A 50,482-nucleotide genomic window follows, 5' to 3' on the forward strand; every position below is an offset into this window, starting at 1 on the left:
CCCGAACGGCTAGTCCGGCGACCGCGGCGCCGAGCGCGACACCCGCGGCCACGTCGCTCGGATAGTGCACGCCCAGCAGTATTCGCGACAGCGCCATCGGTGGGACCAACAGCACGGGCAGCGGCAAACCGGTCACCCGGCCGAGCAGGATCGCCGCGGCTGTCGTCGAAGTGGCGTGCGCCGAAGGGAAGCTGAGCCGGCTGGGCGTGCCGACGTTCACCGCGACCGCCGGGTGGTGCGGCCGTTCGCGCCGTACCACCCGCTTGACGAGGACGGCGGCCGCGTGGGCGGCGAAGGCGCCGCCGCCGGCCAGGATCCACTCCCGGCGGCGGCTCGGGGACAGGATTGCCCCGAGCAGTGCCACCACCAGCCAACCGAGGCTGTGCTCGCCGAAGTGCGACATCGCGCGGGTGACGGGCAGCACCCCGGGGCGGTCAGCCAGCGCCGACTGAACGGCCACCATCGCGGCAACCTCGCCGCGCGGTGACTCCGCGGAATCAGCCATGTCTGGGCTCTTGGCTGGCCGCCGCGCCGCTGGGAAGCAGCACCGTCTCCCACTTCTGCTTGCTGGACAACACCGGCAATGCTTCGCGGTAGACCCGGCGCATCTCGTCGAATCGGCGGGCCAGCTTGCGCTGCCGACGGATCGACTGGAACAGCAGCGAAAGCATCTTGGCCCGGTCGCGCTGCCGGTAGACCACGCCGCACCCGTCGGCGGTGGTGACGGTGACGCCGTCGACCGTGCACAGCCGGAACCAGCGCGCGTCCTGGGTGGGCACGTTGTACTCGGGCCGTACGTGGTGCGCCGGGTCGGCCGCCTTCATGTTGTGCAGGATCCCGCGGCCGAGCCGGTAGCTGATGGTCACCGGGTTCACCGGTGGCTTCATCTCCCTGGTCATGTTCAGCGGCGCGGGTAGTTCGCTGGCCGCCGGCAGCACCACCGCATCCGGGTAGGCCTTGCGCAGTCGGTGCACTTCGGGCAGCGCCGATTCCAAGATCGAGAAGATGTGCTCCGGTCCCGCCAGAAAGTCGTCGATGGCCCGGTTCTGGATCTCCACCGTCGAATACTCAAGGCAGGCAAGGTGTTTCAGTGTCGCCTTGAGGTGGCTGCGGACCAGGCCGGAGATGTCGCCATCCCAGTGCATGGCCGCGACCACCAGCCGGTTGCGCAGGTGGAAGTAGGCCTGCCAGTCGATGGCGTCGTCCTTGTCGCTCCACGCCATGTGCCAGATCGCCGCACCGGGCAGGGTGACGGTCGGGTAGCCGTGCTCGGCGGCCCGCAGCCCGTAATCGGCGTCGTCCCACTTGATGAACAACGGCAGCGGCTGGCCCAGCTCCTCGGCCACCTGCCGCGGGATCATGCAGGTCCACCAGCCGTTGTAGTCGACATCGATGCGCCGGTGCAGCAGCTTGCTCTTGTCCTCTTTGTCGCTGAGCGGGTACTCGGCGAAATCGTGGTCGTATTCGGTGTGCGGCGCGGCGGTCCACATGAAGTTCGACCGGTTGACCACTTCGCCCATGATGTGCAGGTGCGAGGGTTCCTGCAGGTTCAGCATCTGGCCGCCGACCAGCATCGGGCCCTTGGCGAACCGGCTCATCGCCAGCACCCGCAGGATCGAGTCCGGCTCGATGCGGATGTCGTCATCCATGAACAGGATCTGTTGGCAGTCGGTGTTTTTCAGCGCCTCGTACATCACCCGGCTGTAGCCGCCGGAACCGCCCAGGTTGGGCTGGTCGTGAATGGACAGGCGGGCACCGAGTTTCGACGCCGCAGCCGGGAAGTTCGGGTGGTCACGCACCTTGCGGGTGCCCTGATCGGGCACGATCACCGCGCCGATCACCTCGTCCACCAGCGGATCCGCGGTGAGCTCGGACAGCGCGTTGGCGCAGTCCGACGGCCGGTTGAACGTCGGAATCCCGACGGCGATGTTGGCCGTGCCCGGGGCCGGCATCGGCGCATACCAGCCGCCGCTGACCAAGGTGACCTTGGTGTCGGTGGTGATGTCGAACCAGATCCAGCCGCCGTCTTCGAACGGCCGCAGTCCCACCTCTATTTCCAGCACCTGGGGCTGGTCCTCGCTGCCGGCGAATTCGCGACCTTCGATGAAGATCCGCGCCCCGGTGGCCTTGGTCCGGTAGAGGTCGACACGTCCGGTTCCGACGAGTTCGACGCGCAGCACCACGGCGGGGCAGATGGACCAGCGCCGCCAGTAGCTGGCCGGGAACGCGTTGAAGTACGTCGCGAACGACACCTCGGACTCGGCGCCGATCTCCAGCGACGTGCGGCTGGTCGCGTGCGCGCGACGGGAGTTGGTGGTGGACTCCTCGAGGTAGAGCTTGCGGACGTCGAGGGGTTCACCCGGTCGCGGCAGGATGATGCGCGACAGCAGGCTCACGGCACTCATTTGGCGCCTTCTTCGATCAGCGGGGCGCCATCTCGCAGATGCGGCGCAAGGACGTTGTCGTACATGCTCAAAGCGCTGGCAATGGCCATATGCATATCCAGATATTGATAGGTGCCCAAGCGTCCGCCGAACAGCACCTTCGATGACGCCGTCTCGGACTTCGCCCTGGCACGATAGGCGGCCAACAGGGCGCGGTCGGCCTCGGTATTGATCGGATAGTAGGGCTCGTCGTCGTCCCCGGCGAACCGGGAGTACTCGCGCATGATGACCGTCTTGTCGGTCGGGTAATCGCGCTCGAGGTGGAAGTGACGGAACTCGTGGATGCGGGTGTAGGGGACGTCGGGGTCGTTGTAGTTCATCACCGGCGTGCCTTGAAAGTCGCCGATCGGCAGTACTTCCGCCTCGAAATCCAGTGTGCGCCAGCCGAGTCGGCCTTCGGCGTAGTCGAAATAGCGGTCCAGCGGGCCGGTGTAGACCACTGGTGCGTCCGGGTTGGCCGCGCGCAGTTCGTCACGGACGTCGAACCAGTCGGTGTTCAGCCTGACCTCGATGCGGTCGTCGGCGGCCATGTTCTGCAACCACGCCGTGTAGCCCGCGGCCGGCAGGCCCTCGTAGGTGTCGCTGAAGTAGCGGTTGTCGAAGGTGTAGCGCACCGGCAGCCGGGTGATGTTCGACGCCGGCAGCTCCTTCGGGTCGGTTTGCCACTGCTTGGCGGTGTAGCCCTTCACGAACGCCTCGTAGAGCGGCCGGCCGATCAATGAGATGGCCTTCTCTTCGAGGTTCTGCGCGTCGGCGGTGTCGATCTCGGACGCCTGCTCGGCGATGAGCTTCCGGGCTTCCTCGGGACTGAAATAACGGCCGAAGAACTGCGACACCAGGCCTAGCCCCATCGGGAACTGGTAGGCCTGCCCGTTGTGCATCGCGAACACCCGGTGCCGGTAATCGGTGAACTCGGTGAACTGTCGCACGTAGTCCCACACCTTCTTATTGGAGGTGTGGAACAGGTGCGCCCCGTACTTGTGGACCTCGATCCCGGTCTGCGGTTCGGGTTCTGAATAGGCGTTACCGCCGATGTGCGGGCGCCGGTCGACCACGAGAACCCGCTTGTCGAGTTGGGTAGCCACGCGCTCGGCAATCGTCAGGCCGAAAAATCCGGAGCCGACGACATAGAGGTCATAGCGACCTGAAGGAGAAGTCATCGGTTGCCTAGGGTATCGGACCTCGCAGCCAAAACCCGATTTGGCGGGCGGGGGGCTCCCGGTTTTCCCAGGTATCAGAGGATACGAGGCCAGACGTCGGTCGAACGTCACACCTGTGAACCACTCACCTCACGATTCGGTCTCGCCACTCTAGTCACAGCATTCTCACTCGTACCATCGGTCGTGTGGGTCTACGACCCGACTCCACATAATCCAGATTGAGGAGACTTCCGTGCCGAACCGACGCCGACGCAAGCTCTCGAAGACCATGAGCGCGGTCGCCGCCCTGGCCGTCGCAAGTCCGTGTGCCTACTTCCTCGTTTACGAGTCGACCGCCGACAGCAAACCGGTGGAACACCACGAGTTCAAGCGGGCGGCGAACGTCGCCGACCTGCCCAGCGAACTGATCGGCGCCCTCTCGCAGGGGTTGTCCCAGTTCGGGGTGAACCTGCCTCCGGTTCCCGCGCTGGGCGGCACCAGTGCCGCCAGCACCGGGTTGGGTACCACCGGCCTGGGGACCACTCCGGGCCTGGCCAGTCCCGGCCTCGGCGGCGGTGGCCTGACCAGTCCCGGGCTGGCCAGCCCCGGCCTGTCGCCCAGCACCGCACTGACACCCAGCACGCCCGGCTCGTTGGCGCTGCCGGGTACCACGCTGCCGGCGCCGACCGCGGCGACCGGCACGGGTGTCAACCCGGCGCTGACCAGCCCCACCGGAGTGGCGCCGGGCCTGAGTAGCCCATCGGCGCTGAGCCCGGCGACCGGCACCGGCGAGGTTCCGATCACCACCCCGGTCGGCCTCGACCCGGGCGCGGACGGCACCTACCCGATCCTTGGTGACACCTCGGGTCTGGGCGGTGGCGGCGGCGGCCTGACTCCGCTCAGCCCGGTCGGCTCGGGCGGCGGTGGTGGTGGCGGTGGCGGCGGCGGCCTGGTCAACGACCTGATGCAGGCGGCCAACCAGCTGGGCGCCAGCCAGGCGATCGACCTGCTCAAGGGTCTGGTGATGCCGGCGATCATGCAGGGCGTCCAGGGTGGTGCCGCAGGAGCCCCGGCCGGTGCGGCACCCGCGCTGCCCGGCATCCCGGCCGTGCCTGGCGCACCCGCGCTGCCCGCTGCCGGCGCGGCGTTACCGGCTGCCGGTGCGGCGCTGCCCGCTGCCGGCGCGGCACTGCCGGCAGCCGCCGGCGCTGCCGCGGCACCAGCGGTGCCTGCCGTGCCGGGCATTCCCGCGGCGGCCGCACTGCCGGCAGCCGCTCCGGCGGCGCCGGTGGCTGTGCCCGCGGCGATCGTGCCGGAAGCTCCGCCCGTCTAATCCCTACGAACCTGTCGCTGGACGGCACCGCGGAGTTCCTCTGCGGTGCCGTCGACAGGTTTTCGGCCTCCACACCGTGTCGCCTCATATGAAACACCAGACACACACGTAACATCGCCTGGTGCCCCGCGGTCGCGCTCCGACGATGCTGCTCACTGCAGCTTTGGCGACGGTTGTCATCGTGACCTGGGTATTGATGCGTCCCCCGACCGGACCGCAGCCGCCCGCGGCGGCCCGCGACACCCAGCTGACCGAGCGACCGCTTGTCGGCTTGGGTGGCGGCGTGACGGTGCGCGAGATCACCCAGGACACCCCGTTCTCGCTGGTCGCGTTGACCGGAGATCTGGCCGGCTCGTCCACCCGGGTGCGCGCCAAACGGCCCGACGGGTCCTGGGGTCCCTGGTATCAGACCGAGTTCCAGACGTCGGCGCCCAACGGTGCCGGAGCCACCGGGGACCCGCGCAGCACCGACCCCGTCTTCGTCGGCACGACCACCGCGGTGCAGATCGCGGTGACCCGGCCGGTGGATGCGCCGGTGACCCAGCCGCCGCCCACCTCGGGTGCGCCCGGCTTGGGCTATCGACCGGTGACCAAAGAGCAACCGTTCGGCCAGAACATCAACGCGATACTCATCTCACCGCCGCGGGCCCCCGCGGAAACCCACTGGACGCCGCCGACCGGAGTCAACATGCCGGGACAGGCGCCGCCTATCATCAGCCGCGCGGAATGGGGTGCTGACGAATCGCTGCGCTGCGGGAGCCCGCAATATGACCGCGCCGTGCGGGCCGCCGTGGTCCACCACACCGCCGGCAGCAACGACTACTCGCCGCTGGAATCGGCCGGCATCGTCAAGGCGATCTACACCTACCACAGCAAAACCCTGGGCTGGTGCGACATCGCCTACAACGCGCTGGTCGACAAATACGGTCAGGTCTTCGAGGGCAGTGCCGGCGGACTGACGAAGCCGGTGGAGGCCTTCCATACCGGCGGATTCAACCAGGACACCTGGGGTGTGGCGATGCTCGGCAACTTCGATGACGTGGCGCCCACCCCGTTGCAGCTCCGCGCCGTCGGCCGACTGCTGGGCTGGCGGCTGGGCATCGCCGACGTCGACCCAAAAAGCACCGTGGAACTGGTGTCGGCCGGCAGCTCTTACACCACCTATCCCAGCGGCGCCGTCGCGAAGTTGCCGACCATCTTCACCCACCGCGACGTCGGCAACACCGACTGCCCGGGCAATGCCGCCTACGCGTTGATGGACGAGATCAGAGACATTGCAGCGCATTTCAACGATCCGCCAGAGGAACTGATCAAGGCGCTGGAAGGTGGTGCGATCTACGAGCACTGGCAGGCCATCGGCGGGATGACCAGCGTGCTGGGCGCTCCGACCTCACCCGAGGCCGAGGGCGCGGCGGGGTCGCGGTTCGCAACGTTCGCCAAGGGCGCCATGTACTGGTCGCCCGGGACCGGCGCCCAACCGGTCGGGGGTGCGATCTACGACGCCTGGGCGGCGCAGAGCTATGAACGCGGACCGCTGGGGCTGCCCACCAGCGCAGAAATCCACGAGCCGCTGCGCACCACCCAGAATTTCCAGCACGGGGTGCTCAACTTCGAACTCCTCACCGGCAACATGACCGAGGTCATGGACGGCATCACGACACCGCTCGCCACCCAGCCGCCGAGTGGTCCGGAAGTGCCGCCCGAACACTTCTCGCTGCCGGCTCATCCGCCGACCTGAGCAGGCCGCTAATCTGCGACGTGTGCCGGAGACGCCCTATCTGAGGATCGATCTCGACCGGGTGCGCGGTAACTTCCAGACACTGCGGGCCGCGCTGCCGGGCGCGTTGATTCGCTACGCCGTCAAGGCGAATCCGGCCCAGCCGGTGCTGCGCTTGCTCGCCGCCGAAGGGGCCGAGTTCGATGTCGCATCCGTGGGCGAGGTCGACGCCTGCGCCGGGGCCGGCATCGACGGCCGGCGACTGACCTTCGGCAATACCGTCAAGAAGCCGGCGGCGGTGGTTCGCGCATATGCGTCCGGGGTGCGGCGGTTCGTCTTCGACACTGCACACGATGTGGCTGTGCTGGCCCAGCACGCTCCCGGTGCCAGCGTGGAATGCCGGGTGGCGCCGGTGTTTCCGGCATCGGTCACGCCGTTCGGGCACAAGTTCGGCTGCGCACCGCAGGATGCTTCGGAGCTGTTGCGCCAGGCTCGGCAGCTGGGACTCAGTCCGGACGGAGTGTGCTTTCATGTCGGATCGCAGCAGCTGGACCCGAGCGCGTGGGAGCTGGGAATCCGCAGTGCTGCAGAGATATTCGATGTTTTCAGCGAACTGACCATGCTGAATATCGGGGGCGGGTTCCCGCTGCCGTACGCGGATGGGGCGCCATCCCTGACGGTGGTCGCCGACACCATTACGTCGGCGCTGGACCGGTATTTTGGCTCCCACCCACCACGATTGGTGATCGAGCCGGGACGGGTGATCGTGGGCTCGGCCGGGTGGATCGAGTGCGAGGTGGTGTCGGTGCGTACCGGCACCGACGGTTGCCGCTGGGTGTATCTCGACATCGGCCGCTATGGCGGTCTTGCGGAGACCGAAAACGAGTACATCCGGTATCGGTTACGTACCCAGCGCGACGGTGATGCCGTCGGTGACGCGGTGGTCGCCGGTCCGACGTGCGACGGAGACGACGTGCTCTACCGCAGCTATCCGCTGCCGGTCACGCTGCGGCCGGGGGACTCCGTCCGGATCGAGGATGCCGGCGCCTATACGGCGAGTTACGCATCCGTCGACTTCAACGGCTTTTCGCCGCTGCCAACGTATTTCATGCCCGCTGTTGGCAACGGCCGTACGATCGTGGAACCGCTGGCTCCGGGACTCACCCGGAACTGGTGGCTCTCGGAGGTCATTTGCGACGTACGGACCGAGTATCAGCAGCTGGTGATCGGCCGGACCTCGCAGGGCATCGCGTTGTTCAGCGACGGCGAACGGCAGAGCACGGAGTTCAGCCAGCTGGTCTATCACGAGGCGCTGCTGGTTCCGGCGCTGCTACTGGCCGAGCGGATCGAGCGGGTACTGATCATCGGCTCCGGCGAGGGCGTGGTGAGCCAGCTCGCGGTTGCGGCCGGAGCCACCCACGTCGACCATGTCGACATCGACCGTGACGCGGTCCGCCTCTGCGCGCAACACCTACCCTACGGCTACACGGTGGACGAATTGCGTAGAGCCGAACGGGGACTCGGACCGGTCACGGTGCACTACCGTGACGGCTGGGACTTCGTCGAGCACTGCTCGGAGCCCTACGACATTGTGGTCATCGACCTGCCTGACGAACGCGCCGAGACCGCTCAGCACAACCGCCTGTATGACGCCGGCTTCCTGGAACGATGCCGCGGGGTCGGCCAGGTGGTGGTCGACCAGGCCGGCTGCCCAACGCTGTGGCGGAATGAAACGTTGCGGTGGTCCTGGCGGCGGTTTCACGAAACCTTTGCCACTGTGGTCTATTTCGGCAGCGACGAACACGAGTGGGCGTTTTTGTCCGGCCTCGCCGGCGACCTACCCGATGACCCGGTGGCTCTGATGTCGGCGCGGCTGGCGACGCTGCCATACCGGCCGCGCACCATCGACGCCGCCGCACTGGTGGCGTGCACCGTCCCGCCGAAGACGCTGCGCGGTTAGGGATCCTCGTCGTCTTCATCCGCGAAGAGCCTTTCCGGGTGATGGAAGGTGTTGATTCTCGGTTGGCCGTGGTCGAGGTGGGCCGGTGGGAGCCATTGGGTTTGGCCGCGGGTGTTTTTGCGGGTGGTCCAGCCTGTTTCGGCCAGTCTGTTGTCGGGTCCACACGCCAGGGTGAGGTCGGTGATGTCGGTGCGCCCGGTGGTGGTCCAGCCGGTGACGTGGTGGACCTCGGTGTGATACGGCGGTTGGTCGCAGCCGGGTCGGGTGCAGCCACCCTCGAGCGCGTGCAGCATGAGCCGCTGGGCGGGGTTGGCGAAGCGTTTGGCGTGATACAAGGCTAGGGGTTTGGCGTCGTCGAAGATGGCCAGGTAGTGGTGGGCTTGGGCGGCCATGCGGATCAGATCCGACATCGGCAACAGGGACCCGCCGCTGGTGCGAGCCTTGCCGGTGCCGGCTTCGAGATCTTTGAGGGTGGTGGTCACGATCACGGTGACCGGTAGCCCGCGGTGCTGGCCGAGTTGTTCGGAGGCGAACAGCGTCCGTATCGCGGCGGCCAGGGCGTCGTGGTTGCGTTGCCCGGTGCTGCGGACATCAGCCTTGGCCTCATCGGCGGGGTTGGCCATGCCGGGGGCGGCGAGTTTGGCGAGCATGGCTTCGATCAGCGCGCGTAGTTCGGGGGTGATCAGCCCGCTGATGCGCGTCATGCCGTCGTGCTCTTGCTTGCCCAGCATCAGCGTGCGTTTGCGGGCGCGGTCTTCATCGGTGTAGTCGCCGTCGGGGTGCAGCAGGTCCATGAGTTGGCGGGCGTATTTGGCGACCTGCTCGGGGCGGTACTCGCGCGCCTTGCCGGCGAGGTCGGCCTCGGCGGCCTCGCGGGTGAACACATCGACGTGGGTGGGCAGGTGGGTGAAGAAGTCGCGGATCACCTTGACGTGTCCGTCGCCGATCAATCCTTGTCGCTGGGCGCGTGCGGTAGCGCTCAACGTCGGCGCCAAGGGTTGCCCGGTCAATGCGCGCCGTTCACCGAGATCCTCGGCCTCGCCGATACGGCGGCTGGCTTCGGCTTTGGTGATCCGCAACCGCTCGGCCAACGCGCACGACAGGGTGCCGCCCAATTCTTCGGTGCCGGCTTGGGCGCCGAGTTCGTTGATCAACACATGCTGGGGCACCCGCAGCCGCCGACCAACCCGCTCCAAACGCTCCAAGGCCCGCAACCGCTCCGAATTCGTCAACACCTCGAACGACAACGCACACAACCGATCCAACTCGGCATCGAGCGCATCGAAGACCCCCACGATCTCCTCACGCGAACTCGAAAGCATGTTCGAATTCTACGTTCTGCTACCGACAAGAGATGCCGCGCGATCGGCGCCTATTCCGAACTCATGCAACAGGTTTGAATATGGAACCGGTCAGGGGTCCACTGCGTCTAATCCGCACGGGTGTGACCGGCCGCCCAAATGGGTAAGTAGTGCAGTTACCGCTATCTGGGTAGCGTGGTCAATCTTGTTCCCAAGACTGCCGAGGGAGGGTGTGTGCCGATGGGGTCCGAGCGACTGCTCACTCTTGCAGCACCGCCCCCAACAGTCCCACCCATTTCCGACGCCGATCTCAAGGAGCGCACGCGGCCCGCGCGTCGCACCCCGGAATGGCTTACCTCGGATGTAGCCGTCTCTCTCACCATTGCCGTGCTATGGCAGGTGTTGATGACAATTCTCGGCGCCGTTTTGTCACCAGATCGTGCGGCGCTCTTGGAACACACAATGTTGTGGGACGCGCAGTGGTATTCGAACATTCTGCACGAGCATTATCAGATCAACCCGGCGTCGGCCGCGTTCTATCCCTTGTTCCCGCTTATCGTGGGCACGCTGTCGGTGCTGACTTTCCATCTGATTTCGAACACGGCGCTCGGTTTATTCGTCAACACCGTTGCCCTTGGGTTCGCAATCGCCGCACTACTGACGATCTCGCGCGAGTTCGAAATCAGGAAGTTCCGCTACGCCACAGTGGCGCTGTTTCTCGCGGCTCCGGCCGCGGCGTTCATGCATCTTTTCTACACAGAAGCGGTCTTCGTCGCACTCGGATTCTGGGCGTATGCCTTTGCACTGCGCAGGCGTTGGGCGTTCATGGCCATCCTGCTCGCGTTCCTTACCGCGACCCGGCTACCGGCACTTCTCTTCGTCGGTCTGTGTGGTTTGGAGTACTTGCGGGCGTACGACTGGAGCATCAAGAAGGCCGCAAACCGCAACGCAGCTTATTTTCTCCTGGCGCCCGTTGGGTTCCTGCTCTATGGGACGTACCTATGGGTGATGCGCGGCAACTTTTTTGGCATGTTCAGCGCATACCAATCCACCAAAGCGTGGGGCTACCTCAATTTCGAGCCGAACTTCGCCTACTCCATTTTCCGGTCGGCCCGGGAGACGGTCCGCGCCGTCCTCGGTCAACGACCGATCGACAACGACATAGTCGTCAACTACTCGATCCCCCTACTTTGCCTGGCATTGCTGTTGAGTTGTTCGCTCTATTTACTCTGCGGGTACCGCGGCAAGGGCATTCCGCTCGGCATCTTCGGCTTGTGTTCCCTGGTGTTCTTCACGATCAACAGCAGCTTCGTGGCTGTGCACCGCTATGCACTGCCGTGTCTGTGTATCTATCTGGCCCTCGCTCTGATTTCTGCCGAGTCCCGACGGGGAAGGGCGCTGGTGTTGAGCACCGGTCTCGCAATGCTTTTCGCCCAAACGGTGCTCATCCACTTGCTGTTCGTAACCCGAGATTTCGCCGGATAGCTCAGACGGCCACGAAACGACTGCCGCACAAGCAATTAGGCCAAACCCCAACGCGCTCGACCCGATGGACATTAGGCTCGAATTCGTCTGGCGGGCGCAGGCACACCTCGGAGATTTCGTCGAGAGGAAACGGCCATGTCATTCGTGGTCACCATGCCGGAGTGGGTAACGACGGCTGCCGAAAATCTGGCCGGCATCGGTTCGACGCTGGAGCAGGCAACCGCGTCGGCGGCCAGCCCCACCACCGGCCTGGCCGCCGCGGCGGCCGATGAGGTTTCGGCCGCCATTTCGCGGGTGTTCGGCGCCTTCGGCGAAGAGTTCCAAGCTGTCAGCGCCCAGGGCGCAGCCTTCCATGCCGAGTTCGTACGGCTGATCAACACCAGCGCGGCGGCGTACGCCGGCACCGAAATCGCCAATGCGGCACAGGCTTTGGCCAATGTATCCAACGGGACCCCAGCGGGGACGGCGGCGACCGCCCCTGGCGGCGCGTACGCACAACTGGTCGTCAATACCGCCAATAACCTGCAAGCGCTCGGCAACGGCTGGGCCGCTAACCCGTTGCCGTTCTTGCGGCAGGTCGTCGCCAACCAACTGTCCTACGCGCAGCAGGCGATCACCGGTTTCACCACCGCCATCCAGAACTTCCCGGCGACCGTGGCAAACCTGCCGACTACCATCCCCGCCGCCATCCAGCAGCTGCTGAACTTCAATGCCGCGGCGCACATACAGCAATTCATCGCCACCCAGGCCGGCTTCGCGCAGACGTTCATCACCTCGGCAACCAGTGGTCTCAGTGGTCTGGTGGCCGGCCTACCCGCGTTTGCGACGGGCGTTCAGACGTCGTTTCAAACGCTTGTCACGACCGGCAATTACAACGCCGCCATAGCTCAGTTGGCGGGGGCCTATCGGGATCTGTTGATAACGGGGTACGACACCAGCAACTACTCGATCAACTTCGACATTCCGACGCTCACCTTGACGGGCACGGCCTTTCCTCGACCGATTGGGCCGCTGGAAGATTTCTTCACCATCCTGAACATCCCGGCGCAGGAAGCGCAGTACTTCACCAACCAAATGCCGCCATCCATACCCAGGCAGATATCGCAGAACTTCACCAACGTATTGAGCGCGTTGACCGCAACCAACGTCGAAGCGCGGCTAGTGCTTCCGTTCCTCGCCCCGCAGACCGGGTTCGTGAGCCTGACGTACAGCCTGCCGTTGGTTGTCACCTATGCCTTGGCGGGTCCGCCGTTTGCGGCGCTGGATGCCTTCACCGCCAGCCTGGTGACGTTCAACCAAGCCATCACCGCGGGCAATGCCGTAGGCGCCCTCAGTACGCTCATCGATGCACCGGCCAATATCCTCAACGGCTTCCTCAATGGCCAAGTGATCGTAAACGAGACCATCCTGGTGCCGACGGGTCTGCAAGACATAGTCATTCCCGAGACCCCCCTTCCGTTCCCCCTACCTCCGATCCCTGGCGGCACGATCCCACTCCCTCACAACATTTCGATCACTCCGCACGTACCATTTGACGGACTTCTCGTCCAACCGCATTACCTCACGGCGACGGTCGGAGTGCCCGATTACTCGATCCCGTTGGTCGGTCCGATTCCCGACTTCGACGTCACCGTATTGGGTACGCCGTTCATGGGACTCGGCCCGCTGCTGGTCAACTACGTCCCGCAGCAGCTTGCGCTGGCGATCAGGCCCCCCGGCTAGAAAACTCAGAGAATCGCGACGGCCACGACAATGCCCAGCGCGAACTGCGCTGCGGCCACTATCCGCGACTCCCAACGGTATTCGTCCGATTCGAACAACACGTCCATGTCGATACCGATCACCACGGTGGCGATGCGCATCATCAACACCTGCGCCGCGATACCCACCAACCCGAACACCGCCGACGCCAGCAGCCCTTCACCGAGCTTGCCCGACGACGAGTAGATCGCCAGCACCACGATAAGCGCCATGCTGACCATTCCGGCGGCAGCCACGATGACCGCATTGGGTTTGCCGGCATTGACCATCTTGCGCAGCGGTCCCGGGGTGGTCAGGTCAATGGCGTAGAACCCGACGACCATCAGGACCAGGCCAAGGATGGAATACAGGACGATGGCGGCGGCACCGCCACCGAGCCAGGTCCAGTAATCCGAGTGCGGCAGCGCCACAATGCTTGTCGTCATCGAAGATCAACTCCCTTGTTCCGGTTACCTGAGCGGGATTCGGTGCGGCACGAATGCGGCGCCGTCGTCGGTGATGAGCCCGGCCGTCTCGCGGATACCGAGCCCCGCGGACGTGTCACCGACGATCCAGGCGCCGAGAGCGGGCCGCATGTCGTCGAATTCGGGCAATGGGTCGAGCAGTTGGTAGACAAAGCCTTCCTCGCCGTAGAAGCCGCCGGTCGCGGTCTCCATGCCGGCGCCCACGATGGTGACGTTTGCGCCCTCACGACCGAGTTTGGGCTTGCGCACATACTCGGTGAGTTCGTGCGGGTCGTCGAGGTATGCGGGCAGCAGGTTGGGGTGCCCGGGGTACATTTCCCACAGCACGGCCAGGATCGCCTTGTTCGACAGCAGCGTCTTCCACAACGGCTCGATCCACATCGTCTGTGGCAGTGTTGAAACGACGTACTTGCCGAACTGGTCATCCAGCACCCACTCCCAGGGGTGCAGCTTGAAGATCGCCTGAATCGGATCCTCTTCCAGGTCCACGAACCGCTCCAACGCGGAGTCCCAGCCGACATCCTCGATCAGTAGCCCGACGGTCTGAAAGCCCGCCTCCGCGGCGGTCTCCTGCATGTAGGTCGTGGTGATCTGGTCCTCGCCGGTCGCCTCCACACCGGACCAGGAGAAGTGCAACTCGTTGCTGGGCAACAGGTCTCGTACCGCCTTCCAGCGGTCCACCAGCTGTTCGTGCAACGAGTTCCACTGATCGTCGCCGGGAAACTTGTCCTTGAGCCAATACCACTGCAGGATCGCCGCTTCCAACAGCGTGGTCGGGGTGTCGGCGTTGTACTCGAGCAGCACCGCCGGCCGCCGCCCGTCGTAGCGTAAATCGAAGCGGCCGTACACATGTGGGTCGGATCGGCGCCAGGATTCGGCGATGTGGGGCCAACTCCATTCCGGCAGACCGAAATCCGCGTACCGCTCCATCAGGATCACCTGCTCGACAGCGTTCAGGCACATGGAGTGCAGCAGTTCCACGTCGGCTTCGAGAGCGAGGATCTCGTCCATCTCGAATTCGTAGTAGACCGACTCATCCCAGTAGGGCCGATCCGCGCCTCCCGCATCGCGCGCCGGCGTCCCGTACACGAGCCCTTGCGATTCGACGATCGACTGCCAGTTCGGCCGCGGCGGCGTCCTGCCGCGTTTCACGAGCCCCCCCCGCCCTTGCCGCCACTGCCACCGATGCCGCCGCGCTGAATCGTGGTGCCGGACTTGGTAGTGACGGTTGCGCCCTTCGGCAGGCTCGTCGAGCCGCCCACCGGCCGTTGCCCCACCGACCCGGAGCTGCCGTAGTAGTAGCGGTAAGAATGCCCGCCCCAGAAGAAGAACCCGTTGAGGCCCGGGGTGTGACCGGTGCAGTAGCTGTCGGGAACGATTACCGGCTGACCGTTCGGGTCGTCCCGGACGCACTGGGCGGTGACGTGATTCGGCGACAGCAACCAGTACCCCACGCCGGCGACCAGGCCGACCACGCCCACCGCAGCCGCGGAGCCCATCAGGATCCGCTTCTGCCGCTGACGCTTGGCCTCCGCCGCGAGCCGTATTTCCTCGAGCTCGCGTTGCTTGTCCTCGTATTTCTGCCGGGCGCGCAACTCCGCCGGGGTCGGCGGCCGCGGCTTGGTGGTGGCCGCGTCCTGGAACTGGATGCTGCCGAGCGGCTTGAGTTTGGGCGGCGCGTCGGGCACCTTACCCGGGCCGTCTTTGCGGTTGGCGCCTAGCGAGCTCTTGCGGGGCCGTTCCGCGGCGGGACGGTCGCTCGTGGGTTTGGGCGGCGCGGCGGCGTCAGCCTCGCGAGCCTTCCGCTTGCCTTCGATCTCACCGAGGTCGAACTGCTCGGTGACGCCGTCCGCGCGGGCTTTTCTCTTGCGCTCGATCTCCTCTAGATCGTCTGGCTTGCCCTCCGCGGGCTCGTTGCCTTCCCGCGGGTCTTCTTCTGACCCCACTAGCTGTCCTCCCGGTCCCCTCCGGTCGTCGCGCTACACGCGGGCAGTCTCCCACATCCTCGTGGCCAAGGTGGCCAAGGTGGGCTAAGACCACCAACGCTCCAGGACGCGGGCGACGCCGTCCTCCGAATTGCGGGTGGTCACCTCGTCGGCTACGGCCAGCGCCTCGGGGTGCGCGTTGCCCATCGCCACGCCGCGTCCGGCCCGCAGCAACATCGGGATGTCGTTGGGCATGTCCCCGAAGGCGATCATCTCCGCCTCGCTGATCCCCAACGGCTCGGCAACCTCCCGCAGGCCGCTGGCCTTGCTGATACTCCGCGGCACGATCTCCAGCAGGCCGTTGTTGGTGGAATACGTCAAGTCACCTTCGTCGCCGATGTGCGGGGCCAGCGCCTGGGCCATCTCCGCGCTGGACGCGCCGGCCTTGCGAATGAGCAGCTTGATCGCCGGCGCGCTGAGCAGGTCCGCAACAGACACCTCGGTGTTGTCGGGGTTGAGCCACGCGTGCTCGTAGCCAGGCGAGCTGACGAACTGCGGGGTTGCGGTGTCGTGGGCGCGCTCGCCGATCCGCTCCACCGCCAGCCCTGCGCCCGGGATGGCGCCCTCGATGATCTCGGCGAGGGCGGCGAGGGTGTCGACGGCCAGAGCGCGCGCCGAGATCACCCGGTCGTGTTCGGGGTCGTAGACCACGGCGCCGTTGGCACAGACCGCGGTCGGCGCGAAGCCGAGCGCGTCGACCACCGGCCGGATCCAGCGCGGCGGTCGACCGGTGGCCAGCACGAAATGTGCTCCGCCGTCGACCGCTGCGCGCACCGCGGCACGGGTGCGCGGGCTGAGCGTTTCGTCGTCGTCGAACAGGGTGCCGTCAACGTCGCACCCGATGAGTGCAGGATGGTTGAGCAATAGGTTCCGTCGGTCAGAGTTTGCCGGTGTCGTCAGCGGGGGTCGCCCTCTTGCGCCTCTTGGACCCCACACCTTCTTGCGCCCGCTTCTGTGCCCGCTCGGCCAGTTCGGCGATGCGGAACTCTCTGGACTCATCCGGGGTTGGCGCGCTGCCGCCGAGCCGGCGCGGCACCCAGTATTCACCCTTGGGATGCGGGTAGCGCTCCTGCACCCAATAGAGCATCGACTCCATCGCCTGGCGCAGAACGGCGTTGAACTCCTCGGGGGTGCCCTGCGGCCACAACGGCGGACCGATCGCGACGGCGATCGGAATCTTGTTGCGCAGCAATTTCTTCGGATGGTCCTTGGGCCAGATCCGGTGCGCGCCCCAAACGATCATCGGCACGATCGGCACCTGCGCCTCGATCGCCATCCGAGCGGCGCCCGTCTTGAACTCCCGCAGCTCGAAGCTGCGGCTGATGGTCGCCTCGGGATGCAACCCGACCAGTTCGCCTTCCCTGAGGCGCTGCACCGCAACCGCGTAGGCCTCCGAGCCCAGGCTGCGATCAACCGGGATCAACTGGGTGTGCTTGATCACGTAGTTGACCGCTTTCACCTCCTGCATCTCGGCTTTGATCATGAACCGCAGCCGCCGCTTGCGTTCCAGCGCGGCGAGCGACGCCGGGATCCAGTCGACATAGCTGGTGTGGTTGAGGGCGATGATCGCGCCGCCGCTCTCGGGGATGTTTTCCAGCCCCTGATACGTGATCTTGTTTCCGTTCAGCGCAACGACCGAGGGAACGAAGAATTCCATGAACCGGAAGAACGGCTCAGCCATGTGTCGACTCTCCTCCCCGCTTCCGCTGCGGTGTCCGTCGCGCGGCCCTCGCCGCATTCTTCTCGTCAGCGTCCATTTTCGCTGCTTCCGCCACCGTCGGCGCAGCACCGCCGAGCCGACGCGGTACCCAGTACGCACCCGCCGGATGCGGGTAGTCCCGTTGCACCCGGTCCAGTAGCGCCGTCATCGACGAGCGCAGCGTCTGGCCGGTCGCGGAGATATCGGTGGCGGCACGGATTGGCGGCCCAGCCGCGACGGTGACCGGTATCTTGTTGTAGCCCACCTGTTTCGGGTGGCCCTTGGTCCAGATGCGCTGCGTGCCCCACACGATCAGCGGCACGATCGGAACGTCGGCTTCGACGGCCATCCGCGCGGCACCCGTCTTGAACTCCTTGAGTTCGAAGCTGCGGCTGATCGTGGCCTCGGGATAGACCGCTACCAATTCGCCCTCGCGTAACGCCCGGACCGCGAAGGTGTAAGCGTCCGCGCCGGAGCTGCGGTCCACCGGAATGGCGCCGTTGCGTTTGATCAGGAAGTTCACGATCTTGACCCGTTGCATCTCGGCTTTGATCATGAACCGCAGGCGACGGCCGCGTCGGCGCATCGCCAATCCGGCCGGCAACCAATCGACGTAGCTGGTGTGGTTGATGGCGACCACCGCCCCGCCGCGCTCCGGGATGTACTCCTCGTCCTGGTACGTGATCCGGGTCCCAGTTGCCAGAACCAGGAACTGGGCCAGGATCTCGCAGGCGCGATAGGTGGGCTCCGCCATCGGTCACTGCTCCGGCGCTCCGGACGGATGCGCTCGCTCGGCACGGCGCGCCGCCTTCTCCGCAGCCTCCTCGGCGTCCATGCGGGCCGCTTCGGCCAACGACGGCGCGCCGCCACCGAGCCGGTGCGGTACCCAGAACTCGCCCGCCGGGTGCGGCCCGTACTGCTCCTGCGCCCGGATCAACAGGTGCTGCATCCGGGAGTGCAACAGCGCGGTCAACTCGGCGGTGGGCAGCGTGGGTTCGATCGGTTCACCGACGATCACCTGGACCGGCACCTTGGGCCGGAACAACTTCCGTGGATGGCCTTTGGTCCAGATCCGCTGGGCGCCCCAGATGACGTGCGGCACGATCGGCACGCCGGCCTCCACCGCCATCCGCGCGGCGCCCGTTTTGAATTCCTTGATCTCGAAGCTGCGGCTGATCGTGGCCTCGGGGTAGACGCCGACCAGTTCACCGGCCTTGAGTTTCTCGACCGCGGCGGCATACGACGCTGCGCCGCTATCGCGGTCCACCGGGATATGCCGGAACGAGCGCATGAGCGGGCCGGCGATCTTGTGGTCGAAGACCTCCTGCTTGGCCATGAAACGCACTTTCCGGCCCAGGCCCTGCCGGTAGGCGGGCAGGCCGGCGAGGGTGAAGTCCAGGTAGCCGGTGTGATTGATCGCGACCACGGCACCGCCGCTGGTGGGCAGGTTCTCTACCCCCGTCACGGTGATCTTGAGACCCTGTAGACGAAATATCAGGCGGGCAAGAGTAATGGCAGTGCCGTATGCCGGTTCCACAGCAGATCAGCCTAGTGCGCTCGGCTGGCATGCTCCTGAAGTGGTGGAAACCGGACGTGCGACGAGACGGGATCATCGGTGAGCTACCCAGCTGATTTCCCGCCCGCGGCGGTGCCCGCGGTGGTGCGCCGGCTGGCGGCCGGCAGACCGGTGCGCGCGGTCTGGCGCAACGAGTTGGGCGATGTCACTTTCCGGGTGGATTCGGGGGCCGAGTTCATCAAGGTGGGCGCCGAGTACTCGATCGATTTCACCGCCGAGGCACAGCGGCTGAGCTGGGCGGGGCGGTATATCCCGGTGCCGCCGGTGCTGGATTTCGGGGTCGACGACGGCTGCGCGTGGCTGCGCACCCTCGGTCTGCCGGGGCTGTCCGCGGTGCACCCGCGCTGGCAGGCGGAGGCGGCCGTAGCGGTCCGGGCGATCGCGGTCGGGTTACGCACCATGCACGATGCGTTGCCGGTGTCGTCGTGCCCGTTCGATTGGTCGGTGGCGAGCCGGTTGCCGCTGTTGCACCCGGCGCACCGGGCGAACCTTCCCGATCCGCCGCCGATCGATCGGCTGGTGGTGTGCCACGGCGACGCGTGCGCCCCCAACACACTGATCGACGAAACGGGGCGCTACCGCGGACATGTCGACCTCGGCGACCTGGGCGTGGCCGATCGATGGGCGGATCTCGCGGTGGCCACCCTTTCGCTGAGCTGGAACTACCCCGGCCACGACTGGGCGGCGGAGTTCTTCAACGCCTACGGCATCGCACCGGATCCGGTCCGGATCGACTACTACCGGCGGCTGTGGCAAGACCCGGACCTTTGACGCCAGCTAAACTCGGGGCGAACTCCCAGCGTCTTCTCAACGGTATTTGAAGGGTATTTGTGCAGGTCACCAGCGTCGGCCACGCCGGCTTTCTAATCCAAACCCGGGCGGGCAGCATCCTGTGCGACCCGTGGGTGAACCCGGCGTACTTCGCGTCGTGGTTCCCATTCCCGGACAACAGCGGGCTGGACTGGGACGCGCTGGGCGACTGCGACTACCTGTACGTGTCGCATCTGCACCGGGACCACTTCGACGCCCAGCTGCTGACCGCGCATGTGAACAAGGACACGGTCGTGCTGCTGCCCGACTTCCCGGTACCCGACCTGCGCAGTGAACTGGAGAAGCTGGGGTTTCACCGGTTCTTCGAGACCACGGATTCGGTGCAGCACCAGCTGTCGGGCCCCAAGGGCGATCTCGACATCATGATCATCGCGTTGCGCGCCCCCGCCGACGGCCCGATCGGCGACTCGGCGCTGGTGGTTTCCGATGGCGACACCACGGTGTTCAACATGAACGACGCGCGGCCGGTCGACCTGGACATCCTGGCCGCCGACTTCGGTCAAATCGACGTGCACCTGCTGCAGTATTCGGGCGCGATCTGGTACCCGATGGTCTACGACATGCCGGCCCGCGCCAAGGAGGCGTTCGGCACCCAGAAGCGTCAGCGCCAGATGGACCGTGCCCGCCAGTACATCGCCCAGGTCGGGGCGACGTGGGTGGTGCCGTCTGCGGGCCCGCCGTGCTTCCTGGATCCAGACCTGCGGCACCTCAACGACGACAGCGGCGATCCGGCGAACATCTTCCCCGACCAGATGGTCTTCCTGGATCAGATGCGCCGCCACGGTCAGGACGGCGGATTGCTGATGATGCCGGGTTCGGTCGCGGACTTCACCGGTTCGGCGCTGAACTCGCTGACCCATCCCCTGCCCACAGATGAGGTCGAGGCGATCTTCAGCACCGGCAAGGCGGCCTACATCGCCGACTACGCCGAGCGGAAGGCGCCCGTCCTGGCCGCCGAGAAGGCCGGCTGGGCCGCGGCGGCCGGAGAGCCGCTGCTCGAACCGCTGCGGGCGCTGTTCGAGCCGATCATGTTGGGCAGCAACGAAATCTGTGACGGCATCGGCTACCCGGTGGAACTGGTGATCGGTCCCGAGACGGTGGTCCTGGACTTCCCCAAACGAGCGGTGCGGGAACGCATTGCGGACGAGAAGTTCCGCTACGGATTCGCGATCGCACCCGAGTTGGTGCGCACGGTGCTCCGCGACAACGAGCCGGACTGGGTCAACACCATCTTTCTGTCCACCCGCTTCCGGGCCTGGCGCGTCGGCGGTTACAACGAATACCTGTACACCTTCTTCAAGTGCCTCACCGACGAGCGGATCGCATACGCCGACGGGTGGTTCGCCGAAACCCACGACGACTCCGCGTCGATCACCATGGACGGCTGGGAGATTCAGCGACGGTGTCCCCATCTGAAGGCCGACCTGTCGAAATTCGGTGTGATCGAGGGCGACACGCTGACCTGCAACCTGCACGGGTGGCAGTGGCGGCTGGCCGACGGCCGCTGCCTGACCACGCGCGGGCACGAATTGCGGAGCAACCGGGCATGACCACGATGGCCGATAGGTGCTACGACGACGGAGTCGTCCAGCTGGACCAGATGGCGATCACGTTGCGCCGCTATCACTTTCCGTCCGGCACGGCGAAGGTGATCGGGCTCGACCAGATCCGGTCGTACAAAGCCGAGCCGCTGGGCCTGTTCACGGTCCGATTCAACGTCTGGGGCAGCCCCGACCTTCGCCGCTGGCTGCCGCTGGACCTGTACCGCCCGCTCAAGTCCACGCTGATCACGCTGGACATACCCGGGTCCAAGCCGGCCTTCACACCCGCGCGTCCCGACGAATTCCTGGCCTGCTTGGAAGAACTGCTGGCCGAACGCCGTTAGAGATCTTCCAGGGCGGCTCGGCCGGCGTTGTATCCGGGCGTAAAGGTGATCCCCGGCCCGCCATGGCAACCGGCGCTGCCGAGATACAGCCCGCGTACCGGAATGGGTTGTCCTATATAGCCTCTCGGGCCTGGCCTGTTCTGGCCTATCTGGTCGGAGTGCAGCAGGCCATGGCAGTAGTCGCCGCCCGGCGCGCCGAACATGACTCCCATGTGCTTGGGGGTGAAGGTGGTGTGCCGAATGATGCTGCGTTCGAAATTCGGTGCCAGACGGGTGATCTTGTCGATGACGCGCTGTCCCATCTCGACCTTGGCCTGGCCGTAACGTCCCTCGTCCTGGGCGCCACCCTCAATCGGGAACCACAGTGCGAATGCCGAAGCGGCGTGCTTGCCCTCCGGTGCCAGATCCGGGTCGTGCACCGACGGGATCTGCAGCACCAGCGTGGGATCGGCCGGCACGATGCCCCGCCGGCAGTCCTCCCACTGCTGCTGAACTTCTTCCGGTGTGCAGAACAGCCCGATGGACGCCTGCATGGTCGGGTCGTTGAGCGCCTCGTAGGGTGCCGCGAATTGCGGCGCCTCTTCGAGGGCGAAGTGCATTTGCAGGTAGCTGCCGCGGTGGTCGATACGCGAGTACCGGTCACGGATCTCCGACGGCAGCACGGCGGGGTCGATGAGATCGTTGAGCGTCACGTCGGGCGCGATCGAAGACACCACGATCGGGGCCGAGAAGGTGTCGCCGCTTTCGGTGCGCACTCCGGCCACCCGGCCGTCCGCGACCAGAATCTCGCCGACCTTGGACCGCAGCCGTACTTCGCCGCCGTTCTCTTCCAGCACTCGCGCCAGATGGGCGGTGAGCGCGCCGATCCCGCCGCGCAGCTTCTTCATCTGCATGAAGTCGCCATCGGGAATCCCCAGCCCGAAGGCCAGCGCGGCGGCGCTGCCCGGAGTCGACGGGCCCCGGTAGAGGGTGTTCACCGCCAGCACCGTCATCGAACCGCGTATAGCCCCGTGCTTTTCCTTGTCCGGGAAGTAGCGGTCCAGCACGTCGGTGACCGAGCCGAACAGCATGTCGTCGATCGCGGAGCGTTCGAATTCGTTTGTGGCGCAGGCATACATCTCGTCGAACGTCTTGGGCAGCGTGCCCGCCTCGAATCGGCCCAGAGCGCGGGTCGGAGCCTGTGCCCACATCAGCAGGCCGCCCATTCCGGCGACTGCGTCCGCTCCGTGCACCTCGTTGAGGTGGGCGAACATTTTCATCGGGTCGCTGTACTGGACCAGCGGGTCGTCCCCGACACCGCGCAGCGCTACTGACATCACCTCGAGGTCGACCGTCGGAATGGTGTCCAGGCCGAGTTCGCTGATGACCTCCAGCGAGGTGGGGAATTGCACCGAACCGGCGATCTCGAAGTGATAGCCGTCGAACAGTTCGACCGTGGAGGACATGCCGCCGGCGTACAGCTTGGCGTCCAGGCACAGGGTCCGCAGGCCCGCCCGTTGCAGCAGCACCGCCGCGGTCAACCCGTTGTGCCCTGCGCCGATGACGATCGCGTCGTATTGGGTGCCAGATTCAGACATGCGCCACCTCCCGGATTGGAGGCTGGCATGCCGGTCAAGTTTTGTCAATTATGACGAAACTTGGCTCGGGGAAGTCCCGTCGGGCGGTCAGTCGGACCAGGTGTCCCCGATGCCCTCGCGCAGCGACTCCAGCGCCAGGTGGCTCATCTTGGCCAGCGCGCCGAGCGTCCGGTCGTCGCCAACCATCCACGCCTCCATCGCCCCGAATACGGCGGCCGCGATGCATCGGCTGATCACCGTAGCGCGTAGCCGAGCTTCGGAGGTGAGTGTGCCTGGACGCCTGCGGCGCTGTAGCTGGACCTGGATCGCGTCGGCCAGATCTGCCTGCACGTCGCGGATGTGCCGGACGATGCGGCCCTGGTCAACCTCACCACCTCGGAGTGCGGCGATCTTGGTGACGGCCTCCACGTCGTAGGGGAACGCGAAGATCGCCGCCTGCACCGAATCGATGACCGGCTCGTCGGCGGGCCGGGCTTCCAGCGCGGCGCGGAACCAGTTCAGGCCGGTGTAATCGGCGAACAGCAGATCATGTTTGGAGTTGAAGTGGCGGTAGAAGGTCCGCAGCGAGACTCCGGCGTCCGCGGCGATCTGTTCGGCCGACGTCTCTTCGACGCCCTGGGCCAGGAACCGCACCACCGCGGCTTGGCGCAGCGCTTCCCGGGTGCGCTCGCTGCGCACCGTCTGAGCTGGGCGGACCATTGCGACAACGTACCAAAAGTTCGAGTTTTTGCTATGCCGGGTTTCGGCAATATTGACAAAACTTTGCCAGGAGCGCGAAACTGCGCGCATGGTGTCTCTCATCGCCCACGCTGTGCTCGGAATCGCCGTCATCCTGTGGATCGTCAAGTCGAATCCGGCGGTCTACGCCAGACCCGCCGACGGACCACTGTTCTCAACCCTGGAAATCGTGTACTACGTCGTCGGTATCGCCTCGATCGCGCTGGGCTGGTACTTCAACATCCGGTTCGTGCAGGGGTACGCACCGCACGGATTCACCGGGGCGCACAACCCGATCTGGGGTCCCGGCAGTTGGACGCAGTACATCCAGTTGATGTTCACCAACCCGGCGGCGGGCTCGGCCAGCCAGGACTACACGATTGCGAATGTGATTCTGCTGCCGCTGTTTTCGATCACCGACGGGTACCGGCGTGGGCTCAAGCGGCCGTGGCTGTACTTCGTCAGCAGCCTGTTCACCAGCTTCGCGTTCGCGTTCGCCTTCTACTTCGCCACCATCGAACGCCAGCGCCGGCACGAACGGTCGGGTCGGCCGGCCGGCGCTCTGGTCTCTTAGCGGGTGCGTGAGCCGGTCAGGCCGGCTCCAGCACCTCGGTGCCGACGTACGGCACCAGCGCGGCGGGGACGCGGACGCTGCCGTCGGGCTGCTGGTGGTTCTCCAGAATCGACACCAGCCAGCGGGTGGTGCCCAGCGTGCCGTTCAGCGTGGCGGCGGTTTGCGGCTTGCCGTTGGCATCGCGGTAGCGCGTGGCCAGCCGGCGGGCCTGGAACGTGGTGCAATTCGACGTCGAAGTCAGCTCGCGGTAGGTCGCCTGGGTCGGCACCCACGCCTCGCAGTCGAACTTCCGCGCGGCCGAGGAGCCCAGGTCACCGGCGGCCACGTCGATCACCCGGTACGGCACCTCGATGTGCGCAAGCATCTCGCGCTGCCAGCCCAGCAACCGCTGGTGTTCGGCTTCGGCCTCGTCGGGCCGGCAGTAGACGAAGCCCTCCACCTTGTCGAACTGATGCACCCGGATGATGCCGCGGGTGTCCTTGCCATAGCTGCCGGCCTCCCGGCGGAAGCAGGACGACCAGCCCGCGTACCGCAGGGGCCCGGCGGACAGGTCGAGGATCTCGTCGGAGTGGTAACCCGCCAGTGGCACCTCGGAGGTGCCGACCAGGTAGAGATCGTCGGCCTCCAGCCGGTACACCTCGTCGGCGTGCGCGCCCAGAAAGCCCGTCCCGGACATCACCTCGGGGCGCACCAGGACCGGCGGGATCATCGGGATGAAGCCGTTGTCGACCGCCACTCGCAGCGCCAGTTGCAGCAGACCGAGCTGTAATAAGGCGCCGCGGCCGGTCAAGAAGTAGAACCGCGAACCGGAAACCTTCGCGCCCCGCTGCATGTCGATGAGACCCAGCGATTCGCCCAGTTCGAGGTGGTCCTTGGGGTCGGTCAGCGCCGGCGGTTCGCCGACGACCTCGAGGACCGCGTAATCGTCCTCTCCCCCGGCCGGAACGCCGTCGATGACAACGTTGGAGATCGCCATGTGCGCGGCCGTCAGCGCCGTCTCGGCCGCGGCCCGGTCCGCCTCGGCGGCCTTCACCTGCTCGGCGAGATCCTTCGCGCGTTCCAGCAACGCCGGACGCTCCTCGGCCGAAGCCGCACCGACGCTCTTGCTCGCGGCCTTCTGCTCGGCGCGCAGCGCGTCGGCGGTCGCGATTGCCGCCCGGCGTGCGGCGTCGGCGCTCAACAGCTCATCCACCAGCGCCGGGTCTTCGCCGCGGCTTCGTTGGGAGCGTCGTACGGCGTCGGGGTCCTCGCGGAGCAGCTTCAGGTCGATCACGGCCGCAAGATTACTTGGGTCGCCCGCCCGGTCTCACATCAGCAACATTGGTAACGCTGCCCATTCGCGCCTGTCAGAATGGAGCCGATGTTGGACGAGCGAGACGAAAAGCCCGACCACGACGCCACCGGCGCCGAGGCGGACGAGCCGTCGACCGAAGCGACGCCGGACGAGCCCGGCGCCGTTGAGGCGACCCAGGATGTGGCCGAGCACGAAACCGCCGAGGACTTCGAAGAGGACCCGGCCGAGGACGTGGACCTGGTCGACGACGAGGACGCGGGCGCCGCGTCGGGCGGGTTCCGCTGGCCGCGGGGGTTGCAGGCGTCGGCGACCCGACGCGGGCTGCTGTTGACGGCCCTGGGTGGTCTGCTGATCGCCGGGCTGGTCACCGCGCTGCCTTCCGTCGGCACCGGCCCGGGGCGGCTAGCCGGTTACATCGACAGTGATCCGGTGCCCAGCACCGGGTCCAAGAGCAATGCCGCGTTCAGCCGCGCCGTCAGCGGGGACTGCCTCAACTGGCCGGACGGCACACCGGAGTCGGCGACCATCGTCAGTTGCGCCGATGACCACCGCTTTGAGGTCGCCGAGTCTGTCGACATGCGGACGTTCCCTGGCGCCGAATACGGCCCCACCGCCCCGCCGCCGTCACCGGCCCGCATCCAGCAGATCAATACCGAACAGTGCGAGCCCGCGGTCCGCCGCTACCTCGGCCCAAAGTTCGACCCCAACAGCAAGTTCACCGTGAGCATGCTGTGGTCCGGTGACCGCGCCTGGCGGCAGGCCGGTGAGCGCCGCATGCTGTGCGGTCTGCAGCTGCCCGGCCCGAACAACCAGCAGGTCGCCTTCAAGGGCAAGGTCGCCGAGATCGACCAGTCGAAGGTGTGGCCGGCCGGCACCTGTCTGGGCATCGACTCGACCACAAACCAGCCGGTCGACGTTCCGGTCGACTGTGCGGCGCCACATGCGATGGAAGTCACCGGCACCGTCAACCTGGGCGAGAGGTTCCCCAACGCGCTGCCCCCCGAGGCCGAGCAGGACGGGTTCATCAAGGACGCCTGCACCAAGATGACCGACGGCTACCTGGCACCCGTCAAGCTGCGCACCACCACCCTGACCCTGATCTACCCCACGGTGTCGCTGCCCAGTTGGTCGGCGGGTAGCCGCGAGGTCGCGTGCAACATCGGCGCGACGCTGGGCAACGGCGGCTGGGCCACCCTGGTGAACAGCGCCAAGGGCCAGCTGCTGATCAACGGTCAGGCGCCCGTGCCGCCGCCCGACATCCCGCAGGAGCGGCTCACGCTGCCGCAGATCCCGGTTCAGGTGCCGACTCAGCAGCCGTCGGCGCCGTCGCAGCAGACGCCGAGCACACCGCCGGGCAATCAGCATTTGCCCAACCAGCAGCCGGTGGTGACGCCTACCCGGGAGCCGTCCGCGCCCGCGCCCCAGGCACCCGCGCCCCAGGGACCACCGCCAGCACCGGACGGCGGCGCGCCGCCGCCGGCTGACAATCCACCACCCGCCGAGCCGGCACCGGTGAACTGACGCCGTGGCCGTGCGGATGGACCCGCAGCGTTTCGACGAGCTGGTCTCCGACGCCCTCGACCTCATTCCCGAAGAACTGACGGCCGCGATGGACAACGTTGTGGTTCTGGTCGCCGACCGGCATCCAGAGGGAGACCTGTTGGGTTTGTACGAAGGTGTGGCGCTCACCGAGCGGGACTCTGACTACGCGGGCGCGCTTCCGGACACGATCACCATCTTCCGCGACACGCTCCTGGACGTGTGCGACTCGGAGGACGACGTGGTGGATCAGGTCGCGATCACGGTGATCCACGAGATCGCACACCATTTCGGCATCGACGACGACCGGCTCGATGAGCTGGGCTGGGCCTGATTGGTCCGGCGTTGCTCCCCCACTTGTCCGTGTGGAGTGCTATGAACGGCTTATGAGCACAGGCTGCCGCGACTGCCAGGCAGGCTTAGATCACTGCCACGGCACCGTCATTCGTCATTGGCTGGGCAGGCCGGAATGTACCGACCCGGACTGCGTTGCCCCCGAACTGTTCACCCACACCTTCGTGGTCGACTGCGATGCAGTCGGCTGCACCTGCGTGGAAACGACCACCATCATCGGCTCAACCCATCGGGTCGGTGCTTGACGCGACAGCGTCCTGCACCGGCGTGGCGCCGGGCTCGGGATAAAACGGCGGCGTCAGGTTCCCCCACCGCACGCAGCTCCACCGTCCGTCGGTGATCGGCGCCAGCACCACCGACTCGGCATTGTCCAACGGGTTGTCCAACACGAAGCTGCCGTCCACTCCGGCCAGCACCGCCGAAGCCAGGCGGATCGCCGCGCCGTGGCTGACCACCACGATGTCGCCATCCCAACCGTCGTCGTCCAGATAGCGCATCCGCAGCTCGGTCAGCACCGGCACGTACCGGTCCAGCACCTCGTCAGCGCTTTCACCGCCGGGTAGCGCCACGTGCCGCTCGCCGAGGTGCCACCGCTTGTAGATGGCGTTGAACTCGGCGACCGCGTCGTCGTCGTTGCGGTTCTCCAGCTCGCCGACCTGCACCTCGTGAATGCCGCCCAGCGCGACGGGAGGCAGCTCGAACTGCGCGGCTATCACCTGCGCCGTCTCGGAGGCCCGGATGGCTACCGAATGGGCCAGCATCGCCGGCCGGCTGGCCCCGCCGCGCGCGAACGCCCGAGCCTGATCCCTGCCCAGCGGTGTCAGTGCGGCCCCCGGCGGACGGGTGTCCAGCCTGCGCTCGACGTTGCCGTAGGACTGTCCATGCCGAAGCAGTACCAGTCGGCCACTCATTGCTGCCCTTCCCCCACGTTCACGGCCGGATCCGGTCTGCCCTCCCGCAGCGCCGTCAGCCAACTCGAAGCCTCATCCGAAGAAGGCGGCGGCACCCCCGCGGGCCGGCCCGTGGGCCAGGAACCCAGGTAACGCACCTCCGCGCAACGGCGGTGCAGCGCCTTCAATGCCTCGGCGACGGCGTCGTCGTCGATATGTCCCACGCAGTCCACGAAAAACCGGTAGGTGCCCAAACTGGTGCGCGTGGGCCGGGATTCGATGCGGGTCAGGTCGATGCCCCGCATCCCGAACTCGGTCAGCGCCAACAGGAGCGCCCCCGGCGCGTTCTCGATACGCAGCACCGCCGAGGTGCGATCCGCCCCGGTTCGCGCCGGCGGCGGCCCGGGTGGACCGATCAGGACGAACCGCGTGCGAGCGCCGGCCTCGTCGACCACACCCTCGGCGATCGCCGCCAGCTTCCAGTGGACGGCAGCCAGCGGAGACGTCACCGCGGCGTCGACCTCCCCGTCGGCCGCCTGGCGCGCGGCGTCGGCATTGGAGTAGGCGGGTCGCAGTTCGGCACCGGGCAGGTGGGCGGCCAGCCACTGCCGTACCTGCGCTGCGGCCACCGGGAACGCTGCCACGGTGCGCACACCGGTCGCGTCGCGGCCGGGTTGAACGGCGATGCTGAATGCCACATCCAGCGTGGTCTCGGCGAAGATCTGCAGCGGCGAACCGATAGCCAGGCTGTCCAGCGTGGAGGCCAGTGAGCCGTCGATGGAGTTCTCGATCGGCGCACAGGCGTAGTCCGCCGCTCCGCCCCGCACCGCATCCAGTGCGGCGGGTGTGCTCTCTACCGGGACCCGCTGCACAGCACCGGACTGAAGGTCGGGCTCGCAGCCGGGAACGAGCCCGGCGGCCATCATCTGGAGCAACGCCGCCTCGGTGAAGGTCCCTTCCGGACCGAGATAAGCGATGCGGGCCACGTCACAACCCTAACGGCGGTCCGGCTCTTGCGGCCTTACCAGCCCTAAGTTACCTTAGCCTTACCTAATTTAATGGAGGTAAGCGTGCTACCGGTCACACACCCTACGCCGACCACTGCCGAGCGGATTCGCAGCGCATGTGTCCGGGCCGGCGGGGCACTGCTCGCCGTCGAGGGTGAGGATCCGGTGGCCACGCCGGTGCATCACCTGATGCACGACGGCACCTTCGCCGTCGCGGTTTCCCGCGAGCACGCCGATCCCGATGAGCTGCCCTGCGGAACGCAAGCGCTGCTCGAGTTGACGGACTATGCGCCGCTGCCGCTGCGCGAACCCGTGCGGTCGCTGGTGTGGGTACGCGGGCGGTTGCACCAGATCCCACCCGGCGTTGTGACCAAAGTGCTCGACCTGATCGCCGCAGAGAACCCCGCCGCGGTACTGCTGCAGATCCAGACGCCGAAGTCCGGTCCCGTCGAAGCGGACGACCCGCGCTACACGCTGTTGCGCCTGGAAATCGACTCGGTGGTGGTGACCGACGCGACAGGCGCGGAGCCGGTCAGCGTCCACGAACTGCTCGCGGCCCGGCCCGACCCGTTCTGCGAGGTCGAGTCCACCCTGCTGTGGCACCTGACTACCGATCACAACGACGTGGTCGCCCGTCTGGTATCCCGACTGCCGGCGCCGCTGCGGCGCGGGCACGTGCGCCCGCTTGGCCTGGACCGGTACGGGGTGCGGTTTCGCGTCGAGGGAACCGACGGCGACCGCGACATCCGCCTGCCGTTCCACAAGCCCGTCGACGACATGACCGGCCTCAGCCAGGCGATCCGCGTCCTGATGGGCTGCCCGTTCGTCAATGGCCTGCAAGCGCGCCGGTAGCCGGCCGCCGCCCCGGACCGGGCGCGACGACGTACGTTAGCCAGGTGAACGGCGATCGGCCACAGCGGGAACCCCCGCCGGCGATTCGCCGCGCCGTTCGTCCGGCGCCTTCGTCGCGACCACCATCGCGACCACCGTCGCAACCACCGTCACTGGCACCGCCGGCACCGGTCCGGACGCCACCGCCGCCACGACCGGTTCCTCCGAAGCCACGCCGAGAACGCGCCAAGCGCCGGTGGATCCGGACGACGGCGCTGTGCTTGCTGATCCTGTTGCTGCTGGGCACGGCGGGGATCCTTGGCGGGATGCTGTGGTTCGACTCCGCGGTGCATCGACAGACCGTGCTCACCGACTACGCGGGTCGCCCCGCCGCGGGCAGCGGCACCAACTGGCTGCTGGTTGGCTCCGACAGCCGCCAAGACCTCACCCCCGAGCAGCAGCAGGACCTGGCCACCGGCGGCGATGTCGGCACCAGCCGCACCGACACCATCATGCTGGTGCATGTGCCAGGCTTCGGGAGCAGCACACCGACCACCCTGGTGTCGATACCGCGCGACTCCTATGTGCCGATCCCCGATCACGGTCGGGACAAGATCAATGCGGCGTTCGCGATCGGCGGCGCGCCGTTGCTGATACGGACGGTCGAGCAGGCCACCGGCCTGCGTCTCGACCACTACGCCGAGATCGGCTTCGCCGGATTCGCCGTTCTGGTCGACGCGCTCGGCGGGGTGACCGTTTGCCTCACCGAACCGGTCCGCGACCCCCTGGCCGGCCTGGACCTGCCGGCGGGATGCCAGAAGCTGGACGGGCGCGGTGCGCTCGGCTACATGCGGACGCGGGCCACGCCGCGAGCGGATCTGGACCGGATGACCCACCAGCGTCAGTTCATGTCGGAGTTGCTGCACCGCGCCGGCAGCCCAGCGGTTTGGCTCAACCCGTGGCGGTGGTACACCGTTCCGCGCGCGGCGGCCGGCGCGCTGACGGTCGACCGCGGCGACCATGCGTGGGATCTGGCCCGGCTCGGCTGGGCACTGCACGGACCCACGACCCCCATCACGGTCCCGATCGGCGAATTCACCGACAGCGGCGCCGGTGCGGTGGTGATCTGGGACCACGACGCCGCCAGCGAGTTGTTCGACGCGCTGGGAGCCGACCGGCCGGTGCCGGCCGGAGCGATCGACGGACAGCCCTGACTGCTGGGGGACCTAACGCCCCTAACGCCGGATAAATGCGCGTCTGGAAAATTCAACGTAGGCTTCCATAACTTAGGTAACGCTGCCCTGCGCGAGAATACTGTTTCCGCTTGAATTAATTAGGGAACCCTTTCCTGACTAAGTGGAACCTTCGTTGCAGATGCCGTCTGAGCTGCACTAACCTGCAACTATGACCGATTTCGATGGACCAAGAACCAAATTCCATGCATTGATGCAGGAACAAATATTCAATGAATTCACCGCATCACAACAATATGTCGCAATTGCGGTTTATTTCGACGGCGAGGCCCTGCCTCGGCTGGCGAAGCATTTCTACGGCCAGGCGGTCGAGGAACGCAATCACGCGATGATGCTGGTGCAGCACCTGCTCGACCGCGACCTACGCGTGGAAATACCGGGCGCCGACAGCGTGCGCAACCAATTCGATCGGCCGCGGGACGCCCTGGCGCTGGCGCTCGAGCAGGAGCGTGCCGTCACCGACCAGGTCAGCCGGTTGGCCGCGGTCGCCCGCGACGAGGGCGACTATCTGGGCGAGCAGTTCATGCAGTGGTTCCTCAAGGAGCAGGTCGAAGAGGTGGCGCTGATGTCCACCCTGCTGCGCGTCGCCGACCGGGCCGGATCCAACCTGTTCGAGTTGGAGACGTACGTTGCCCGCGAGGTCGAGACGGTATCGGTCGGGTCGGGCGCGCCCCAGGCGGCGGGCGGCCACCTGTAAGACGCGGGGATCACCCGCCGTTGTTCTTGCTGTCCAGCCAGGCCTTGGTGCGGCCGGGGTTGTTCGTGGCGATCCAGGCGACCCCGACCTCTCGGCAGAAGTCGATGTCGGCGTACTCGTCGACCGTCCAGCAGTACACCGACCGGCCTTGCGCGGCGGAACGATCGACCAACTGGGGATAGTCCCGCAACGCCGGCAGCGAAGGCCCCACCGCCGTGGCACCGACGGCGGTGGCGGCGCTGCTGCTCAGGTAGCGCCCGGTCTTGCCCAGCAGCACCGTGGGCAGCATCGGCGCCGATCGCCGCACCCGCCAGACCGCTGCCGCGGAAAAGGACATCACCACCGCGCGGGACCGGTCCGCCGATGGGGGCGAGGCGATACCGAAGCGGTGCAGCAGCGCCAGCAGTTTTGTTTCAACCAGCGACCCATACCGCACCGGGTGTTTGGTTTCGATGAAGATTTTCACCGGGCGGTTCCAATCCAGCACCAGAGCCACCAGCGCGTCCAAGGTCAGCAGGCTGGTGTCACCGTGGGCGCCGTCCGAACGCCAGCTGTCGTGCCAGGCGCCGTAATCCAGCTCGTGCAGCTCGGCCAGCGTCGCGGTGCTGACCAGACCGGCGCCCGTCGAGGTGCGATCCAGCCGGCGGTCGTGCACGCAGACCAGGTGGCCGTCGCGGGTCAGCCGCACATCGCACTCCACCCCGTCGGCGCCTTCCTTGAGGGCCATGTCATAGGCGGCGAGGGTGTGTTCGGGCCGGGCGGATGACGCGCCGCGGTGGGCAACCACGAAGGGGTGGCCAGTCAGGACCTCATCCGCCCGCGTCATAGGCCTATGCTGCCGGTTCCTGTCCCTCCGGCTCAACCGGAGCGGCAGGGACGGGCCGCGCCGGTTGATCAGGTTCTACAACGAGCCAGCGGTGCGCCGGCCGCTCGACCGGCTTGCGCTCGAATCCCTCGAAGACACGCCCGGCGGTGGCCACCGTGAGCGCCGCGACCACGTAGGAGAGCACCACCATCACGGTGTTGTTGGCGATCCCCTGCGCGTCACTGGACAAGCTGGTTGCGATCGCGAACAGCGACACCAGATAGCTGAGCACCCACGCCAGCCACCAAGTGGTGATTGGTCTGCGCAACCGCTCGTAGTGGTCTTCGACCAGTGCGAGCTCGATGACGTACACCGGCGCCATCACCAGGTTGGCGAACGGCAGCAGGCAGCCCGCCCACAAGCGGCGGACCGACCGGTGCTCCGGCAAACCGTGATGGGTGAAGGCGGCGGCACGGCGGGCGATCAGCCACTTGATGAGCACTACGAAGCAGGCCAGCATCGACACCAGCGCGGCCACGCTCGCGGCAATCCCCAACCAGTCCGCGGCACCCGCCACCAGCGAGTTCAGCAGCGTGTTCCGGTTGAAGATCAGCAGCCCGTACCGCACGGTGTAGACCAGGGCCGCGCCACCAAGCACCAACTGGGTGGCGAAGAGCAGAACGCGGACGATCTCGGCGCTGGGTCCGGCTTTGACCGGCGCATCCGTCGGGGTGGGTCCGACGTGGGCCACTCGGTCCGCCAAGCCCCACCGGGGGATGGCGGCATAGCGCGGCGTCGGGCCCAGCGGGCGTCGGGGCCGCCTCGGCGGCGGAGCCGCCCCCGGCCGAACCGCAATCCAGCGGAACCCCGGCGGCAACCGAGGTGGCGTGCGTTGGCCGACCGGTCGGGCGGGTACCGGTCCGGCGGGCGGCCGCCACCGTGGGTCGCCCGGCGGGGCGTCGGGCAACGGTGCCATCAGCGCGCCTCGACAGCGCGGGCACCAGGAGCGCTGTCGTTCGCGCACATTCCACCGCGTGCCGCACTGAGAGCACACCTGGATCACCGGACCAGCCTAACTTGGCCTCGCGGCGATTCGGAGATCCCGGCGGAGCCAGCACAGCGGTCGATACCCGGCCCAGCCGGGGGCGTGACCTACGCCACAGCTAAATAGGACTATCCACAATTTCCACAGGTTTATCCACAATGGGTATGGGTCGGCGATACAGCCTCTATCGGCCAGCTTTTCAAGCGACTGTGGATAACACCCCGGTAACAAAACGCATCAATCGACAGCCCAGCGGTGCCCTGAGCGAAATAGGTCGTCGTGCTTAACAACGCGGATTACCCAATCGCGGCCGGCACCAAACCTGACGGCCGGCCCCGTTGGACCGTGCGCTCCGGCGCCGTCTCCGGCACCCGGCGGCGTTCAGCAAACGCCCTGATCAGAGCCGCGCCAGTGACCAATGTGCGACCGGTTTTCCACTCGGCCAAGTTAGCGTTATGATCGCGAACGCTATACTCGGTTGTGACTCACCTCACGTGTGATCGGTATCAATCGCCATCAAACCGTTGAGGTGAACGTGCAGGTGGAAGGCGTCTGATGGCCACACATTCGTTCGGTCCGGGATCGACACCGTCGAACTCGTACTCGGGGTCGCCTGCCTGGAATCAGGCCTACATGGTCGCCGCCCTGCGGGCCGGCTTGATCGCTCTCGCACTGCTGGGCGTCCTGGCCCTCATCGCGCTTTCCTGACCACCCGTCCGGCGGCTCCCGCGGAAGGTGTCCGCCGGGGCCCGTCCTTGCGGCATAGGCCACCATGGAGCAGGGTTGAAGGTGCCAGGTTTCGTCCGTGGCGGGACCCCGCGAGTAGCACGTCAGACGATCCGCTCATCGAAGGAAGGAAAGCCGTGGCTGAATACACCCTGCCCGACTTGGACTGGGATTACGCAGCACTCGAACCGCACATCTCCGGTCAGATCAACGAGATTCACCACACCAAGCACCACGCCACCTACGTCAAGGGCGTCAACGACGCGGTCGCCAAGCTGGAAGAGGCGCGGGCCAAGGGTGACCACTCCGCGATCTTCTTGAACGAGAAGAATCTGGCCTTCCACCTCGGCGGGCACGTCAACCACTCCATCTGGTGGAAGAACCTGTCGCCGGACGGCGGCGACAAGCCGACCGGTGACCTGGCAGCTGCCATCGACGATCAGTTCGGTTCGTTCGACAAGTTCCAGGCCCAGTTCAGTGCGGCCGCGAACGGCCTGCAGGGCTCGGGCTGGGCGGTGCTGGGTTACGACACGTTGGGCGGCCGGTTGCTGACCTTCCAACTGTACGACCAGCAGGCCAACGTGCCGCTGGGCATCGTTCCGTTGCTGCAGGTCGACATGTGGGAGCACGCCTTCTACCTGCAGTACAAGAACGTCAAAGCCGATTACGTGAAAGCGTTCTGGAATGTGGTGAACTGGGCCGACGTCCAGTCTCGCTACGAGGCAGCGACTTCGAAGACCTCGGGACTGATATTCCCCTGATTTCACCTCCTGGCAGGGGCGTCGCGCGGCATCGTGCGGCGCCCCTGTCTTTTGGCCAAATCGTTAGCCGTGTCGAGTTGCACGACACCAAAACCCCGCGCATTCTTAATTATTCGAGCTACCATTTTGTTCGAGCTACCAGCGTGGTTACTTCGGATGAAGGCGTCACGGAGGCAACATGGATGCGGGGTCAGAACGGCCGATCGGGATTGCTCCTTTTCATGCTCGCGGTGCATTGAAAGGGTTCGTCATCTCTGGCCGCTGGCCTGATTCCACCAAAGAGTGGGCGCAGCTGCTGATGGCTGCGGTCCGCGTCGCCTCGTTGCCCGGATTGCTCTCCACCACAACGGTGTTCGGCGCCCGTGAAGAACTGCCCGACGAACCCCAACCCGGGACGGTCGGCCTGGTGTTGGCCGAAGGCACCGTCACCGGTGAAAAGGCAATTCGGCCTGGGTATTTCGCGGATCACCAGCCGCCTGCCCTGCTGATGTTGCACCCGCCGTCCGAAACGACGCCGTCGTTGCCGGAGTGCACCGGCGCCGCGTCGGGGTGCGTACTGCTGCCCGGGCTGCCGTACCTCGGCCTGGAGCATCGGGCGGCGTGGGTGGAGGCGGAAGCGGACGGCACCATCACCTCGATGGTGAGCCGCGTCGGCGTCGACCCGATCAGCCATCCCGACACCGCGATTCTGGCGATGCTGCTTGCGGCATAAGCAAATTCAAACCGAAGAATACGGCCACCCGAACATCGCCCGTACGCTGGCGCGGCCCGAACTCGGCCGCTAGCCTGGGTTTTGTCAGCGAAGGGGAGTAGCCCCCAATCGTCGTGTCGACATACTGGCGCAAGCCCGGCCGGCGAACCGATCCTCTGGGACGGTGGGTGAGACCTTCGACCGGTGTCGACGGCTTTACGGCCGCCGACGACGCGTCGAAAGGTCGTCTCACATGCTCGCCGCTACTTTGCTCAGCCTCGGCGTAGTGTTCCTGGCCGAACTTGGCGACCGCTCGCAGCTGCTGACCATGACCTACGCCTTGCGCTATCGCTGGTGGGTGGTGCTGAGCGGGGTCGCGATCGCCTCCGCCACGGTGCACGGCGTCTCGGTGGCAATCGGGCACTTCCTCGGAGCGACGCTGCCGTCGCGGCCGATGGCGTTCGCATCGGCGATCGCCTTCCTGATCTTCGCCGCCTGGGCCTGGCGAGAAGGCGCCGAAAGCGGTGGCGAGGATGTGTCTGCGCCGCGCCAACCCCGTTTCGCTCTGCTCACCATCGTGTCCTCATTCGTACTGGCGGAAATGAGCGACAAGACCACCCTTGCCACGCTCACGCTCGCCAGCGAGCACGATTGGGTCGGCGTGTGGATCGGCACCACGCTCGGCATGATCCTGGCCGACGGCCTGGCCATCGGTGCCGGACTGTTGCTGCATCGGCGACTACCGGAGCAGCTCCTGCACTTCATAGCCAGCCTGCTGTTCCTGATGTTCGGATTATGGATGCTGTTCGACGCGGCGCTGGGGTGGCGTTGGGTCGCCGTCGGGGCCACCGCGGCGGTCGGGTTGACCGCTGGGACGGCAGCCGCGGCGCAAACTCTGCAACGACGCCGCAAGGCCGCCGCGAGCGTCCCCCCTGCGTCCTGACGGACGCCTCCTCCGCGTCCGGCCGGAGGCTGACCCCGCGCCGCATTTGCAGAAGCGCCGGTAACTTGCTGGCGGGCCGCTCCGCCGGTTCCGCGACCACAGCGCAGGTCTGATGATGCGCGTTCGTGGTACCGAGTAGCAAAGTGCGCGTTTGCGGCTTTCCAGCTCGTCGCTGGTTGCCCAGAACCCGGCGCAGCTGGCGCGTTCGGTCCGGAGCGCCGTCACGACAGGCGTTCGGGCGCGCCGCAATCTCGTGCATCTCCAGCGCGTTTTCTGCGGATAACCTGTGAGATTTGGACTTTTTCTGGACACCCGGCCGTTTCATTTGGATGCTCATCGGGGGTGTCTCGCCGAGGCACCTTGCACGGCCGTACCGAAACCGATCAGGTTTGCACCTGGTTGTTGGACACAAGTATCGCTACCATGGTCAGCAAATAACCTAGTGATTACCGTTTACCCTTAGAGCTCCGTTGGAGGTCATATCGATGAGCACGACGTTCGCCGCCCGCCTGAACCGCCTGTTCGATACGGTTTATCCCCCGGGGCGGGGTCCGCACACCTCGGCGGAGGTGATCGCGGCACTCAAGGCGGAGGGCATCACGATGTCGGCTCCCTACCTCTCGCAGCTACGTTCCGGCAACCGCACGAATCCGTCCTCGGCGACCATGGCCGCCCTGGCCAACTTCTTCCGGATCAAGCCGGCCTTCTTCACCGACGACGAGTACTACGAGAAGCTCGACAAGGAGTTGCAGTACCTCTCGTCGGTCCGGGAGAACGGCGTCCGCCGCATTGCGGCGCGGGCCCAAGGTTTGACGCCCGAGGCCCAGCAGAAGGTGCTGGACCGGATCGACGAACTGCGCCGCACTGAGGGCCTGGACGACTAGAACGGCTGACGGCCCACCCCGGCTCCTCTGACCTGGCGGGCCGCGCACGTTGCGCGCGGATTAGGGTTGGCGCAGCGCTTGCGCACCTGCACCGCGCTAGTTCACGAGATACCGGGAGGCGGCCGGGGATGGGCCTGTTCGGCAAGCGAAAGAGCCGCGCGACTCGTCGCGCCGAAGCCCGTGCGATCAAGGCCCGCGCCAAGTTGGAGGCCAGGTTGCTGGCCAAGAACGAGCGCCGCCGCATCAAGAACGCGGAGAAGGCGGCCGAACGGGCACTCAAGGCGCAGCTCAAGGCGCAGAAGGACAGCGACCGGGCCGCCCTCAAAATCGCCGAAGCGGAGCTCAAGGCGGTGCGTGAGGGCAAATTGCTGTCCCCCACCCGCATCCGCCGGACGCTGACGGTATCCCGATTGTTGGCCCCGGTGTTGATCCCGCTGATCTACCGGGCGGCCATCGCCGCGCGCGGTTTGCTCGACCAGCGTCGAGCCGACCAACTCGGCATCCCGCTGGCTCAGATCGGGCAGTTCTCCGGGCACGGCGCCCGGTTGTCGGCCCGGGTGGCCGGAGCCGAGCAGTCGCTGCAGGCGGTGCAGGAGAAGAAGCCGAAAGACCCCGAGACCAAGCAGTTCGTGGCCGTCATCAGTGAGAAATTGTCGGACCTGTCCACTGCCATCACGGCCGCGGAGCACATGCCCACCCAGCGGCGCCGGGCAGCCCATGCCGCCATCTCGTCGCAGTTGGACGGAATCGAGGCCGATCTGTTGGCCCGACTGGGACTCGGCTGAGCGCATGCACCGATTCATCACCTGGGTTGGTCTGCTGTCGGCCCTGCTGACCTCGACGGTCCTCACCGCGGGTCCGGCCTTTGCCCTGCCGAGTGCCACGCCTGCCAACGCGGAGCCCGAGGTACCGGCGTGGGTGTTCGGGGTGGGGGCCATCGCCGCGGTGGCCGTGGTCGCGTTCTGGTCGGTGCGGCGCAGACCGTAGGCCCGACGGGCCACAGGGCGGCCCTAGCCCGCCCTGGCATGATGGACCCGAGTGTTGAGCGACCCCGTTTAGCGACGACAAAGCTGTAAAGGAGCGGCCGCATGGCAGATCCGCAGGATCAACCCGACGGCGAGCCCCAGGCGGCCCAGCCGGAGAAGAAGGCCCCCGCCAAAAAGGCCGCCAAGGCGCCCGCCAAGAAGGCAGTGGCGAAGAAAGCCCCGGCCAAGAAGGCCCCCGCGAAAAAGGCCCCGGCCAAGAAGGCGCCCGGCAAGAAGGTCGCCGCCGCGGCTCCCGCCGAGCCGCCGGTCGAGAAGCTTGCGGACCTGCAACAGCGCGCGGAAACCAACGGCCAGCTCGCGGCCGCCAAAGACGCCGCAGCACAGGCCAAGTCGACGGTCGAAAGCGCGAAGAACCCGCTGCCCGTCGCTGCGGCCACACCGACCTCGGCCCAGTCTCCCGTCCCTTGGATCGTCGCCGTCGCCGTCAGCCTGCTGGCGCTGCTGCTGGTGCGCCAGCTGCGCCGCCACTGAGTGCCGATGACCGTGTCATTTCGGCCGACGGCCGACCTAGTCGACGACATGGGGCCCGACGTCCGCAGTTGCGACCTGCAGTTCCGGCAGTTCGGCGGTCGAACGACGTTCGCCGGACACATCACCACCGTTCGCTGCTTTCAGGACAACGCGCTGCTCAAATCGGTGCTGTCGGAGCCCGGCGATGGCGGGGTGCTGGTGATCGATGGCGACGGCTCGCTGCACACCGCCTTGGTCGGTGATCTGATCGCCGAGTTGGCCCGGTCCAACGGCTGGGCGGGCCTGATTGTGAACGGCGCGGTGCGTGACGCCACCGCGCTACGGGGCATCGACATCGGTATCAAGGCGTTGGGTACCAATCCACGCAAGAGCACGAAGACCGGCGCCGGCGAGCGCAACGCCGAAATCACCCTGGGTGGTGTGGTGTTCGTGCCTGGAGAGGTGGCCTACAGCGACGACGACGGCATTGTCGTCGTCGCCGCAGGAGCTTAAGCCGCCGCTAAACAGACACGGCGACAGGCTTTTTGGCGAACCGCAATCCCTCGTCGTCGATCTTGCCCCGCCGGATCAGGTGGATGTCGCGCAGGTAGTTCTGGTTCAGCCGCCACGGCTTGCGCGAGCCCTGCTTGGGTAGCTCGTCCAGCGATCGCAGCACGTATCCGGGCGTGAACTCCATGAACGGCCGTTCGTCGACATCCGACGGCGGCTGTTCGACGACCACGGTGTCGAAGCCCTTGGCGTCCATATGGTTTAGCATCCGGCAGACGAATTCGGAGACCAGGTCGGCCTTCAACGTCCACGACGCATTGGTGTAGCCGACGGTGTAAGCCATGTTCGGGACGCCGGAGAGCATCATGCCCTTGTAGGCCATCGTCTTGGTCAGGTCCACCGGTTCGCCGTCGATGCTGGCGGTCGCCCCACCGAACAACTGAAGGTTCAAACCTGTTGCCGTGATGATGATGTCGGCCTGCAGTTCCTGTCCGGAGTTGAGCAGGATGCCGGTCGGGGTGAACCGCTCGATGGTGTCGGTGACCACCTCGGCCTTTCCGTGCCTGATCGCGCGGAACAGATCACCGTTGGGCACCAGGCACAGCCGTTGTTCCCACGGGTTGTAATGCGGACCGAAATGCTTACGCACGTCGTAGTTCTCGGGGAGTTGGGCCTTGACCATGCCCATGAACATCTTGCGCATGCGGCGCGGCCATTTCTGGCAGGCCCCGTACACCGCCTGCTGGCGCAGCACGTTCTTCCACCGGATGGCCATATAGGCGGCCCGCTCCGGGAGGTAGCGATTGAGCTTCTCGGCGATGCCGTCCTCTTCGGGCTGGGACACGATGTAAGTGGGCGAACGCTGCAGCATCGTCACATGCTTGGTACCCGAATTGGCAAGCGCCGGAACGAGAGTGACGGAGGTCGCGCCACTGCCGATGACGACGATCTTCTTGTCCTGGTAATCCAGGTCCTCAGGCCAGTGCTGCGGATGAATGATCGGCCCGGTGAAGTCCTGCTCACCGGGGAACTCGGGCGCATAACCCTGCTCGTAGTTGTAGTAGCCGCTGCACAGGAACAGAAAATTGCACGTGATGCTGCTCGTGGTGCCATCGCTTTCGATCTGCACGGTCCAGCGGTTGTCCGCCGTCGACCAGTCGGCGCTGATGACCTTCTGATTCAACCGGATGTGCTTGTCGATCCCGTACATGGCCGCGGTCTCGGTGACGTAGTCGAGGATCGGTTTGCCGTCGGCGATGGCCTGGCGCTCGGTCCAGGGACGGAACCGGAAACCCAGCGTGTACATATCCGAGTCGGAGCGGATGCCCGGGTACCGGAACAGATCCCAGGTGCCGCCCATGGCTGCCCGCTTCTCCAGGATCGCGTAACTCTTGCTTGGGCAGCGGTCTTGCAGATGCCAGGCGGCGCTCACGCCAGAGATGCCGGCGCCGACGATGACGACGTCAAGGTGCTCAGTCATGGAACCCACGGTATCAACAGGGTGTTGAGAGCGCCAACGATGTGTCGACGAGTTTGCCGCGAGCCTTTTCGCGCGATAACGACGTGGTGTTTCGAATTCGCTGTAGACCCTTCTCGGGTTCGAGGGGCTGCGCTGATCCTCCCGCCGGTCCGCTGTCGACAAGCTGTCGAGAAAGTCAACACGATGTACGCTGCCGGGGTGGCCACCCCTGCGAGCAAAGTCCCGCTCCCCCGCGGCCGGCGCAGCGCGCGGCCGTCGGGCGATGAACGGGAGCTGGCCATCCTCGCCACCGCCGAGCGCCTTCTCGAGAATCGATCGCTGACCGACATCTCAGTCGACGATCTCGCCAAGGGCGCCGGCATTTCCCGGCCCACCTTCTACTTCTACTTCCCCTCCAAGGAAGCCGTCCTTCTCACACTGCTGGACCGGGTGGTGAACACGGCCGATGCTGCGCTCGAGGCTCTCGGCAAGCAGTTGGCGGAGAACGGCGACAATCGCTGGCGGCTGGCCATCAACGTGTTCTTCGAGACATTCGGGGCCCACAAGGCGATCACCCGGGCGTCCATGGCCGCCCGGGACACCAGCCCGGAGATACGCCAACTCTGGTCGACGTTCATGCACAAGTGGATCGCATTCTCGGCGGCAGGTATCGAGGCGGAACGCGAGCGTGGCGCCGCCCCGCACACCCTGCCCAGCCATGAACTGGCCGCGGCGCTCAACCTGATGAACGAGCGGACGCTGTTCGCCTCCTTCGTCGCTGAACAGCCGTCCGTACCGGAAGCGCGGGTGATGGACACCCTGGTGCACGTCTGGGTGAGCAGCATCTACAGCGACAGGCGCTGATTGTCGGACCGGCGTGCGAACATACGTTCGTGCGGTGTGAGGCGTCCATCCTGCACGCGGATCTGGATTCGTTCTACGCGTCGGTCGAGCAGCGGGACGATCCGGGATTGCGTGGCCGGCCGGTGATCGTCGGCGGCGGTGTGGTGCTGGCCGCCAGCTACGAAGCGAAGGCATACGGGGTGCGCACCGCGATGGGCGGTGCGCAGGCCCGCCGGTTGTGCCCGCATGCCGTCGTGGTGCCGCCGCGCATGAGTGCCTACTCGAAGGCCAGCGATGCGGTGTTCGAGGTGTTTCGGGATTGCACTCCGCTGGTCGAACCGCTGTCGGTGGACGAGGCGTTTCTAGATGTCGGCGGCCTGCGACGGGCCTGCGGAACGCCGATCGACATCGCGGAGCGGTTGCGCGTCGACGTGCGGGAGCGGGTCGGACTGCCCATCACCGTCGGGATCGCCAGGACCAAGTTCCTCGCCAAGGTCGCCAGCCAGGAAGCCAAGCCCGACGGCTTGTTGCTGGTGCCACCGGACGGGGAACTGGCCTTCCTGCACCCGTTGCCGGTGCGGCGGTTGTGGGGCGTGGGCGCGGTGACCGCCGAAAAACTGCACACCCACGGCATCACGACGGTGGCGCAGGTCGCCGAGCTGAGCGAGAAGATGCTTGCCTCGATGGTGGGCCAGGCGATGGGCCGTCAGCTATACGGGCTGTCCCACAACATCGACCGCCGCCGGGTCAGCACCGGGGTGCGGCGCCGGTCGGTGGGCGCGCAGCGGGCGCTGGGCCGCAGGGGCAGCACGCTGTCGGCGGCCGAAGTCGACGCGGTGGTGGTCAACCTGATCGACCGCATCACCGGCCGGATGCGCGCCGCGGGTCGCACCGGACGCACCGTGGTGCTGCGGCTGCGCTTCGAGGACTTCACCCGGGCCACCCGATCGCAGACCATGCCGTGGGCGACATCGTCGACCCAACCCATCCTCACCACGGCTCGCCGGCTGGTCGCGTCGGCGGCCTCGCTCATCGCCGAAAAGGGGCTCACCCTGGTGGGTTTCGCGGTGACCGGGATCGACCGCAGCGGCGCTCAGCAGTTGATGCTGCCCTTCGACGGCGACTCACCCGCGGTGGACTCCGCCATCGACGCGGTGCACCGCCGTTACGGCAAGTCCGCGCTCACTCGCGCGGTGCTGGTCGGGCGTGATCCGGGATTGGAGATGCCGCACCTACCCGACTGACTGGGCCCACTCCAGCAGCCGCTCAGCCGGCCAGGTGTTCACGATCCGATCCGCCGGGATGCCGGCGTCCAGGGCCCGCTGTGCGCCGTAGCCCAGGAAATCCAGCTGCCCGGGCGCATGCGCGTCGGTGTCGATGCTGAAGACACAGCCGATGTCGCGGGCCAGGTTGAGCAGCCGGGTCGGCGGGTCCCGCCGCTCGGGACGGGAATTGATCTCGACGGCGGTGCCGTGGTCGCGGCACGCGGTGAACACCGTCTCGGCGTCGAACTTCGACTCCGGCCGAATCCCGCGGTTACCGGAGACCAACCGGCCGGTGCAGTGACCGAGCACGTCGGCCTGACCACCGGACACGGCGCGGACCATCCGCCGGGTCATCGCCGCGGCGTCCATCGACAGCTTGGAATGCACGCTGGCCACCACGATGTCGAGGCGCTCGAGCAGTTCCGGCTCCTGATCCAGGCTGCCGTCCTCGAGGATGTCGACCTCGATCCCGGTGAGGATGCGCAGCGGCGCGAAGTCCTCCCGCAGGCCGTCGATCACGTCGAGCTGCTTGCGCAACCGGTCCGCAGACAGGCCGTTGGCAATGGTCAGCCGCGGCGAATGATCGGTCAGCGCACAGTATTCGTGACCGAGCGCGGCGGCGGTGGCCATCATCTCCTCGATCGGCGCCGACCCGTCCGACCAGTTGGAATGCAGGTGCAGGTCGCCGCGCAGCGCGGCACGTATTTCTCCCCCACCGAGATCTTCAGCGGTGCCGCGTAATTCGACGAGCTGGTCGGGCTCCTGACCAGCCCAAGCCTGTGCGATCACCTTGGCCGTCTTGGGTCCGATGCCCGGAATCGTCTGCCAGCTGTTTGCCTGGCCGTGCCGCTCCAGCGCGGCTTCGTCGAGGCGCTCGATGATGTCGGCGGCGTTGCGATACGCCATCACCCGCCGCGGGTCCTGCCGGCTGCGGTCTTTGTAGTAGGCGATCTGACGCAGGGCGGTGACGGGGTCCATCACAGCAACTGACCCACCACGAAGCCGGCCAGCACCACCGCGAACCCGCCTATCTCACCCACGATGAGCGAAGCCATCGCCAACCGCGTCCCCGGCAGCGGCGGGTCGAACTGGTTCTCGGTGTCGCGGCGCGCTCCGTGCAGGATGTAGCTGCCGATGGCCGCGACGAAGAAGAACACCGCCACCATCGTTGCCACCAGGTTCACCCACACCGGCCACGCGCTGAGTTCGACGAACGCCGCGAACAGCAACGTGGCGAAGGCATACAGCAGCGCGGCACGGTGCGCGATGTCGACGTAGGGGTGTGCCTGATGGTTCTCGGACACCATGATCTGCCGGTATTTCCACACGCCGAGACCGAGCGCCAACAGAAAGATCAGGCCGGCCGCAAGCAGGGTGAGTTTGGTGTCGAGTCCGATGGTCATTGCCAGCCCGAGTTTACTGGGGACACAGGAAGCCCCAGGAAACACCGCCTACTGTCGAAAGCATGCGATTCGCTTTCAAGACCTCACCGCAGAACACCACGTGGCCGGACATGCTGGCCGTCTGGCAGGCCGCCGACGAGATCGACATCTTCGAATCCGGGTGGACCTTCGACCACTTCTATCCCATCTTCAGCGATTCCACCGGCCCGTGTCTGGAAGGCTGGACGACGCTCACTGCGTTGGCGCAGGCCACCAAGCGGCTGCGGCTGGGCACCCTGGTCACCGGCATCCATTACCGCCACCCCGCGGTGCTGGCCAACATGGCCGCAGCACTGGACATCATTTCCAACGGCCGCCTCGAGTTGGGCATCGGCGCCGGGTGGAACGAGGAGGAGTCCGGGGCCTATGGCATCGAACTGGGCAGCATCCGGGAACGCTTCGACCGGTTCGAGGAAGCCTGCCAGGTACTGATCAGCCTGCTGAGCGAAGAGACCACGAACTTCGACGGCAAGTTCTACCAGCTCAAGGACGCCCGTAACGAGCCGAAGGGACCGCAGCGTCCGCACCCGCCGATTTGCATCGGCGGCAGTGGTGAGAAGCGCACCCTGCCGCTGACGGCGCGGTATGCACAGCACTGGAATTTCGCCGGCGGCACGCCCGAGGAGTTCGAGCGGAAGCGAGACGTATTGGCCGCCCGCTGCGCGGACATCGGCCGCGACCCGAAAGAGATCACCCTTTCGGCCCATCTCCGGCTCGGCGAGGACCAAAACTACGGTCAGTTGATCGAAGATGCGGCCGCACTCGGGTCGGTGGGACTGGAACTGGGCATCGTCTATCTACCCCCGCCGCATGACGCCAAGGTGCTCGAGCCGCTGGCCGAGGCGATCCGGGATTCTGGGCTGTTGTCCGACTAGCAAACCATTCGGGCGGCGGCGGATTTGCCCGCTGGGGTCAGCTACCCCACTAGACCGCGAACCGCATCATCTCTTCCGCTGTCACCAGACGCTCGTTGCGGGCGGGGAATTCGCGACTCTTGACCGGGTGCCGGAACAATGACCAGGCGATTCGCCCCATCTTAGACCGGGGAACTGGATTCATGTGCACAGTCATCACTCCTGCGATCGTTCAACGCAACCGGGCTGGTGTCACGACCCGTGTGTGACGAAGCCCACAGCAGCTATTAGACACCCGCCGTCTGGCAAACGTCAGGCGACGCGCCGAAGCAATATCAAATGTTTCGGGTGTGACTGATGTGATTACCGGAGCGGCACCGCGGTCGGTTTTATCGGGGCAGGCAACGCCGTCGCGCCCATCAGGAACCGGTCGACGGCGGCTGCCGCGGCCCGTCCCTCGGCAATCGCCCAGACGATCAGCGACTGACCGCGGCCCATGTCGCCGGCAACGAACACACCCGGCACCGACGTTTCGAAGTCGTCACCGCGTGCCACGTTCCCACGCTCGGTGAACTGCACGCCGAGATCGGTCAGCAGCCCCGGCTTCTCCGGACCGACGAAACCCATCGCGAGCAGCACCAGGTCGGCGTCCAGCTGGAAATCGGAGCCCTCGACCTTGACGAATTTGCCGTCCTCCATGGTTACTTCATGCACCTTGAGGGCACACACGTGCCCGTCCTCACCGATGAACTCCTCGGTGTTGACGGAGAACACCCGCTCGCCGCCCTCTTCGTGCGCGGACGCGACCCGGTACATCAACGGGTAGGTCGGCCACGGCGTCGAGGACGCACGGGTTTCCGGCGGTCGCGGCATGATCTCGAACTGGTGGATGCTGGCCGCGCCCTGACGGTGCGCAGTGCCCAGGCAGTCGGCACCGGTGTCGCCGCCGCCGATGATGACGACCTTCTTGTACTTGGCGGTGATCGGCGGCTCGCCGTCCGGCCCCAGGACGTCGTCACCCTCCTGCACGCGATTGCCCCACGGCAGGTATTCCATCGCCTGGTGGATGCCGTCGAGGTCTCGGCCCGGGATGGGTAGCTCGCGCCAGGCGGTCGCCCCGCCGGCCAGCACCACCGCATCGAAGTCCGACAACAGCTGCTCGGCGGTCAGGTCCTTCCCGACGTTGACGCCGGCCCGGAACTCGGTGCCCTCGGCCTCCATCTGCTCGAGCCTGCGGTCCAGGACGCGCTTTTCCATCTTGAACTCGGGGATGCCGTACCGCAGCAGCCCGCCGATCCGGTCGTCGCGCTCGAACACGGTGACTTTGTGCCCGGCCCGCGTCAGCTGTTGTGCCGCGGCCAGACCGGCCGGACCGGAGCCCACCACGGCCACCGTCTTGCCGGTCTCACAGTGCGGGGGCACCGGTTCCACCCAGCCTTCCTCGAAGGCCCGGTCGATGATCTCCAGCTCGATCTGCTTGATCGTCACCGGCTCCTGGTTGATGCCCAGCACGCACGCCGGCTCGCACGGCGCGGGACACAACCGGCCGGTGAAGTCGGGGAAGTTGTTCGTCGCGTGGAGTCGCTCGATCGCGTCGTGGAAACGGCCCCGCCGCACCAGGTCGTTCCACTCCGGGATCAGGTTGCCCAGCGGACACCCGTGGTGACAGAACGGGATGCCGCAGTCCATACAGCGGGTCGCCTGCTCGCGCAGGGTCCCGACGTCGAACTCCTCGTAGACCTCTTTCCAGTCTTTCAACCGCAACGGCACGGGCCGCCGCTTGGGCAACTCCCGGTGCGTGTACTTCAGGAAACCTGACGGGTCAGCCATGAGCCGCCGCCATGATCGCCTTGTCGACATCGGTGCCGTCACGCTCGGCTCGGGCGATCGCCTCGAGGACCTTCTTGTAATCCCGCGGCATCACCTTCACGAAGTGGCGCCGCTGATTGGCCCAGTCGGACAGAATGCGTTGGCCGACGGCGGAATCGGTGGCATCGATGTGTGCCTGAATAATGCCGTGCAAGAACTCGGTGTCTTCCTCGTCTAGGGTTTCCACATCCACCATCTCGGTGTTGAGGTTGTCGGGCAGGTTCTCGTCGGGGTCGTACACATAAGCGACGCCACCCGACATGCCCGCGGCGAAGTTGCGGCCGGTAGAGCCTAGGATGACCACCCTGCCGCCGGTCATGTATTCACACCCGTGGTCGCCCACGCCCTCGACCACGGCGTGCGCCCCGGAATTGCGGACCGCGAACCTCTCGCCGACCACGCCGCGCAGGTAGGCCTCACCGCTGGTGGCACCGAACAGAATCACGTTGCCGCCGATGATGTTGTCTTCGGCAACATAGCCTTCCGGCGCGTTGTCAGAGGGCCGCACCACGATCCGGCCGCCGGACAGACCCTTGCCGACGTAGTCGTTGGCGTCACCGTAGATCCGCAGGGTGATGCCTTTGGGCACGAAGGCGCCGAAGCTGTTCCCGGCGGATCCCTCGAAGGTGATGTCGATGGTTCCGTCCGGCAACCCTTGGCCGCCATAGGCTTTCGTGACCTCGTGGCCGAGCATGGTGCCGACCGTACGGTTGACGTTGCTGATCGTGGTGGAGAACCGGACCGGCTTTTGGGAATCCAGCGCCTCCCGGCTCATCACGATCAACTGCTGGTCGAGTGCCTTGTCCAGGCCGTGGTCCTGGCGCGAACTGCAGTACAGGTCCTGGTTCATGAACGCCGACTCGGGCTCGTGCAACACCGGGGTCAAGTCCAGCCGGTGCGCCTTCCAATGCGCGCGCGCCAGGGTGGTGTCGAGTGCGGCCGCCTGGCCGACGGCTTCGTTGATGGTGCGGAAGCCCAGCTGCGCCATGTATTCCCGAACTTCCTCGGCGATGAACAGGAAGAAGTTCTCGACGAATTCGGGCTTGCCGGTGAACCGCTCGCGCAGCACCGGGTTCTGGGTAGCCACACCAACCGGGCAGGTGTCCAGGTGGCAGACCCGCATCATGATGCAGCCGGCCACCACCAACGGCGCCGTGGCGAAACCGTATTCCTCGGCACCCAGCAGCGTCGCGATCATCACGTCCCGGCCGGTCTTGAGCTGACCGTCCACCTGAACCACGATGCGGTCACGTAAACCGTTGAGCAGCAACGTCTGCTGCGTCTCAGCCAGACCCAACTCCCACGGCGCGCCGGCGTGCTTCATCGATGTCATCGGTGTCGCGCCGGTGCCACCGTCGTGCCCGGAGATCAACACCACGTCGGCGTGCGCCTTGGACACGCCCGCCGCGACGGTGCCAACACCGTTCTCCGACACCAGCTTCACGTGCACCCGCGCCGACGGGTTGGCGTTCTTGAGGTCGTGAATCAGCTGCGCGAGATCCTCGATGGAGTAGATGTCGTGGTGCGGCGGAGGCGAGATCAGACCCACGCCAGGCGTCGAGTGCCGAACCTTCGCAACCCACGGGTACACCTTGTGCCCCGGAAGTTGGCCGCCCTCACCGGGCTTGGCGCCCTGCGCCATCTTGATCTGGATGTCGGTGCAGTTGGTCAGGTAGTGCGAGGTGACCCCGAACCGGGCCGACGCCACCTGCTTGATCGCGCTGCGGCGCCAGTCGCCGTTGGGATCTTGCTCGAAGCGCTTGACGTCCTCGCCGCCCTCACCGCTGTTGGACCGGCCGCCCAACCGGTTCATTGCGATGGCGAGGGTTTCGTGCGCCTCCGCCGAGATCGAGCCATAACTCATCGCACCCGTCGAGAAGCGCTTGACGATCTCGCTGGCGGGTTCGACCTCTTCGATCGGCACCGGCGGACGTACTCCCGCACGGAATTTCAGCAGACCGCGCAGCGACGCCATCCGCTCGCTCTGGTCATCGACCAGCCGGGTGTACTCCTTGAAGATCGAGTACTGACCGGTGCGGGTGGAGTGCTGCAGTTTGAAGACCGTCTCCGGGTTGAACAGGTGGTACTCGCCCTCGCGACGCCACTGGTACTCCCCACCGACCTCGAGTTCGCGATGCGCGCGCTCGTCCGGACGGTCCAGATAGGCCAGCGCGTGCCGGCTCGCCACGTCGGCGGCGATGTCGTCGAGGGTGATACCACCAGTGGGACAAGCCAATCCGGTGAAGAACTCATCGAGCACCTCCTCGGAGATGCCGACGGCCTGGAACAGCTGGGCGCCGGTGTAGGACGCCAGCGTCGAGATGCCCATCTTGGACATTACCTTCAGCACGCCCTTGCCGGCTGCCTTGATGTAGTTGCTCAGCCCGGTCTTGCGGTCCACCCCGTCGATTACACCGCGGTCGAGCATGTCCTCGATCGACTCGAATACCAGGTAGGGGTTGACCGCGGCGGCGCCGCAACCGATCAGCAGCGCCATGTGGTGCACCTCGCGGGCGTCGCCGGATTCGACGACCAGGCCCACGTGGGTACGGGTGCGGTCGCGCACCAGGTGGTGG

General features: G+C 66.3%; 50 protein-coding genes. 27 read left to right on the plus strand and 23 right to left on the minus strand.

The features are described from left to right. The 3 genes from A5645_RS11270 to glf all read right to left on the minus strand — a co-directional run. Nucleotides 1-505: phosphatase PAP2 family protein (locus tag A5645_RS11270; protein WP_065035762.1), on the minus strand; the 505-nt coding region annotated here is incomplete at its 3' end. Continuing rightward, the gene (locus A5645_RS11275) at nt 498-2,405 is read right to left on the minus strand and encodes a glycosyltransferase (protein ID WP_065129549.1); all 1,908 of its coding nucleotides are present in this window, start codon (nt 2,403-2,405) and stop codon (nt 498-500) included. The genes A5645_RS11270 and A5645_RS11275, both read right to left, overlap by 8 nt. Next, the gene (glf, locus tag A5645_RS11280) at nt 2,402-3,604 is read right to left on the minus strand and encodes a UDP-galactopyranose mutase (RefSeq protein WP_065129550.1); all 1,203 of its coding nucleotides are present in this window, start codon (nt 3,602-3,604) and stop codon (nt 2,402-2,404) included. Before glf ends, A5645_RS11275 begins: the two co-directional genes overlap by 4 nt. A gap of 232 nt (nt 3,605-3,836) precedes the next feature. Between glf and A5645_RS11285 the strand changes: the two genes are divergently transcribed. From A5645_RS11285 to A5645_RS28645, 3 genes are all read left to right on the plus strand, one after another. Next, nucleotides 3,837-4,916, plus strand: coding sequence for a hypothetical protein (locus A5645_RS11285; RefSeq protein WP_231123124.1), 1,080 nt, complete (start codon nt 3,837-3,839; stop codon nt 4,914-4,916). Between the two features lie 145 nt (nt 4,917-5,061). After that, nucleotides 5,062-6,654: an LGFP repeat-containing protein gene (locus tag A5645_RS11290; RefSeq protein WP_065129551.1), complete on the plus strand. Its 1,593-nt coding sequence runs from the start codon at nt 5,062-5,064 to the stop codon at nt 6,652-6,654. A gap of 22 nt (nt 6,655-6,676) precedes the next feature. After that, nucleotides 6,677-8,593: a spermine/spermidine synthase domain-containing protein gene (locus A5645_RS28645; protein WP_081288292.1), complete on the plus strand. Its 1,917-nt coding sequence runs from the start codon at nt 6,677-6,679 to the stop codon at nt 8,591-8,593. On the opposite strand, the gene A5645_RS11300 is transcribed toward A5645_RS28645, so the two are convergent. Continuing rightward, nucleotides 8,590-9,915, minus strand: a complete 1,326-nt coding sequence (locus A5645_RS11300; protein WP_065129552.1) for an HNH endonuclease signature motif containing protein — start codon at nt 9,913-9,915, stop codon at nt 8,590-8,592. The genes A5645_RS28645 and A5645_RS11300 overlap by 4 nt on opposite strands. A gap of 219 nt (nt 9,916-10,134) precedes the next feature. Between A5645_RS11300 and A5645_RS11305 the strand changes: the two genes are divergently transcribed. Further along, nucleotides 10,135-11,379: a putative hexosyltransferase gene (locus A5645_RS11305; protein WP_155767963.1), complete on the plus strand. Its 1,245-nt coding sequence runs from the start codon at nt 10,135-10,137 to the stop codon at nt 11,377-11,379. 135 nt (nt 11,380-11,514) lie between these two features. Then, the gene (locus tag A5645_RS29085; RefSeq protein ID WP_065129554.1) at nt 11,515-13,101 is read left to right on the plus strand and encodes a PE family protein; all 1,587 of its coding nucleotides are present in this window, start codon (nt 11,515-11,517) and stop codon (nt 13,099-13,101) included. Between the two features lie 5 nt (nt 13,102-13,106). Here the strand turns inward: A5645_RS29085 and A5645_RS11315 are convergent, their stop codons facing one another. The 7 genes from A5645_RS11315 to A5645_RS11345 form a co-directional block, all read right to left on the minus strand. Next, nucleotides 13,107-13,565 (minus strand): DUF350 domain-containing protein, encoded by a 459-nt coding sequence (locus A5645_RS11315; RefSeq protein ID WP_036362496.1) that lies wholly within the window; start codon nt 13,563-13,565, stop codon nt 13,107-13,109. Between the two features lie 24 nt (nt 13,566-13,589). Beyond that, on the minus strand, nt 13,590-14,756 hold the full coding sequence (locus A5645_RS11320) for a glutathionylspermidine synthase family protein (protein ID WP_065123227.1): 1,167 nt from the start codon (nt 14,754-14,756) through the stop codon (nt 13,590-13,592). Further along, nucleotides 14,753-15,550, minus strand: coding sequence for a hypothetical protein (locus A5645_RS28655; RefSeq protein ID WP_253866939.1), 798 nt, complete (start codon nt 15,548-15,550; stop codon nt 14,753-14,755). The genes A5645_RS11320 and A5645_RS28655 overlap by 4 nt, the downstream gene beginning before the upstream one ends. A gap of 84 nt (nt 15,551-15,634) precedes the next feature. Next, the gene (locus A5645_RS11330; protein WP_065129555.1) at nt 15,635-16,453 is read right to left on the minus strand and encodes a Cof-type HAD-IIB family hydrolase; all 819 of its coding nucleotides are present in this window, start codon (nt 16,451-16,453) and stop codon (nt 15,635-15,637) included. A 13-nt stretch (nt 16,454-16,466) separates the two neighbouring features. After that, entirely contained in the window at nt 16,467-17,270 is an 804-nt protein-coding gene (locus tag A5645_RS11335; protein ID WP_065129556.1) for a lysophospholipid acyltransferase family protein, read from the minus strand. Further along, nucleotides 17,263-18,042 carry a lysophospholipid acyltransferase family protein gene (locus A5645_RS11340; protein ID WP_065036186.1) on the minus strand — a complete coding sequence of 260 codons (780 nt, stop codon included), beginning with the start codon at nt 18,040-18,042 and terminating at the stop codon, nt 17,263-17,265. The genes A5645_RS11335 and A5645_RS11340 overlap by 8 nt, the downstream gene beginning before the upstream one ends. 3 nt (nt 18,043-18,045) lie before the next feature. After that, on the minus strand, nt 18,046-18,825 hold the full coding sequence (locus A5645_RS11345) for a lysophospholipid acyltransferase family protein (protein ID WP_065036185.1): 780 nt from the start codon (nt 18,823-18,825) through the stop codon (nt 18,046-18,048). Nucleotides 18,826-18,903: 78 nt separating this feature from the next. Between A5645_RS11345 and A5645_RS11350 the strand changes: the two genes are divergently transcribed. From A5645_RS11350 to A5645_RS11360, 3 genes are read left to right on the plus strand one after another with little or no spacing between them, the layout of a single operon-like run. Further along, nucleotides 18,904-19,635: a phosphotransferase gene (locus A5645_RS11350; RefSeq protein WP_065129557.1), complete on the plus strand. Its 732-nt coding sequence runs from the start codon at nt 18,904-18,906 to the stop codon at nt 19,633-19,635. A gap of 59 nt (nt 19,636-19,694) precedes the next feature. Further along, complete coding sequence (locus tag A5645_RS11355; protein ID WP_065129558.1) at nt 19,695-21,245, plus strand: MBL fold metallo-hydrolase; 1,551 nt, start codon at nt 19,695-19,697, stop codon at nt 21,243-21,245. Between the two features lie 5 nt (nt 21,246-21,250). Next, the gene (locus A5645_RS11360) at nt 21,251-21,580 is read left to right on the plus strand and encodes a hypothetical protein (protein WP_081288296.1); all 330 of its coding nucleotides are present in this window, start codon (nt 21,251-21,253) and stop codon (nt 21,578-21,580) included. Here A5645_RS11360 and A5645_RS11365 read toward each other — a convergent pair. Continuing rightward, nucleotides 21,577-23,157, minus strand: a complete 1,581-nt coding sequence (locus A5645_RS11365; RefSeq protein WP_065129559.1) for a phytoene desaturase family protein — start codon at nt 23,155-23,157, stop codon at nt 21,577-21,579. The genes A5645_RS11360 and A5645_RS11365 overlap by 4 nt on opposite strands. 87 nt (nt 23,158-23,244) lie before the next feature. Continuing rightward, nucleotides 23,245-23,856, minus strand: coding sequence for a TetR/AcrR family transcriptional regulator (locus A5645_RS11370; RefSeq protein WP_065036180.1), 612 nt, complete (start codon nt 23,854-23,856; stop codon nt 23,245-23,247). Nucleotides 23,857-23,944: 88 nt separating this feature from the next. Between A5645_RS11370 and A5645_RS11375 the strand changes: the two genes are divergently transcribed. Continuing rightward, nucleotides 23,945-24,448 carry a DUF2834 domain-containing protein gene (locus tag A5645_RS11375; RefSeq protein ID WP_065036179.1) on the plus strand — a complete coding sequence of 168 codons (504 nt, stop codon included), beginning with the start codon at nt 23,945-23,947 and terminating at the stop codon, nt 24,446-24,448. Nucleotides 24,449-24,464: 16 nt separating this feature from the next. Here the strand turns inward: A5645_RS11375 and serS are convergent, their stop codons facing one another. Next, a complete protein-coding gene (gene serS, locus A5645_RS11380) occupies nt 24,465-25,721 on the minus strand; it encodes a serine--tRNA ligase (RefSeq protein WP_065129560.1) in 1,257 nt (418 codons plus the stop codon). 87 nt (nt 25,722-25,808) lie between these two features. Between serS and A5645_RS11385 the strand changes: the two genes are divergently transcribed. Genes A5645_RS11385 through A5645_RS28660 form a run of 3 tightly spaced genes read left to right on the plus strand, consistent with a single transcriptional unit; the run spans nt 25,809 to nt 27,880 of the window. Beyond that, nucleotides 25,809-27,263 (plus strand): septum formation family protein, encoded by a 1,455-nt coding sequence (locus tag A5645_RS11385; RefSeq protein ID WP_436405487.1) that lies wholly within the window; start codon nt 25,809-25,811, stop codon nt 27,261-27,263. Nucleotides 27,264-27,267: 4 nt separating this feature from the next. Then, on the plus strand, nt 27,268-27,615 hold the full coding sequence (locus A5645_RS11390; protein WP_065129561.1) for a metallopeptidase family protein: 348 nt from the start codon (nt 27,268-27,270) through the stop codon (nt 27,613-27,615). 52 nt (nt 27,616-27,667) lie between these two features. Further along, on the plus strand, nt 27,668-27,880 hold the full coding sequence (locus tag A5645_RS28660) for a hypothetical protein (protein WP_081288294.1): 213 nt from the start codon (nt 27,668-27,670) through the stop codon (nt 27,878-27,880). On the opposite strand, the gene A5645_RS11395 is transcribed toward A5645_RS28660, so the two are convergent. Both A5645_RS11395 and pheA read right to left on the minus strand, forming a co-directional pair. Beyond that, on the minus strand, nt 27,857-28,546 hold the full coding sequence (locus tag A5645_RS11395) for a histidine phosphatase family protein (protein WP_065036634.1): 690 nt from the start codon (nt 28,544-28,546) through the stop codon (nt 27,857-27,859). The genes A5645_RS28660 and A5645_RS11395 overlap by 24 nt on opposite strands. Next, nucleotides 28,543-29,511 carry a prephenate dehydratase gene (gene pheA / locus A5645_RS11400; RefSeq protein ID WP_065129562.1) on the minus strand — a complete coding sequence of 323 codons (969 nt, stop codon included), beginning with the start codon at nt 29,509-29,511 and terminating at the stop codon, nt 28,543-28,545. The genes A5645_RS11395 and pheA overlap by 4 nt, the downstream gene beginning before the upstream one ends. Nucleotides 29,512-29,583: 72 nt before the next feature. On the opposite strand from pheA, the gene A5645_RS11405 reads away from it, so the two are divergent. From A5645_RS11405 to A5645_RS11415, 3 genes are all read left to right on the plus strand, one after another. After that, nucleotides 29,584-30,384, plus strand: coding sequence for a DUF2470 domain-containing protein (locus A5645_RS11405; RefSeq protein WP_065129563.1), 801 nt, complete (start codon nt 29,584-29,586; stop codon nt 30,382-30,384). A gap of 44 nt (nt 30,385-30,428) precedes the next feature. Next, the gene (locus A5645_RS11410) at nt 30,429-31,577 is read left to right on the plus strand and encodes an LCP family protein (protein WP_065129564.1); all 1,149 of its coding nucleotides are present in this window, start codon (nt 30,429-30,431) and stop codon (nt 31,575-31,577) included. A 190-nt stretch (nt 31,578-31,767) separates the two neighbouring features. Continuing rightward, entirely contained in the window at nt 31,768-32,313 is a 546-nt protein-coding gene (locus A5645_RS11415; protein WP_065129565.1) for a ferritin, read from the plus strand. Between the two features lie 10 nt (nt 32,314-32,323). Here the strand turns inward: A5645_RS11415 and A5645_RS11420 are convergent, their stop codons facing one another. Then, a complete protein-coding gene (locus A5645_RS11420; RefSeq protein ID WP_065129566.1) occupies nt 32,324-33,139 on the minus strand; it encodes a glycerophosphodiester phosphodiesterase in 816 nt (271 codons plus the stop codon). Between the two features lie 4 nt (nt 33,140-33,143). Then, nucleotides 33,144-34,181: a DUF4328 domain-containing protein gene (locus A5645_RS11425; protein WP_081288295.1), complete on the minus strand. Its 1,038-nt coding sequence runs from the start codon at nt 34,179-34,181 to the stop codon at nt 33,144-33,146. A gap of 537 nt (nt 34,182-34,718) precedes the next feature. Here A5645_RS11425 and A5645_RS28135 point away from each other — a divergent pair. From A5645_RS28135 to rraA, 9 genes are all read left to right on the plus strand, one after another. Then, nucleotides 34,719-34,871 (plus strand): hypothetical protein, encoded by a 153-nt coding sequence (locus tag A5645_RS28135; protein WP_167659592.1) that lies wholly within the window; start codon nt 34,719-34,721, stop codon nt 34,869-34,871. Between the two features lie 155 nt (nt 34,872-35,026). Further along, on the plus strand, nt 35,027-35,650 hold the full coding sequence (locus A5645_RS11430) for a superoxide dismutase (RefSeq protein WP_036362451.1): 624 nt from the start codon (nt 35,027-35,029) through the stop codon (nt 35,648-35,650). 178 nt (nt 35,651-35,828) lie between these two features. Continuing rightward, complete coding sequence (locus A5645_RS11435) at nt 35,829-36,362, plus strand: hypothetical protein (RefSeq protein ID WP_036362450.1); 534 nt, start codon at nt 35,829-35,831, stop codon at nt 36,360-36,362. Nucleotides 36,363-36,594: 232 nt separating this feature from the next. Beyond that, a complete protein-coding gene (locus tag A5645_RS11440; protein WP_065036627.1) occupies nt 36,595-37,284 on the plus strand; it encodes a TMEM165/GDT1 family protein in 690 nt (229 codons plus the stop codon). 485 nt (nt 37,285-37,769) lie between these two features. Further along, complete coding sequence (locus A5645_RS11445) at nt 37,770-38,168, plus strand: GreA/GreB family elongation factor (RefSeq protein WP_065036626.1); 399 nt, start codon at nt 37,770-37,772, stop codon at nt 38,166-38,168. Between the two features lie 128 nt (nt 38,169-38,296). Beyond that, nucleotides 38,297-38,953: a DUF6474 family protein gene (locus A5645_RS11450; protein ID WP_065129568.1), complete on the plus strand. Its 657-nt coding sequence runs from the start codon at nt 38,297-38,299 to the stop codon at nt 38,951-38,953. A gap of 4 nt (nt 38,954-38,957) precedes the next feature. Then, a complete protein-coding gene (locus tag A5645_RS11455) occupies nt 38,958-39,155 on the plus strand; it encodes a hypothetical protein (protein WP_065129569.1) in 198 nt (65 codons plus the stop codon). A gap of 101 nt (nt 39,156-39,256) precedes the next feature. After that, complete coding sequence (locus A5645_RS29090; protein WP_065129570.1) at nt 39,257-39,685, plus strand: Rv3852 family protein; 429 nt, start codon at nt 39,257-39,259, stop codon at nt 39,683-39,685. Between the two features lie 6 nt (nt 39,686-39,691). Then, a complete protein-coding gene (gene rraA / locus A5645_RS11465; protein WP_065129578.1) occupies nt 39,692-40,177 on the plus strand; it encodes a ribonuclease E activity regulator RraA in 486 nt (161 codons plus the stop codon). Nucleotides 40,178-40,184: 7 nt separating this feature from the next. Here rraA and A5645_RS11470 read toward each other — a convergent pair whose 3' ends face one another. Continuing rightward, nucleotides 40,185-41,654: a flavin-containing monooxygenase gene (locus A5645_RS11470; protein WP_065129571.1), complete on the minus strand. Its 1,470-nt coding sequence runs from the start codon at nt 41,652-41,654 to the stop codon at nt 40,185-40,187. 198 nt (nt 41,655-41,852) lie between these two features. On the opposite strand from A5645_RS11470, the gene A5645_RS11475 reads away from it, so the two are divergent. Both A5645_RS11475 and dinB read left to right on the plus strand, forming a co-directional pair. After that, on the plus strand, nt 41,853-42,497 hold the full coding sequence (locus tag A5645_RS11475; RefSeq protein ID WP_253866940.1) for a TetR/AcrR family transcriptional regulator: 645 nt from the start codon (nt 41,853-41,855) through the stop codon (nt 42,495-42,497). Next, nucleotides 42,497-43,720 carry a DNA polymerase IV gene (gene dinB / locus A5645_RS11480; RefSeq protein ID WP_065129573.1) on the plus strand — a complete coding sequence of 408 codons (1,224 nt, stop codon included), beginning with the start codon at nt 42,497-42,499 and terminating at the stop codon, nt 43,718-43,720. The genes A5645_RS11475 and dinB overlap by 1 nt, the downstream gene beginning before the upstream one ends. Here the strand turns inward: dinB and A5645_RS11485 are convergent. Both A5645_RS11485 and A5645_RS11490 read right to left on the minus strand, forming a co-directional pair. Further along, the gene (locus A5645_RS11485; protein ID WP_065036619.1) at nt 43,709-44,719 is read right to left on the minus strand and encodes a PHP domain-containing protein; all 1,011 of its coding nucleotides are present in this window, start codon (nt 44,717-44,719) and stop codon (nt 43,709-43,711) included. The genes dinB and A5645_RS11485 overlap by 12 nt on opposite strands. After that, a complete protein-coding gene (locus tag A5645_RS11490) occupies nt 44,719-45,144 on the minus strand; it encodes a hypothetical protein (RefSeq protein ID WP_065129574.1) in 426 nt (141 codons plus the stop codon). The genes A5645_RS11485 and A5645_RS11490 overlap by 1 nt, the downstream gene beginning before the upstream one ends. 62 nt (nt 45,145-45,206) lie before the next feature. Between A5645_RS11490 and A5645_RS11495 the strand changes: the two genes are divergently transcribed. Next, nucleotides 45,207-46,058, plus strand: a complete 852-nt coding sequence (locus tag A5645_RS11495) for an LLM class F420-dependent oxidoreductase (RefSeq protein ID WP_065129575.1) — start codon at nt 45,207-45,209, stop codon at nt 46,056-46,058. Between the two features lie 342 nt (nt 46,059-46,400). Here the strand turns inward: A5645_RS11495 and A5645_RS11500 are convergent, their stop codons facing one another. Continuing rightward, nucleotides 46,401-47,867 carry a glutamate synthase subunit beta gene (locus A5645_RS11500; RefSeq protein WP_065129576.1) on the minus strand — a complete coding sequence of 489 codons (1,467 nt, stop codon included), beginning with the start codon at nt 47,865-47,867 and terminating at the stop codon, nt 46,401-46,403. Beyond that, the coding region (locus A5645_RS11505) for a glutamate synthase-related protein (protein WP_253866941.1) at nt 47,860-50,482 on the minus strand (2,623 nt) is incomplete at its 5' end. The genes A5645_RS11505 and A5645_RS11500, both read right to left, overlap by 8 nt.

Source organism: Mycobacterium asiaticum (genome assembly GCF_001673635.1).
Taxonomy (GTDB): Bacteria; Actinomycetota; Actinomycetes; order Mycobacteriales; family Mycobacteriaceae; genus Mycobacterium; species Mycobacterium asiaticum_C.

Excerpts from the sequence above, each read along its gene's own strand:
- A5645_RS11435 (WP_036362450.1), top strand. The coding sequence starts at position 35,829 with ATGGATGCGGGGTCAGAACGGCCGATCGGGATTGCTCCTTTTCATGCT.
- A5645_RS11490 (WP_065129574.1), bottom strand. The coding sequence starts at position 45,144 with ATGACCATCGGACTCGACACCAAACTCACCCTGCTTGCGGCCGGCCTG.
- A5645_RS28660 (WP_081288294.1), top strand. The coding sequence starts at position 27,668 with ATGAGCACAGGCTGCCGCGACTGCCAGGCAGGCTTAGATCACTGCCAC.
- A5645_RS11495 (WP_065129575.1), top strand. The coding sequence starts at position 45,207 with ATGCGATTCGCTTTCAAGACCTCACCGCAGAACACCACGTGGCCGGAC.
- A5645_RS11375 (WP_065036179.1), top strand. The coding sequence starts at position 23,945 with ATGGTGTCTCTCATCGCCCACGCTGTGCTCGGAATCGCCGTCATCCTG.
- A5645_RS11405 (WP_065129563.1), top strand. The coding sequence starts at position 29,584 with ATGGAGGTAAGCGTGCTACCGGTCACACACCCTACGCCGACCACTGCC.
- A5645_RS11415 (WP_065129565.1), top strand. The coding sequence starts at position 31,768 with ATGACCGATTTCGATGGACCAAGAACCAAATTCCATGCATTGATGCAG.
- A5645_RS28135 (WP_167659592.1), top strand. The coding sequence starts at position 34,719 with ATGGCCACACATTCGTTCGGTCCGGGATCGACACCGTCGAACTCGTAC.
- A5645_RS11450 (WP_065129568.1), top strand. The coding sequence starts at position 38,297 with ATGGGCCTGTTCGGCAAGCGAAAGAGCCGCGCGACTCGTCGCGCCGAA.
- A5645_RS11455 (WP_065129569.1), top strand. The coding sequence starts at position 38,958 with ATGCACCGATTCATCACCTGGGTTGGTCTGCTGTCGGCCCTGCTGACC.
- A5645_RS11300 (WP_065129552.1), bottom strand. The coding sequence starts at position 9,915 with ATGCTTTCGAGTTCGCGTGAGGAGATCGTGGGGGTCTTCGATGCGCTC.
- rraA (WP_065129578.1), top strand. The coding sequence starts at position 39,692 with ATGACCGTGTCATTTCGGCCGACGGCCGACCTAGTCGACGACATGGGG.
- A5645_RS11365 (WP_065129559.1), bottom strand. The coding sequence starts at position 23,157 with ATGTCTGAATCTGGCACCCAATACGACGCGATCGTCATCGGCGCAGGG.
- A5645_RS11385 (WP_436405487.1), top strand. The coding sequence starts at position 25,809 with ATGTTGGACGAGCGAGACGAAAAGCCCGACCACGACGCCACCGGCGCC.
- A5645_RS11370 (WP_065036180.1), bottom strand. The coding sequence starts at position 23,856 with ATGGTCCGCCCAGCTCAGACGGTGCGCAGCGAGCGCACCCGGGAAGCG.
- A5645_RS11305 (WP_155767963.1), top strand. The coding sequence starts at position 10,135 with ATGGGGTCCGAGCGACTGCTCACTCTTGCAGCACCGCCCCCAACAGTC.
- A5645_RS11275 (WP_065129549.1), bottom strand. The coding sequence starts at position 2,405 with ATGAGTGCCGTGAGCCTGCTGTCGCGCATCATCCTGCCGCGACCGGGT.
- A5645_RS11440 (WP_065036627.1), top strand. The coding sequence starts at position 36,595 with ATGCTCGCCGCTACTTTGCTCAGCCTCGGCGTAGTGTTCCTGGCCGAA.
- A5645_RS29090 (WP_065129570.1), top strand. The coding sequence starts at position 39,257 with ATGGCAGATCCGCAGGATCAACCCGACGGCGAGCCCCAGGCGGCCCAG.
- A5645_RS29085 (WP_065129554.1), top strand. The coding sequence starts at position 11,515 with ATGTCATTCGTGGTCACCATGCCGGAGTGGGTAACGACGGCTGCCGAA.
- A5645_RS11335 (WP_065129556.1), bottom strand. The coding sequence starts at position 17,270 with ATGGCTGAGCCGTTCTTCCGGTTCATGGAATTCTTCGTTCCCTCGGTC.
- A5645_RS11360 (WP_081288296.1), top strand. The coding sequence starts at position 21,251 with ATGGCCGATAGGTGCTACGACGACGGAGTCGTCCAGCTGGACCAGATG.
- A5645_RS11315 (WP_036362496.1), bottom strand. The coding sequence starts at position 13,565 with ATGACGACAAGCATTGTGGCGCTGCCGCACTCGGATTACTGGACCTGG.
- A5645_RS11395 (WP_065036634.1), bottom strand. The coding sequence starts at position 28,546 with ATGAGTGGCCGACTGGTACTGCTTCGGCATGGACAGTCCTACGGCAAC.
- A5645_RS11445 (WP_065036626.1), top strand. The coding sequence starts at position 37,770 with ATGAGCACGACGTTCGCCGCCCGCCTGAACCGCCTGTTCGATACGGTT.
- A5645_RS11420 (WP_065129566.1), bottom strand. The coding sequence starts at position 33,139 with ATGACGCGGGCGGATGAGGTCCTGACTGGCCACCCCTTCGTGGTTGCC.
- A5645_RS11470 (WP_065129571.1), bottom strand. The coding sequence starts at position 41,654 with ATGACTGAGCACCTTGACGTCGTCATCGTCGGCGCCGGCATCTCTGGC.
- A5645_RS11340 (WP_065036186.1), bottom strand. The coding sequence starts at position 18,042 with ATGGCGGAGCCCACCTATCGCGCCTGCGAGATCCTGGCCCAGTTCCTG.
- glf (WP_065129550.1), bottom strand. The coding sequence starts at position 3,604 with ATGACTTCTCCTTCAGGTCGCTATGACCTCTATGTCGTCGGCTCCGGA.
- A5645_RS11485 (WP_065036619.1), bottom strand. The coding sequence starts at position 44,719 with ATGGACCCCGTCACCGCCCTGCGTCAGATCGCCTACTACAAAGACCGC.
- A5645_RS11500 (WP_065129576.1), bottom strand. The coding sequence starts at position 47,867 with ATGGCTGACCCGTCAGGTTTCCTGAAGTACACGCACCGGGAGTTGCCC.
- A5645_RS11290 (WP_065129551.1), top strand. The coding sequence starts at position 5,062 with ATGCTGCTCACTGCAGCTTTGGCGACGGTTGTCATCGTGACCTGGGTA.